50 protein-coding genes (2 of these 50 running past the window's edge) are annotated in these 57,671 nt (G+C 57.3%); 15 read left to right on the top strand and 35 right to left on the bottom strand.

Annotated elements, in window-relative coordinates; genetic code table 11:
• The 3 genes in view from ttrA to ttrB are tightly spaced (each overlapping or abutting the next) and all read right to left on the bottom strand, a layout consistent with a single transcriptional unit that may run on beyond the window.
• Positions 1-796, bottom strand: the beginning of a protein-coding gene (gene ttrA, locus EBA31_RS04100) for a tetrathionate reductase subunit TtrA (protein WP_122077486.1). 2,288 nt of this gene lie to the left of the window's left edge; the window shows 796 of its 3,084 coding nt (coding positions 1-796); the start codon lies at positions 794-796; its stop codon lies off the left edge, out of view.
• Positions 789-1,847, bottom strand: a complete 1,059-nt coding sequence (ttrC, locus tag EBA31_RS04095) for a tetrathionate reductase subunit TtrC (protein WP_122077484.1) — start codon at positions 1,845-1,847, stop codon at positions 789-791. The genes ttrA and ttrC overlap by 8 nt, the downstream gene beginning before the upstream one ends.
• Positions 1,844-2,578, bottom strand: a complete 735-nt coding sequence (ttrB, locus tag EBA31_RS04090) for a tetrathionate reductase subunit TtrB (protein WP_122077482.1) — start codon at positions 2,576-2,578, stop codon at positions 1,844-1,846. Before ttrB ends, ttrC begins: the two co-directional genes overlap by 4 nt.
• A 153-nt stretch (positions 2,579-2,731) precedes the next feature.
• Here ttrB and ttrS point away from each other — a divergent pair, with 153 nt between their 5' ends.
• Positions 2,732-4,486 (top strand): tetrathionate respiration histidine kinase TtrS, encoded by a 1,755-nt coding sequence (gene ttrS / locus EBA31_RS04085; protein WP_122077480.1) that lies wholly within the window; start codon positions 2,732-2,734, stop codon positions 4,484-4,486.
• A complete protein-coding gene (gene ttrR / locus EBA31_RS04080; protein ID WP_115059871.1) occupies positions 4,464-5,063 on the top strand; it encodes a tetrathionate respiration response regulator TtrR in 600 nt (199 codons plus the stop codon). Before ttrS ends, ttrR begins: the two co-directional genes overlap by 23 nt.
• A 69-nt stretch (positions 5,064-5,132) precedes the next feature.
• Here the strand turns inward: ttrR and secF are convergent, their stop codons facing one another.
• The 5 genes from secF to queA all read right to left on the bottom strand — a co-directional run bounded on the left by secF (position 5,133) and on the right by queA (position 10,618).
• On the bottom strand, positions 5,133-6,101 hold the full coding sequence (secF, locus tag EBA31_RS04075) for a protein translocase subunit SecF (RefSeq protein WP_020825464.1): 969 nt from the start codon (positions 6,099-6,101) through the stop codon (positions 5,133-5,135).
• 10 nt (positions 6,102-6,111) lie between these two features.
• A complete protein-coding gene (gene secD / locus EBA31_RS04070) occupies positions 6,112-7,959 on the bottom strand; it encodes a protein translocase subunit SecD (RefSeq protein ID WP_071844576.1) in 1,848 nt (615 codons plus the stop codon).
• A 25-nt stretch (positions 7,960-7,984) separates the two neighbouring features.
• The gene (gene yajC / locus EBA31_RS04065; protein ID WP_004949246.1) at positions 7,985-8,317 is read right to left on the bottom strand and encodes a preprotein translocase subunit YajC; all 333 of its coding nucleotides are present in this window, start codon (positions 8,315-8,317) and stop codon (positions 7,985-7,987) included.
• Between the two features lie 33 nt (positions 8,318-8,350).
• Complete coding sequence (gene tgt, locus EBA31_RS04060; protein ID WP_020825462.1) at positions 8,351-9,475, bottom strand: tRNA guanosine(34) transglycosylase Tgt; 1,125 nt, start codon at positions 9,473-9,475, stop codon at positions 8,351-8,353.
• Between the two features lie 72 nt (positions 9,476-9,547).
• Positions 9,548-10,618 carry a tRNA preQ1(34) S-adenosylmethionine ribosyltransferase-isomerase QueA gene (gene queA / locus EBA31_RS04055; protein ID WP_020825461.1) on the bottom strand — a complete coding sequence of 357 codons (1,071 nt, stop codon included), beginning with the start codon at positions 10,616-10,618 and terminating at the stop codon, positions 9,548-9,550.
• Positions 10,619-10,862: 244 nt separating this feature from the next.
• On the opposite strand from queA, the gene EBA31_RS04050 reads away from it, so the two are divergent.
• From EBA31_RS04050 to ggt, 3 genes are all read left to right on the top strand, one after another.
• Positions 10,863-11,444: an ACP phosphodiesterase gene (locus EBA31_RS04050; RefSeq protein ID WP_122077478.1), complete on the top strand. Its 582-nt coding sequence runs from the start codon at positions 10,863-10,865 to the stop codon at positions 11,442-11,444.
• A 229-nt stretch (positions 11,445-11,673) separates the two neighbouring features.
• On the top strand, positions 11,674-12,276 hold the full coding sequence (locus tag EBA31_RS04045) for a peroxiredoxin C (protein ID WP_020825459.1): 603 nt from the start codon (positions 11,674-11,676) through the stop codon (positions 12,274-12,276).
• Between the two features lie 231 nt (positions 12,277-12,507).
• Positions 12,508-14,271, top strand: coding sequence for a gamma-glutamyltransferase (gene ggt, locus EBA31_RS04040; RefSeq protein WP_046374366.1), 1,764 nt, complete (start codon positions 12,508-12,510; stop codon positions 14,269-14,271).
• 463 nt (positions 14,272-14,734) lie between these two features.
• On the opposite strand, the gene malZ is transcribed toward ggt, so the two are convergent.
• Positions 14,735-16,558, bottom strand: a complete 1,824-nt coding sequence (gene malZ / locus EBA31_RS04035; protein WP_122077476.1) for a maltodextrin glucosidase — start codon at positions 16,556-16,558, stop codon at positions 14,735-14,737.
• Positions 16,559-16,807: 249 nt separating this feature from the next.
• On the opposite strand from malZ, the gene EBA31_RS04030 reads away from it, so the two are divergent.
• Positions 16,808-18,073, top strand: a complete 1,266-nt coding sequence (locus EBA31_RS04030; RefSeq protein ID WP_046374368.1) for a mechanosensitive ion channel family protein — start codon at positions 16,808-16,810, stop codon at positions 18,071-18,073.
• 132 nt (positions 18,074-18,205) lie between these two features.
• A complete protein-coding gene (locus EBA31_RS04025) occupies positions 18,206-18,469 on the top strand; it encodes a hypothetical protein (RefSeq protein ID WP_048759760.1) in 264 nt (87 codons plus the stop codon).
• Positions 18,470-18,502: 33 nt separating this feature from the next.
• Here EBA31_RS04025 and proY read toward each other — a convergent pair whose 3' ends face one another.
• From proY to phoB, 6 genes are all read right to left on the bottom strand, one after another.
• Positions 18,503-19,909: a proline-specific permease ProY gene (gene proY / locus EBA31_RS04020; protein ID WP_122077474.1), complete on the bottom strand. Its 1,407-nt coding sequence runs from the start codon at positions 19,907-19,909 to the stop codon at positions 18,503-18,505.
• A 71-nt stretch (positions 19,910-19,980) separates the two neighbouring features.
• Positions 19,981-21,300, bottom strand: a complete 1,320-nt coding sequence (gene brnQ / locus EBA31_RS04015) for a branched-chain amino acid transport system II carrier protein (protein WP_020825453.1) — start codon at positions 21,298-21,300, stop codon at positions 19,981-19,983.
• A gap of 446 nt (positions 21,301-21,746) precedes the next feature.
• Positions 21,747-22,853: a cobalamin-independent methionine synthase II family protein gene (locus EBA31_RS04010; RefSeq protein WP_116691187.1), complete on the bottom strand. Its 1,107-nt coding sequence runs from the start codon at positions 22,851-22,853 to the stop codon at positions 21,747-21,749.
• Between the two features lie 211 nt (positions 22,854-23,064).
• On the bottom strand, positions 23,065-24,003 hold the full coding sequence (locus EBA31_RS04005; protein WP_046374370.1) for a PstS family phosphate ABC transporter substrate-binding protein: 939 nt from the start codon (positions 24,001-24,003) through the stop codon (positions 23,065-23,067).
• A gap of 14 nt (positions 24,004-24,017) precedes the next feature.
• Complete coding sequence (gene phoR / locus EBA31_RS04000; protein WP_046374371.1) at positions 24,018-25,334, bottom strand: phosphate regulon sensor histidine kinase PhoR; 1,317 nt, start codon at positions 25,332-25,334, stop codon at positions 24,018-24,020.
• 24 nt (positions 25,335-25,358) lie between these two features.
• Positions 25,359-26,048: a phosphate response regulator transcription factor PhoB gene (gene phoB, locus EBA31_RS03995; protein ID WP_020825449.1), complete on the bottom strand. Its 690-nt coding sequence runs from the start codon at positions 26,046-26,048 to the stop codon at positions 25,359-25,361.
• 224 nt (positions 26,049-26,272) lie between these two features.
• Between phoB and sbcD the strand changes: the two genes are divergently transcribed.
• The 3 genes from sbcD to licT all read left to right on the top strand — a co-directional run bounded on the left by sbcD (position 26,273) and on the right by licT (position 31,791).
• The gene (gene sbcD / locus EBA31_RS03990; RefSeq protein WP_122077472.1) at positions 26,273-27,505 is read left to right on the top strand and encodes an exonuclease subunit SbcD; all 1,233 of its coding nucleotides are present in this window, start codon (positions 26,273-26,275) and stop codon (positions 27,503-27,505) included.
• Entirely contained in the window at positions 27,502-30,753 is a 3,252-nt protein-coding gene (sbcC, locus tag EBA31_RS03985; protein WP_122077470.1) for an exonuclease subunit SbcC, read from the top strand. The genes sbcD and sbcC overlap by 4 nt, the downstream gene beginning before the upstream one ends.
• 195 nt (positions 30,754-30,948) lie before the next feature.
• Positions 30,949-31,791, top strand: coding sequence for a BglG family transcription antiterminator LicT (gene licT / locus EBA31_RS03980; protein WP_041415225.1), 843 nt, complete (start codon positions 30,949-30,951; stop codon positions 31,789-31,791).
• Positions 31,792-32,047: 256 nt separating this feature from the next.
• Here the strand turns inward: licT and mak are convergent, their stop codons facing one another.
• On the bottom strand, positions 32,048-32,956 hold the full coding sequence (mak, locus tag EBA31_RS03970) for a fructokinase (RefSeq protein WP_122077468.1): 909 nt from the start codon (positions 32,954-32,956) through the stop codon (positions 32,048-32,050).
• Positions 32,957-33,167: 211 nt separating this feature from the next.
• Here mak and EBA31_RS03965 point away from each other — a divergent pair, with 211 nt between their 5' ends.
• Positions 33,168-33,908 carry a response regulator gene (locus EBA31_RS03965; protein ID WP_046374374.1) on the top strand — a complete coding sequence of 247 codons (741 nt, stop codon included), beginning with the start codon at positions 33,168-33,170 and terminating at the stop codon, positions 33,906-33,908.
• Here the strand turns inward: EBA31_RS03965 and EBA31_RS03960 are convergent.
• The 6 genes from EBA31_RS03960 to EBA31_RS03935 form a co-directional block, all read right to left on the bottom strand.
• Positions 33,883-34,899 carry a carbohydrate kinase family protein gene (locus tag EBA31_RS03960; protein ID WP_202914189.1) on the bottom strand — a complete coding sequence of 339 codons (1,017 nt, stop codon included), beginning with the start codon at positions 34,897-34,899 and terminating at the stop codon, positions 33,883-33,885. The genes EBA31_RS03965 and EBA31_RS03960 overlap by 26 nt on opposite strands.
• Positions 34,896-35,756: a ketose 1,6-bisphosphate aldolase gene (locus EBA31_RS03955; protein WP_020825441.1), complete on the bottom strand. Its 861-nt coding sequence runs from the start codon at positions 35,754-35,756 to the stop codon at positions 34,896-34,898. Before EBA31_RS03955 ends, EBA31_RS03960 begins: the two co-directional genes overlap by 4 nt.
• Before the next feature lie 11 nt (positions 35,757-35,767).
• Positions 35,768-36,454, bottom strand: a complete 687-nt coding sequence (locus tag EBA31_RS03950) for a D-lyxose/D-mannose family sugar isomerase (protein ID WP_122077464.1) — start codon at positions 36,452-36,454, stop codon at positions 35,768-35,770.
• A 61-nt stretch (positions 36,455-36,515) separates the two neighbouring features.
• Entirely contained in the window at positions 36,516-37,457 is a 942-nt protein-coding gene (locus EBA31_RS03945) for an ABC transporter substrate-binding protein (RefSeq protein WP_048759639.1), read from the bottom strand.
• Positions 37,458-37,605: 148 nt separating this feature from the next.
• Positions 37,606-38,595 carry a ribose ABC transporter permease gene (locus EBA31_RS03940; RefSeq protein ID WP_044548626.1) on the bottom strand — a complete coding sequence of 330 codons (990 nt, stop codon included), beginning with the start codon at positions 38,593-38,595 and terminating at the stop codon, positions 37,606-37,608.
• 32 nt (positions 38,596-38,627) lie between these two features.
• Complete coding sequence (locus EBA31_RS03935; RefSeq protein WP_020825437.1) at positions 38,628-40,148, bottom strand: sugar ABC transporter ATP-binding protein; 1,521 nt, start codon at positions 40,146-40,148, stop codon at positions 38,628-38,630.
• Positions 40,149-40,289: 141 nt separating this feature from the next.
• On the opposite strand from EBA31_RS03935, the gene EBA31_RS03930 reads away from it, so the two are divergent.
• Together EBA31_RS03930 and rdgC are read left to right on the top strand one after the other, a co-directional pair.
• Positions 40,290-42,902, top strand: coding sequence for an ATP-binding protein (locus tag EBA31_RS03930; RefSeq protein WP_122077462.1), 2,613 nt, complete (start codon positions 40,290-40,292; stop codon positions 42,900-42,902).
• An 88-nt stretch (positions 42,903-42,990) separates the two neighbouring features.
• Complete coding sequence (gene rdgC, locus EBA31_RS03925) at positions 42,991-43,902, top strand: recombination-associated protein RdgC (protein WP_020825435.1); 912 nt, start codon at positions 42,991-42,993, stop codon at positions 43,900-43,902.
• Positions 43,903-44,093: 191 nt separating this feature from the next.
• Here the strand turns inward: rdgC and ppnP are convergent, their stop codons facing one another.
• The 7 genes from ppnP to EBA31_RS03890 all read right to left on the bottom strand — a co-directional run bounded on the left by ppnP (position 44,094) and on the right by EBA31_RS03890 (position 50,029).
• On the bottom strand, positions 44,094-44,384 hold the full coding sequence (gene ppnP / locus EBA31_RS03920) for a pyrimidine/purine nucleoside phosphorylase (protein WP_044548616.1): 291 nt from the start codon (positions 44,382-44,384) through the stop codon (positions 44,094-44,096).
• Between the two features lie 211 nt (positions 44,385-44,595).
• Entirely contained in the window at positions 44,596-45,273 is a 678-nt protein-coding gene (locus EBA31_RS03915; protein WP_122077460.1) for an AroM family protein, read from the bottom strand.
• 4 nt (positions 45,274-45,277) lie between these two features.
• Complete coding sequence (locus tag EBA31_RS03910) at positions 45,278-46,207, bottom strand: DUF1177 domain-containing protein (protein WP_122077458.1); 930 nt, start codon at positions 46,205-46,207, stop codon at positions 45,278-45,280.
• Positions 46,208-46,238: 31 nt separating this feature from the next.
• Positions 46,239-47,804, bottom strand: coding sequence for an OPT/YSL family transporter (locus EBA31_RS03905; protein ID WP_122077456.1), 1,566 nt, complete (start codon positions 47,802-47,804; stop codon positions 46,239-46,241).
• A gap of 199 nt (positions 47,805-48,003) precedes the next feature.
• Positions 48,004-48,777, bottom strand: a complete 774-nt coding sequence (locus tag EBA31_RS03900) for an IclR family transcriptional regulator (RefSeq protein WP_122077454.1) — start codon at positions 48,775-48,777, stop codon at positions 48,004-48,006.
• A 600-nt stretch (positions 48,778-49,377) separates the two neighbouring features.
• The gene (locus EBA31_RS03895; RefSeq protein WP_020825429.1) at positions 49,378-49,578 is read right to left on the bottom strand and encodes a YaiA family protein; all 201 of its coding nucleotides are present in this window, start codon (positions 49,576-49,578) and stop codon (positions 49,378-49,380) included.
• 46 nt (positions 49,579-49,624) lie between these two features.
• The gene (locus tag EBA31_RS03890) at positions 49,625-50,029 is read right to left on the bottom strand and encodes a nuclear transport factor 2 family protein (RefSeq protein WP_122077452.1); all 405 of its coding nucleotides are present in this window, start codon (positions 50,027-50,029) and stop codon (positions 49,625-49,627) included.
• Positions 50,030-50,130: 101 nt separating this feature from the next.
• Here EBA31_RS03890 and EBA31_RS03885 point away from each other — a divergent pair, with 101 nt between their 5' ends.
• Complete coding sequence (locus EBA31_RS03885; protein ID WP_232807755.1) at positions 50,131-50,889, top strand: AraC family transcriptional regulator; 759 nt, start codon at positions 50,131-50,133, stop codon at positions 50,887-50,889.
• On the opposite strand, the gene EBA31_RS03880 is transcribed toward EBA31_RS03885, so the two are convergent.
• The 6 genes from EBA31_RS03880 to EBA31_RS03855 form a co-directional block, all read right to left on the bottom strand.
• Complete coding sequence (locus EBA31_RS03880; protein ID WP_115059898.1) at positions 50,846-51,433, bottom strand: TetR/AcrR family transcriptional regulator; 588 nt, start codon at positions 51,431-51,433, stop codon at positions 50,846-50,848. The two genes, EBA31_RS03885 and EBA31_RS03880, sit on opposite strands and share 44 nt — an antisense overlap.
• Positions 51,434-51,515: 82 nt before the next feature.
• The gene (locus EBA31_RS03875) at positions 51,516-52,562 is read right to left on the bottom strand and encodes an aldo/keto reductase (protein ID WP_048759653.1); all 1,047 of its coding nucleotides are present in this window, start codon (positions 52,560-52,562) and stop codon (positions 51,516-51,518) included.
• 173 nt (positions 52,563-52,735) lie between these two features.
• Positions 52,736-53,260: a shikimate kinase AroL gene (gene aroL, locus EBA31_RS03870; RefSeq protein ID WP_020825424.1), complete on the bottom strand. Its 525-nt coding sequence runs from the start codon at positions 53,258-53,260 to the stop codon at positions 52,736-52,738.
• 115 nt (positions 53,261-53,375) lie between these two features.
• Positions 53,376-53,894, bottom strand: coding sequence for a GNAT family N-acetyltransferase (locus EBA31_RS03865; RefSeq protein ID WP_122077448.1), 519 nt, complete (start codon positions 53,892-53,894; stop codon positions 53,376-53,378).
• Between the two features lie 90 nt (positions 53,895-53,984).
• Complete coding sequence (locus EBA31_RS03860; protein WP_046374388.1) at positions 53,985-56,114, bottom strand: TonB-dependent siderophore receptor; 2,130 nt, start codon at positions 56,112-56,114, stop codon at positions 53,985-53,987.
• On the bottom strand, positions 56,107-57,222 hold the full coding sequence (locus EBA31_RS03855) for an ABC transporter substrate-binding protein (RefSeq protein WP_122077446.1): 1,116 nt from the start codon (positions 57,220-57,222) through the stop codon (positions 56,107-56,109). Before EBA31_RS03855 ends, EBA31_RS03860 begins: the two co-directional genes overlap by 8 nt.
• A 216-nt stretch (positions 57,223-57,438) precedes the next feature.
• On the opposite strand from EBA31_RS03855, the gene EBA31_RS03850 reads away from it, so the two are divergent.
• Positions 57,439-57,671: the 5' portion of a GNAT family N-acetyltransferase gene (locus EBA31_RS03850; protein ID WP_122077444.1), read on the top strand. 232 nt of this gene lie beyond the right edge of the window; only the first 233 of its 465 coding nucleotides appear in the window; it begins with the start codon at positions 57,439-57,441; its stop codon lies beyond the right edge, outside the window.

Genomic DNA, 57,671 nt, shown 5'->3' with positions numbered 1-57,671 from the left:
AACCGGCACGATAGGCCAATCCACAATAGGCACCATGATGACCGAAGTTACGTGTCCCGAAGGCGTTTTGCGCGAAACGTTTGATGAACGCGTCCCGGCCTTCATCGCCGGCATTGGTGACCAACAGTTGATTGGCCTTGGGGCCCAACGAAGGCTGAGCCGGATCGAGCGGCGTGTCGAGATCGCGGATAGCCCGCAGCCCCTCGATCGGCCCTTCGCCAAACAGATCGCCGCCCTCCACCACTTCCTGAATCAGCTGTTCAAAGCTGATGCGTTGCCACTGCCCGCTGCCGCGCGGCCCTACCCGCTTCATCGGCTCCAGCACGCGGTAAGGGCTGGTTAATCCCTCCAGCAAGGTCGCGCCCCTGGCGCAGGCCGTCGAACGCTGTTCAAGGCCCTCATCGCCCCCCAGACGGTTGAGCGCGTCCGCCACCGGCAAAGCGTAGGGAAAGTGACGATCGTGAGATAGCGGATGGTAAGGATTACCGGCGATCCGCAAGATCTGGTGGTTCTGGCGATCCACCCTGACCCGCACCCCGCATAGCGTCCAGCAGCCAAAACACTGGGTCATCGATACTGCCTGCTGTGGGTTGGCCTGCCAACCATCGGGGTGCCGACGCCCTTCGGTCGGCAAGGCGTTGGCGCTGATCCTGTCCAACGTCAATTTACCGCTGCTGCCGTCGCGCAGCCCGGTAAACACCTTCTGCACCATCTCGCTGTAGCTGGCGCCGAACAGCGTCAACCCGCCCAGGGCCAGGCCGCCTTTTAACCACTGACGTCGCGTTGACTTAGCCATAATGTTTTTTCTCCATCAACTGATGCTGTAATTCACGGATCCCAATGATTAACGCTATCCACAACCCCAAAGTGCCCATAATCGCCAACAGCCCTTCGCTGCCGAGCGGTAGCACATAGGGATTGGTTAATACGTTGAACTTAGGCAGCGTCTGGGTTTGCATCAGCAGCAGCCAACGCACACCCCAGCAGAGCAACAGCGCGACCATGCACTGGCCCAGCAACCCTTTTGCCCCCAGCGCTTGGCTGCGAACTCGCCAGGCCAGCGCCAACAACAACAAGATCGAGACGACAACGGCGATGCCGGCCAAACGCCAAACCACGCCTTGACTTGCCAAGCGATGCAACGCGGCAGAGGACGTGCTGCCATCCAGCCACCAGCCAAGGCAAGAGAAGCACAGCAACAGCAAACTCACTGCCTGATAGCCAGCCAGACGTGGCTGCCATTGCGGTTCGTACCGCAACCAGCAGGCCAACAGCGGCGGAACGGCCTGCACAGCGGTAAGCAACAGCAACCAGGGCAACCACAGGCTGTACCACAGCGGCTGCGCCCTGAGGACGGATACCTCGCGCCCGGTATAGAGCAAGATGCTGGCTGCCGAAAGCAAGGTGGCCAGCGCCACCCAACGTAGCCATTTTTCCTCGCGCCAGGACGGGAATATCTGCAACCAACGCGCCCAGAAGGGCAAGGTTTCCGCTCTCAACCGACTACGCATCAGCAGCGCGAAATAGCCCATCACTAGCAGGGTAAACAGCGGCAAGAACAGCGAGCCGAGCGACATCCACGACCAGGGCGTAAAGTGCGCGTAAAAATGCCAGATACGGGCAGGTTGGTGCAGATCGGCACTCAGAGCCAATGGCGCCACGGTGCCGCTCACGACTGCCAACGAGACGGCGGCCAGTTCCAGCCGGACCGTTTTATTGGGTTCACGCCAGCGCAGCCAGACGGCAATAACGACGCTGCCGCAGGCCAAACCGATGAAGAAGAAATACTGCACCGCCCAGGGCAGCCAGGCGATCTCCTGCGGACGGGCCATGATTTCGCGGATCATGCGTGCACCTCCTGCCACAACGCCGGTTGCCCCCGGACATGGCTGACGAAAGCCTCATCCAGCCCCAGATAGAAAACCTGCGGATGCGTGCCCTGCTCAGGCTTGAGTACCTTGAGCTGAGGCTGGTGCTGTTCCAAAGTGCGCCTCAACACTCCCTGACGATCGTTAAGATCGCCAATCATCCGTGCGCCTCCGACACAGGATTCGACACAGGCCGGTAGCAGTCCGGCATCCAGCCGATGCACGCAGAACGTGCATTTGTCCGCGGTTTGAGTTTCATGGTTGATAAAGCGCGCCTCATAAGGGCAGGCCTGTACGCAATAGGCACAGCCAACGCAACGGGTGTTATCGATCACCACAATGCCGTCCTGCCGCTGGAAAGTGGCCTGTACCGGGCAAACCGGCACGCAGGGCGGGTTATCGCAGTGATTGCACAGCCGTGGCAACAGCACGTTGGTGGTCGATGCCTGGCCCTCCAGGGTGACCTGATATTGCAGTACACTGGTGCGAAATTGCCCCTGAGGCAGTTGGTTTTCCACCGCGCAACTGACCGTGCATGCCTGACAGCCAATGCAGCGACGCAAATCAATCAGCATCGCCATGCGTTTTTCGCCGTTGCCTTCGCGACGGGCCGGCTGTAACTGCCAACCTGACTGCGCCAGCGGCACCAGCGCAGCGCCGGCGGTGAGCACACCTAGCCGTTGTAAAAACTGACGTTTCCCACTGTCCATTGATTTCTCCCAATAAGTACCTGCCGGGGAACTGATACAAGGGAGTGTAAAAAGGGCAACCGGTCGCCAATATTGTGGTTTACCACATTACCGTCGACGGCTTGATCCAGGACAATTCAGACCGGTGATGGGGATCATAAAAGCGGAGATGATGTGAAAAGAGCAGCGCTACTTCTGTTGCTGGGCAGTTGGTTGAGCTCAGCCTGGGCGGAACAATGGACGATAGCGGTGCTGGCGCTGCGTGGCGATGCCCATGCGCTGGTCCAATGGCAGCCGTTGGTCGATCACCTTAACCGCCAGTTTCCCGCTGACCATTTCCAACTGTCGCCAGTGAGCCTCAGCGGTATGAAAGAGGCCGTCCGCAGCGAGCGCGTCGATTTTCTGCTCACCAACCCGGCTCAATACGTTCAACTGGATAACCGCTATCCACTGCGCTGGCTGGTTTCACTGCGTTCAGCCCAACCCCCTCTGCAGGGCTCAAGCAACGTCGTCGGCAGCGTCATACTGGTGCGCAGCGACAGTCTAATAACCACGCCCCGCCAACTGACCGGAAAGAACGTCGGTGCCGTCGCTACCGATGCTTTTGGCGGCTACCTGCTGGGTTACAAAGAACTGCTTTCCGCGGGGCTGAACCCGGAGAAAGATCTGCAGCTGCACTTCAGCGGTTACCCGGCGGATGCTCTACTGTATCAATTGCGCGATCGGGCATTGGATGCGGTGATTGTGCCGGTTTGCCTGTTGGAAAAAATGCAGGCGGAAGGATTACTGCAGGCCGGTGATTATCACGCACTGCTGGCGAAGCAAAGCGACCAGCGCTGCCTGACCAGCACCGAACTGTACCCTAACTGGTCCTTTGCCGCCTTAAATCACGTGCCGGACCGGTTGGCAGACGAATTAACTCGCCAGTTGCTGCAGATGAACACCCCCGGTTTGCCGGTTTGGGGAGCCCCGGCGTCATCACGTCAGGTTAATCAGCTGCTGCAGGATCTGAATATCCACCCGACGCAGCGTTCTCTCTGGCAGGAACTGTACCTTTGGGCACAGCAGCATTGGCTGCTGCTCAGTGGAATTTTCGGGGTGATGGTATTGCTCGGCGCCAATCATCTGTGGGTAGGTTATCTGGTACGCCGCCGCGGGCACCAACTCGAACAAATGCATCAGACGCTACGCGCCAGAGAAACTGCTCTGGCCCGGGCGCAGCGCCTCAGCGCCCTGGGCGAAATGGCCTCCGGTTTTGCCCATGAGCTTAACCAACCGCTGGCGGCGATCCGCCACTATGCGGAAGGGTGTCGTATCCGTCTGGAGCGCAGCGACAACCAACATGAACTGCTGCCAATCCTCGAACAGATTGGCCAGCAGGCGCAGCGTGGTGCGGAGAGTATCGTTAATTTGCGACGCTGGGCCAGCAAAACACCCCATGACGAAAATGCACAATGGCTGTTACTGCGCCCGCTGGCGGCACACGTCATCCAATTGATGCAGATCGAACAACAATATCCGCAGTGCCGATTAACCATTAACATCCCGTCGCAGAGTCAGCTGTACAGCCAGGCGACGTTATTAGAGCAAGTGCTCACCAATCTGTTGAGCAACAGCCTGCAGGCGGGTGCCCGACAAATCACGCTGCGCCACGAAGCCGACGCACATCAGCACCGGTTGCTTATTGAAGACGATGGCGGCGGGCTCAACGCCGAACAACTGGCACTGCCGTTCGTGCCCTTCCGCAGTACCAAACAGGAAGGTCTCGGGTTAGGGTTGGTGATCTGCCAGCGGCTGTTGAAGGGCCAAGGCGCAGAGCTGACGCTGGAAAATTACTTAGCTTCCCCACAACGACAGGGGCTACGCGTGATTCTGCACTTCCCTGTCATTCAAAAGGATCCCAGCCATGGCGCTGATACATCTGGTTGATGATGATTTTGCCGTTACCGACGCCTGCCGCTTTTTACTCGAAGGGCTGAATTATCGGGTACAAACCTGGCACGACAGTCAAAAATTCATCGACAGCATCGATCCCTATCAATGCGGCGTCGTCATGCTGGATATCCGGATGCCGGGGATTGACGGGCAACAGGTTCATCAACAGCTGCGGCGGCAAAACAGTACGCTGGCGGTGGTGATCGTCACCGGTCACGGCGATATTGCCATGGCCGTGGAGGAAATGAAGCTGGGAGCCGTCGATTTTCTACAAAAACCGATCGCCGCCGCGCCGCTGATTGAAGCACTGGAGCGCGGCATTATCCATTCGCAACGTCAGGTTGAGCAACGCCAACGGCAACAGCTTTTCGGCGCGCTGACACCGCGCGAACGCGATATTGCCCGTGCGGTAGCCGCAGGAATGACCAACAAACAGATCGCCGAACATCACTTTATCGCGGTACGCACCGTCGAAGTGCATCGGGCCAGAGTGATGGAAAAAATGCAGGCGGGTAGCCTGGCAGAACTGGTGAACGCGCTTAACCGACTAACGCTAACCAGTCTGGATTAGCGATTTTCAGGCAAAAAAATGCCGGTCGGGATAAACCGGACCGGCATCGTATTTCAACTCACCGACAGATTACGGCAAGAGAGAAGGCTGATCTGCGCCCTCTTTCTCCACTTTCTGCTGCAGCATGTGTTCACGTTTCATACCCAGCTTCAACGCCAGCGCGGACGCCACGTAGATGGAGGATACGGTACCGATAGACACACCGATCAACATAGCCAGAGAGAAGCCGTGCAGCATCGCGCCGCCGAAGATGTACAGCATCAGCACCACCATCAGGGTGGTACCGGAGGTCATCAAAGTACGGCTCAGCGTCTGGGTCAGCGACACGTTCATGATTTCGTAAGGCGTCCCGCGGCGGATCTTGCGGAAGTTCTCACGAATACGGTCGGAAACCACGATGCTGTCGTTCAACGAGTAACCGATAACCGACATCAATGAAGCGACGATGGTCAGGTCAATCTCGATATGGAACAGCGACAGCACGCCCAAGGTGATGACCACGTCGTGCGCCAGCGCGATAACCGCCCCCAGCGCCAAACGCCATTCGAAGCGGAAACCGACGTAGATCAAGATACTGATCAACGCCACCAGCAGCGCCATGCCGCCGTTTTGCGCCAGTTCGGTGCCCACGCTCGGGCCGACGAACTCTATGCGTTTTACGCTAGCGTTTTTGTCGACCGAATCGTTGATCACGCCGATCACTTTGTTACCCAGTTCCTGGCCAGCGGTACCGGTCGCCGGTGGCATACGCACCATCACGTCACGGCTGCTGCCAAAGTTCTGAATAACCGGGTCCTGGAACCCGGCTTTTTCCAGCGTATCGCGCATCAAATCGAGGTTGGCCGGTTTTTCCAGGCTGATTTCAATCACCGTACCGCCGGTGAAATCCAGACCCCAGTTAAAACCGCGTACCGACATAACGGCGATTGACGCGATCAGCAGCACCAGCGAGATGCCGAAGGCCACGTAATCCCAGCGCATAAAGTCATAGACTCTACGGCCGTAGTTGAGTTGTTCAACAGTATAATCCTGTGCCACAACGCACTCCTCAGATAGACAGCTTGTTAATGCGTTTGCCGCCGTAAAGCAGGTTGACGATGGCACGGGTACCGACAATCGCGGTGAACATGGACGTCGCCACACCGATTGCGGTGGTAATCGCAAAGCCCTTGATCGAACCGGTACCTACTGCGTACAGAATGATCGCGGTGATCAGGGTGGTGATGTTGGCGTCAACGATACTGGAGAACGCGCCTTTATAGCCCTCATGGATCGCCTGCTGAACGGAACGTCCGTTCTTCAGCTCTTCCTTGATACGTTCGTTAATCAGTACGTTGGCGTCGACCGCCACCGCCAGCGTCAGCACGATACCGGCAATCCCCGGCATGGTCAGCGTCGCCCCCGGCAGCAGGGACATCACGCCGACAATCAGCACCAGGTTGGCGACCAGCGCCGTGGTGGCGATCATGCCGAACTTACGGTACCAAACCACCATAAACACGATGGATGCCACCAAGCCCCACAAGCAGGCTTCCAGACCTTGGGTGATGTTCTGTTGTCCCAGGGTCGGGCCGATTGTACGCTCTTCCACAATCTGGATTGGCGCAATCAGCGCACCGGCACGCAGCAGCAGCGAAAGCTGACGTGCTTCGTTCGGGTTGCCGATACCGGTAATACGGAAGCTGTTGCCCAGACGTGACTGAATGTTCGCCACGTTGATCACTTCTTCCTGTTTCACCAGAATCGCACGGCCATTGGCGTCTTTCTTGCCGCTGTCCTTGTACTCCACAAACAGGGTCGCCATCGGCTTGCCGATATTGTCCTTGGTGAAGTTGGACATCGCAGTGCCGCCGGCACTGTCCAGCGAGATGTTCACCTGCGGTTGGTTATATTCGTCGGTGCTGGAAGTGGAGTCGGTGATATGGTCACCGGTCAGGATCACACGCTTGTACAGCACGACAGGCTGGCCTTCACGGGTGTCTTTCACTTCTGAGTCGCCTGGGACACGGCCATTTGCCGCAGCCGTGACGTCCGCATTGGTGTTAACCAGGCGGAATTCCAGCGTAGCGGTAGCGCCGAGGATCTCTTTGGCGCGAGCGGTATCCTGAATGCCCGGCAGTTCGACCACGATGCGGTCGGAGCCCTGACGCTGCACCAGCGGTTCGGCAACGCCGAGCTGGTTAACGCGGTTACGCAGGATAGTGATGTTCTGCTGTACCGCGTATTCGCGCGCTTCGCTCAGACGGGCATCCGTCAGGTTGGCTTTCAGGGTGTTGCTGCCGTTGGCAGAGAACACCATATCGCGCTGACGCGGACTGAGGTAGCTGATGGCCTGATCGCGGGCAGCATCGTCACGGAAACGCACTTCCACGCCGTTGTTGTCCAGCTTGCGGATAGACGCATAAGGAATGCCCTTTTCACGCAGCTCGCTGCGCAGGGTATCCATGGTCTGTTCCTGCAGCTTGCTCAGGGCAGTGTCCATGTCGACTTCCATCAGGAAGTGCACGCCACCGCGCAGGTCCAGACCGAGTTTCATCGGTTCGGCGCCCAGCATGGCCAACCAGGCTGGTGTGGCCGGCGCCAGGTTCAGCGCAACCACGAACTTGTCACCCAGTTCCGCCATCAGGGCTTCACGGGCACGCAGCTGAATATCAGGATTGCTAAAGCGAGCCAGAATGGCGCCATTTTCCAGCGCAATCGACTTGCTCGTAATCTTGTCTTTTTCTAATACGGTACGGACTTGGTCCAGTGTAGTTTCACTGGCGGCGACACCGCGCGCGCCAGTGATTTGTACAGCCGGATCCTCACCATAGATGTTGGGAAGCGCGTAAAGCAGACCGATGAAGATCACCACGATCAGCATCAGATACTTCCACAAAGGATAACGGTTTAGCACGGCAATTCCCTTCGGGAAAACAAAATTACAGGGCCTTCATGGTACCTTTCGGCAGAACGGCCGCCACGAAGTCACGCTTGATCATCACTTCCGTGGTGTCGTTCAGCGCAATGGCGATAATGCCGGTGTCAGCCACTTTGGTCACGCGGCCAATCAGGCCACCGGTGGTCAGCACTTCATCACCCTTGCCGATCGAGTCCATCAGCTTCTTGTGCTCTTTAGCGCGTTTCTGCTGTGGGCGCAGGATCATGAAATAGAAAATCAGACCGAACACCACCAGCATAATGATCAGAGAGTACGGGCTTCCCTGAGCCGGAGCCCCTGCGGATGCGACGGCGTCAGAAATGAAAAAGCTCATTGAAATTCCCTCATTAAGTTATCAATTATTAATTCAAGCGTTTAAAGGTGGAATCGGCTTACCGATCCGACCGTAGAAATCCGCAACAAACAGCTCTAATTTACCCTGTTCAATGGCCTCGCGTAAACCCGCCATCAGGCGTTGGTAGTGACGCAGGTTATGAATGGTGTTCAATCGGGCACCCAGTATTTCGTTGCAACGATCAAGATGATGCAAGTAGGCGCGGCTGTAATTGCGACACGTATAGCAATCACAGTCTTTATCCAGCGGAGAAGTATCATCCTTGTGCTTGGCATTACGGATTTTTACCACACCGTCAGTCACGAACAGATGGCCGTTACGGGCATTACGCGTTGGCATCACGCAGTCGAACATATCGATACCGCGACGCACGCCTTCAACCAGGTCTTCCGGCTTGCCGACGCCCATCAGGTAACGCGGCTTATCTTCCGGAATTTGCGGGCAAACATGTTCAAGAATGCGGTGCATATCCTCTTTTGGCTCACCGACCGCCAGGCCGCCCACAGCGTAACCATCAAAACCGATATCCACCAGCCCTTTTACTGAAACATCACGTAAATCTTCGTAAACACCGCCCTGAATAATGCCGAATAACGCATTTTTATTATTCAGTTCGTCAAAACGCTGGCGGCTGCGCTGCGCCCAGCGCAGTGACATTTCCATCGAACGCTTGGCGTAGTCCCAATCTGCCGGGTACGGCGTACATTCGTCGAAAATCATCACGATGTCGGAACCCAGGTCATACTGGATTTCCATCGATTTTTCCGGGCTGAGGAACACCTTGTCGCCGTTGATCGGGTTACGGAAATGAACGCCTTCCTCTTTAATCTTGCGCATTGCGCCCAGGCTGAACACCTGGAAGCCGCCGGAATCGGTGAGGATCGGGCCATGCCACTGCATGAAATCATGCAGATCGCCATGCAGCTTCATGATTTCCTGGCCTGGGCGCAGCCACAGGTGGAAGGTGTTGCCCAGCAGGATCTGCGCGCCGGTCTCTTTCACTTCTTCCGGCGTCATGCCTTTTACCGTGCCGTAAGTGCCGACAGGCATAAAGGCCGGGGTTTCCACCACGCCGCGGTCAAAGATCAGGCGGCCACGGCGAGCGCGGCCATCGGTAGTGTCTAATTCGTACTTCACAAAGCCTCCAGCATCAGAGAAACAGTCTGATGTCGTTAAAACAGGGCCGCGCCAGATGCGCAGCCCAGAAAATCAGGCGCCGACGGACTCTTGCTCCGCCTGCGGGTTACGGCTGATGAACATCGCATCGCCATAGCTGAAGAATCGGTACTGCTCGGCCACCGCCTGCTGATAAGCATTCATGGTGTTTTTATAACCGGCAAAGGCGGAAACCAGCATAATCAGCGTGGACTCCGGCAGGTGGAAATTGGTCACCAGCGCGTCAACCACCTGATAATGGTAGCCGGGGAAGATAAAGATGCTGGTGTCGCCGAAGAACGGGGCAATTAACGCCTCCTTGCTGGCGTTGGCGGCGCTTTCCAGGGAACGCACCGAGGTCGTGCCTACCGCCACCACGCGCTTGCCGCGAGCTTTACAGGCCAATACCGCGTCAACCACGTCCTGCGGCACTTCCGCATATTCGGCGTGCATGACGTGTTCTTCGATGGTTTCCACCCGCACCGGTTGGAAGGTGCCGGCGCCCACATGCAGCGTGACAAAGGCCATCTCGATGCCCTTCTCGCGCAGCGCGGCCAGCAGCGGCTCATCGAAGTGCAGCCCGGCGGTAGGCGCAGCGACGGCACCCGGCTTCTCGCTGTAGACCGTCTGATAAAGCTCGCGGTCAGCGTCTTCGTCCGGGCGATCGATATAAGGTGGCAGCGGCATGTGGCCGACGGCATTGAGGATAGTGAACACGTCGCGCTCATCGTTGAAACGCAGTTCGAACAGCGTATCGTGACGCGCCACCATGGTGGCGGCGATGCTTTCATCGTCGCCCAGCAGCAGGTCGGCGCCCGGCTTAGGGGCCTTCGACGCGCGAACATGCGCCAGCACACGATGGTCATCCAGCACGCGCTCGACCAGAACTTCAATCTTGCCGCCGCTGACCTTGCGGCCAAACATGCGGGCCGGGATCACCCGGGTATTGTTGAACACCAACAGATCGCCGGCTTCCAGATTATCCAGCAGATCGGTGAATACGCCGTGCGTCAGCGCCCCGCTCGGCCCGTCCAACTGCAGCAAGCGGCAACCGCTACGCTCAGATTGGGGATAGCGGGCAATCAGGGACTCGGGAAGTTCAAATGAAAAATCGGCGACGCGCATGGGTATTCACTTCTTCAATTGTATATACCCTATGAATTTCAAGTTGCAGTTAGGCGGACAGCTTGCCCATCTCCGGGAGCTTACTTGAGTAAGTGACCGGAGTGGGCAAGTGCAGCCAACAACACTGCGGCTTGAAAGGCGACGGGTATGTTGGTCATAAAAAACAGGCGGCCTAGTCTAAAGCTGTGGGCGGTCAGCGGCAAGAAATAAGGAGGATTTGCATGACTTCAGGTATAGTTGCCGGATGAATTTTCTCGCTCATCTCCATTTGGCCCAGCTTGCGGAAAGCTCGTTACTGGGCAATCTGTTGGCCGACTTCGTGCGCGGCAACCCCGCAGGCGAGTACGATCCCGAGGTGGTGGCCGGCATTATGATGCACCGCCGCGTCGACGTATTGACCGACAGCCTGCCGCAGGTCAAAGCCTGCCGCGACTATTTCTCTGCAGAACACCGGCGCGTAGCGCCAATCACGCTCGACGTGGTATGGGATCACTTTCTGGCTCGCCACTGGCAGCAACTGGAACCGTCCCTCAGCCTGCACGGCTTTACCCAGCAAGCCCGCAGCCAGATCGTGCCGCATTTGCCACTGACGCCGGCGCGCTTTCAGAATTTGAATGGTTATCTCTGGCCGGAACGCTGGCTGGAGCGCTACGCCGAACTGCCGTTTATCGGCAACGTGCTGGCGGGCATGGCCAGCCGTCGTCCACGCCTGGCGGCGCTGGCGGGATCTTTCGCCGACGTAGAGCACAATTATCATCAGCTTGAAACACAGTTCTGGCAGTTTTACCCACAGATGATGCAGCAGGCAAAAGAGAAAAAGCTGTAAGGTCAAACCAAACCCATTGAAAATGCGACGCTTTACAAGAAATTGCTTTTTAAGCCTTGCCCTTTTACGGGAAAAGGTTATTTTTAAAGCTCGCTAAATTTAATCAACGACTTTGATAGGTAAAAGCTATCTCATTGATTGGTCTTTTACCCTTTATTCACCCAGTCGTGGCCCCTATACTGGCCCTTGTTTTTACATCAACCCCTTAACACCTATTACAGGAGTAATTATGGTCCTGGTAACTCGTCAAGCCCCTGACTTCACCGCAGCTGCCGTACTCGGCAATGGCGAAATCGTTGAAAACTTCAACTTCAAGAAGCACCTGAACGGCAAACCGGCCGTCCTGTTCTTCTGGCCGATGGACTTCACCTTCGTATGTCCTTCTGAGCTGATCGCTTTCGATCACCGCTATGAAGAGTTCCAGAAGCGTGGCGTTGAAGTGGTTGGCGTTTCATTCGACTCAGAATTTGTCCACAACGCATGGCGTAAAACCCCAGTCGAAAATGGCGGCATCGGGGAAGTGAAATACGCAATGGTTGCTGACATTAAGCGTGAAATTCAGAAAGCTTACGGCATCGAGCACCCAGAAGCAGGCGTTGCCCTGCGTGGTTCTTTCCTGATCGACAAAGACGGCGTGGTTCGCGCTCAGGTTGTTAACGACCTGCCAATCGGCCGTAACATCGACGAAATGATCCGTACCGTTGACGCATTGCAATTCCACGAGCAGCACGGCGAAGTGTGCCCGGCTCAATGGGAAAAAGGCAAAGCAGGTATGGGCGCTTCTCCAGACGGCGTAGCTAAATACCTGTCCGAAAACGCTTCCAAGCTGTAATTTCAGCCCGTTAGCGTATCAACCGGCCCTCGTGGCCGGTTTTTTTTTGCGCCAAATTAGGGCGTATTGCCCAGTTATCGTGCTTCATTTCCTTGTTTCCGCTCACATTTCCCCGGCGGTTTTCCGCACGTATCCCTATCAGCAGCTAGTATCAATAACGCTGGCCCACTCTTTGCACGACACCGGTGGCAAGCCAAACACAATAAAAAAACTGACAGGGTAGGAATAACTATGTTTTTACAGAAATGGAGCAAGCCGCTGACCATGGCGGCGCTGCTGGTCAGCAGCAGCCTGTATGCCGCATCCAATCCGGCGGTCGAAGCCAAAAACGGCATGGTGGTAACATCGCAACATCTGGCCTCTCAGGTCGGCGTCGATATCCTGAAGCTGGGCGGTAATGCCATAGACGCAGCCGTGGCTGTGGGTTACGCGCAGGCGGTGGTCAACCCGTGCTGCGGCAACATCGGCGGCGGGGGCTTTATGACAGTGCACCTGGCTGACGGCACCGATACCTTTATCAATTTTCGTGAAACCGCGCCGGCGGCGGCCAATGCCAACATGTATCTGGATGCCGAGGGCAACGTGAAGAAAGGTGCCAGCCTGTATGGCTATCTGGCGGCGGGCGTGCCGGGTACGGTACTGGGAATGGAAACTGCGCGCGTTAAATACGGCAAGCTGAGCCGCGAACAGGTCATGGCGCCGGCCATCAAACTGGCGCGCGAGGGCTTTATCTTGACCCGTGCCGATACCGATATTCTCGATACGACCGTCGCGCGCTTTAAGCAAGATCCGGAATCCGCCAAAATCTTCCTGCGCGCTGACGGCACGCCACTGCAGCCGGGCGATCGCCTGGTGCAAAGCGATTTGGCCAACACCCTGACCGCTATCGCCAAAGAGGGGCCAGACGCCTTCTACAAAGGCAAAATCCCCCAAGCGGTAGAGGCGGCAGCCAAACAAGGCGGCGGTATCCTGACCGCGGCCGATTTCGCCAACTACAAAGTGACCGAAACCCCGCCGATCACCTGTAGCTATCGCGGCTATAAATTTGTATCGGCGCCCCCACCCAGCTCAGGCGGCGTGACGCTGTGCGAAATCCTCAACGTGGTTGAGGGTTATGACCTGAAAAGCATGGGCTTCAATTCGGCAGCGGCAATCCATACCATGACCGAAGCGATGCGCCACGCCTATATGGACCGTAACACCTACCTTGGCGACCCGGAGTTCATCAAGAATCCGATCGACAGGCTGGTCAGCAAGAGCTATGCCGAAGAAATCCGCAAGAAAATCGTCGCTGACAAAGCCACACCGTCGGAAAACGTACAGCCCGGCATGGAACCCCACGAGAAGCCGGAAACCACCCATTACTCGATTGTCGATCATGATGGCAACGCCGTCTCTACCACCTATACCGTTAACGGCCGCTTTGGCGCGGTGGTGATCGCACCGGGCACCGGCTTCTTCCTCAATGATGAAATGGATGACTTCACCGTCAAGGTCGGCGAGAAAAACCTCTATGGCCTGGTGCAGGGTACCGCCAACAGCATTGCCCCCGGTAAGCGCCCACTATCGTCGATGAGCCCGACGCTGGTGACCAAAGACAATAAAATCTTTATGGTACTCGGCTCGCCGGGCGGCTCCCGCATCATCACCATCACCCTGCAGACCGCGCTCAACGTGATTGACCACGGCATGGCGCCGCAAGAGGCGGTAGATGCGCCACGTATCCACCATCAGTGGTTGCCGGATGAGGTTTACTACGAGCAGCGCGGCGTTTCTGCCGATACGCTTAAAATCCTTGCCGGTATGGGTTACAAGATGGTTGAGCAAACGCCGTGGGGCGCGGCGGAGCTGATTCTGGTGGGCCTGCCGGGTGCCGCCGGAGTCAGCCCGGCCAACTCCGGCAACGATTCGGCAGTGTCCGGCAAGGTGCGCGAAGGCTACCTGTACGGTGCCAATGACGTTCGCCGCCCAGCCGGTTCTGCCGTGGGATATTGATCGGCTCATTGGGCGTGTGAACGCCCACTCACTGAATTAAGGGCCGGGATACCGTAATGCCGTTCACTTAAGGTGTTTTTTAGGCCTGTTCAATATTTTTTCGGTCGATAAACGGGTAAAGCTCCATGAGGCTCTTAAGCTCCGACCGAGCAAGGCGGCGTTGTCAGGGGCAACCGGCCAGGGAAGGCCGGTTGAGGCGAGACTAACAGGGAGGTTTGTCGTAGCCGACCCGCCCGACAACGCGGGTGCAGCGAGGGTATCCGCGCAGCGGACAGAGGGTGTTAAGCGAGGGCGCGGGTGGAGGGGCCGCGCCTACGGCCCCTCCCATTGCCGTTCATTGCGGTGGCAGAGAAATGCGGGATATTGACGGCAATTCTGCCTGCACTGAGCCTTCAGGGACCGAATAAAAAATGCCCGTCAGGCTTAAGTGAACAGCATTGCAGAATATCGGCCCTTTTCTGTCTTAACCCAGCCGCCGCCACAGGGTCACGGACTCTTCACCCAGCTGCAGCGCCATCGCATTCTGCGTTTCTTCCATTTCGCCCTTTCCTTCCAGCCGCTGCCATTGGCCTGCGGCCAGCAACGGCGTGTACGGCAACGTCACTGCACCGCTGCCAGCACGCTGCAATGCCACCAACACCTGTTCTTGTTGATAGAGACGCACAAATACCAAGGTCTCTCCGACCGCGTGCAGCACCTGACAGCCACCGCGACGCAGCGCCAGGCTCTGTTTGCGTAGCGCCGCCATTCGCTGGAACAAAGCCAGCAGGGGCCGATCCCAGTGGCTCTCATCCCACGGGAAGGGTTTACGACAGAACGGATCGTTGGCGCCATCCAGGCCAATTTCATCGCCATAATATAAACAGGGCACACCGATCCAACTCATCAGCCACACTGCCGCCATCTGCATCCGCGCCCGGTTGCCCTGCAATAGCGTCAGAAAGCGCGCGGTATCGTGGCTGTCGAGTTGATTGAACTGGATCAACTGGCGGCCATGCGGCAAGCCTGCCCGGTAGCCGTCCATCCATTGTGCGCACTCCGCCGCCGACATCCGCACCGGGTGATGCGCGACGTCCAATCCGGCGAGAAACCCCCTCACCGGCAGGGCAAAGCCCATGTAGTTCATCGCCGCATCTTCAACGCCGGCATGCAGCCAGCGCCGCGCATCGCCAAAATGCTCGCCCAGTACATAGGCCTGCGGATTTTCCTGCTTAACCGCGTGATAAATGCCTGCCAGATGCCGCAGGTTGCCGGTGGCCCCGCCGTTTTCACCCAGCATATGCACCACGTCCAGCCGCCAGCCGTCAATGCTGTAGGGCGGGCGTAACCAATGGCGCACTACGCTGCCCTCACCGCGATAAATCGCCTCCGCCACCTGGGGTTCGGCAAAGTTGAGCTTCGGCAGGCTGGCGTTGCCCTTCCAGTCAAGCGCACGGCCATCCGGGTAGAAATTAAACCAGCCACGATAGGGAGAATCCGGGTGGTGGCAAGCGCCGCTGTCGCCTTGCTGGTGACGATCAAACCACGGGTGGGAATCGCCGGTATGGTTAAATACCCCGTCGAGTACCAGTTTCATCCCCACCTTGTGAGTGCTCACTCGCAAACGTTGCAAGGCGACGTTGCCGCCCAAATAGGGATCGACCTGATAATAGTCTTCGGTATCGTATTTATGCACGCTGGGTGCGGTAAAGATCGGGTTCAGATAGAGCGCCGTCACGCCCAATTGCTGCAGGTAAGGCAATTTTTGGCTAATGCCGTCCAGGTCGCCGCCATAGAAGGTGGACGCGGCGTGTCGGTCCTCCAGCGGCTGCTGCCAGTCACAGCGAACGACATCGCAGCCGGCGGCATGGTGACGATAGCTGCCGCTCTGAATGCCGTGTTCGCCGCCGCTGCTGGCAAAGCGATCGGGAAAGATTTGATAGAAAATCTGGTCGGCCACCCATTGCGGGCTGCTGTCGGGCACGTCGACGGCAAATTGCGTCAATTGTCCCGGCGGCGTCAGAGACTCTCCCTGTGGACCGAACCATTGCTGGCGGTCGGCCCAGACCAGCTTGAAGCAGTAACGGCGGGTTGCCTCGCCCTCATTCAGGGTCAGGCTGGCCTGATATCGCTGCAACCCGCCAACCTGCTGCCCTTTCATGATCAGCAGCCATTCTTCATTGTCCGGCTCGGCGCGTAAAAAAACCTGTTCAGGCAGTTCATTGCCCTGTAACCACAGCGTGATATCCAGGCGTTGTCCCTTCTTCACCACAAAAGGCGGGACCGGTTGATGCCAGGCGTTAAGCATGACTTTCCTCCAGCTGTACAAAACGAAATCGACGACGTTATTCAATGCCACGAACAATGCCACGTTGAGTGTCAGTCCCCCTCCTCTCTGGCCGGTAAACTCGGGGAGGAGCCGGGGGGTGGAGATAAGCAGTCAGCGCTAACCCTATGTAAAAAAGGGTAAACAGCCGCACATTATGACCCGTAACCATTAGGCTAACGTCTTTTGAGTGTATTGGATATTTTTCGCGCATTTTTTAAAGGAGCGGCAATGCAACAACAGATAACCCTGTGGCTGGAAAAATTCGGACTGGAATTTAGCGGAGTCATGTCCCTGCTGATGGTGCTGGGACTGATCGTCCTGATTTCGGTAGTGATCCACCTGGTGTTGCACCGCGTGGTGTTGGCAGCAATCCAACGCCGTGGCCAACGGTCGCAGCGTGTCTGGCAGCAGGCGATCACCCAGTACAAGCTGTTCCAGCGCATGGCACTGTTGCTGCAAGGGGTGATCATTAATCTGCAGGCGGTGCTGTGGCTGCACGCCGGCAGTGAGACCCAGGCGATTATTGTCACCGCCGCTCAGGTGTGGATCATGGGCTTCGCCCTGCTGTCGCTGTTTTCCTTACTGGACACGCTGCTGGCAATGCTGCGCCAAAGCCCGATCTCCAATCAGTTGCCGCTGCGCGGTATTTTCCAGGGCCTGAAGCTGGTCGCGGCGATCCTGATCGGCATCATGATCGTTTCACTGCTGATGGGAAAATCACCCTTGCTGCTGCTCAGCGGCCTGGGGGCGATGACTGCGGTGCTGATGCTGGTCTTTAAGGACCCGATCCTCGGCCTGGTGGCCGGCATCCAGCTTTCCGCTAACGACATGCTGAGCATCGGCGACTGGCTGGAAATGCCGAAATACGGCGCCGATGGCGCGGTGACCGACATTGGCCTCACCACGGTGAAAGTGCGCAACTGGGACAATACCGTGACCACCATCCCGACTTACGCGCTAATCTCCGACTCCTTCAAAAACTGGCGCTCCATGTCGGAATCCGGTGGCCGCCGCATCAAGCGCAGTATCAATATCGACACCACCAGCGTGCATTTCCTGTCGGAGGAAGAACAACAGCGCCTGAACCGTAACCCGCTGCTGCAACGCTACCTGAACGATAAAACGCAGGAGCTGAGCCAGCATAATCAGCAGACTGGCGTAGATCTCAGTTCACCGCTCAACGGCCGCCGCCTGACCAATCTTGGCACGCTGCGCGCTTACCTGGTGGCCTATCTGCGCGCTCACCCCGGCATTCACCAGAATATGACGCTGATGGTGCGCCAGTTGGCACCGCTGCCAGAAGGTTTACCGCTGGAGATTTACGCTTTCACCAACACCACGGTATGGGCTGAATACGAGAGCATTCAGTCGGATATCTTTGACCATATCCTGGCGGTGATTAACGAATTCGATTTGCGGGTGCATCAAACGCCGACCGGTAACGACATGCGCAGCATGCTGAACCCCCTGCGACAGGCGGCAGACATTTCCTGACGCAGGCTGACGTAACTGTTTCTGCTGGTAATTATTCTCCGCCAATTGCCAGCAGATATCTCCAGCCTCTTTTCTTGCTCACCTAAAGCGGTGTTAATACGCTCACCCAGCCACCGGAAAGAAGAGATGCCATTGCTGAAACAGGTAAAACATCGGCTGTTTACCCTGCTGGCCACGCTGTTGTTCATCGGCTGTCTGCACAGCGCTTCGCTGGATGAAAGCCGCATGAGCCGTACTCTGCAACCGTCGCTTAGCGCCCTGAGCAGCAACATGCAGGATATTCGCGAAGTGCTGGCACGCTGTGCCGGCGAGGGGAAAGAGGAAAGGCTGAGCGACAGCAGCCTGCGTATCGAAGCGCGCGCCTCCGGTGACGACGAACCTGAGGAAAAGCATTAAAAAAACACCGGCTCATGGCCGGTGTTTTCATCTTCAATCCTGTTGCTGCGCCAGCGTCGCCAGCTTCTTCTGGCGGTTGACCTTGAAGTAATATCCCGCCAGCAGCACCGCCACCCACACCAGCCCGGCGTACAGCGATACGCGAGTCGTTGGGAAGTAACCAATCAGACCGATGATAAACACCAAGAAGATGATCGCTACCACCGAGGTAAACACCCCGCCGCGCAGTGGGAACGCCAGGCCTTTCACCTGCTCTTTGCTCAGACTGCGACGGAAGGCAATCTGCGAGAACAGGATCATGATCCACACCCACACGGTGGCGAAGGTCGCCAGTGAAGCAATCACCAGGAACACGTTTTCCGGCATGATGTAGTTGAGATACACCGCCAGCAACAGCGCCAGCATCATCACCACCACTGTGACCCACGGGATCCCGCGTTTGGACACCTTGCTGAACATCTTCGGCGCATGGCCCTGCTCGGCCATGCCGTGCAGCATGCGGCCAACGCCAAACACATCGCTGTTAATCGCCGACAGCGACGCGGTGATCACCACAAAGTTAAGGATGCCCGCCGCCACGGTAATGCCCATATGCTGGAAAGTCAGCACGAACGGACTGCCGTTGGTACCCACCTGATTCCACGGGTAGATAGACATAATGACAAACAGCGTACCGACGTAGAACACCAGAATACGCCACGGTACCGAGTTGATGGCCTTGGGAATGGAGGTTTTCGGGTCCTTGGCTTCACCGGCAGTGATACCGATAATCTCGATACCGCCGTAGGCGAACATCACCAACTGTAGCGACAGGATCATGCCGATAAAGCCGTTGCTGAAGAAGCCGCCGTTAGACCACAGGTTATGGATGCCGGTCGGCTGCCCACCGTTGCCAATCCCCCAGATGATGATACCGATACCGGCGGCAATCATGATGATGATGGTGGCGACTTTAAAGAAGGAGAACCAAAACTCCAGCTCACCGAACACCTTCACGCTCATCAGGTTGATGGCGCCTATCACCAGCACCACGCTCAGCACCCAAATCCAGTGCGGTACCTCAGGGAACCACACGCCCATATAGATGCCGAAAGCGGTCACGTCGGCAATCGCGACGATCAAGATTTCAAAACAGTAGGTCCAACCGGTGATATATCCGGCCATCGGGCCCAGGTAGTCCTGTGCATAACGCGAGAACGAACTGGCCTGCGGGTTGTTGACCGACATCTCGCCCAGCGCACGCATGATGATAAAAGCGACGAAGCCGCCAATCAGATACGCCAGCAAAACGCTAGGGCCGGCCATTTTAATCGCGTCCGCCGAACCGTAGAACAGGCCGGTGCCGATAGCCGAACCCAAAGCCATAAAGCGAATGTGACGGGTGCTGAGACCGCGTTTTAGCTTATTGGGCGTGGGAGCGGTGGGTGACTGTTGTTGCATGAAAATAACCCGTGTTTTTTAAACGTAAAAAAGCCACGGACAAGTCCGTGGCCCAAAATTTAGCCGGGGGATTAGGAGTGCGCGGTCACTTCGGAACGCGTACAAACCCGGTCATAAATCGCGACCAGCACCAGCATCAACAGCGAAGGCGACAACCATGCCAGACCCTGTTCTGCCAGCGGCAGGTGATTGGTCCAATCCGGCAGCACTTGCTGGAAGGCGGACGCTTTCACCGCGTCAAGGATACCAAACAACAGGCTGACTAACATCACCGGCGCGATAATACGCGGCGCGCTGTTCCACCAACGCAGGGTGAAGCTCAGCACCACCAGCACGATACACGGCGGGTAAATCGCGGTCAGCACCGGAATGGAGATTTGGATCAGATGGCTCAGGCCCAGGTTGGACACCACCATCGAGAACAGCCCCAGAATAAACACCAGCGTCTTGTAGGAGAACGGCAGATATTGGGCAAAGAACTCGGCGCAAGCGCAGGTCAGGCCAACCGCAGTCACCATACAGGCGATGAAAATCAGCGCCGCCAGGAAGAAGCTGCCCAGCCCACCGAAGGTGTTTTGCACGTAAGCATGCAGGATCACCGCGCCGTTGGTCGCGTCGGGTACCAGCACGCCGCTGCCGGAGCCCAGCTTAAACAGGCTCAGGTAAACCAGCGTCAGGCCCACACCGGCAATCAGCCCGGCCAGGATGGTGTAACGCGTCAGCAAACCGGCATCTTTGACGCCGCGGGAACGCGCAGCATTAACGATGACGATGCCGAATACCAGCGCGCCCAGCGTATCCATGGTCAGATAGCCGTTGACGAAGCCGGAAGAGAAAGGAACGTTCTGATAAATGTCGGTCGCCGGGATAGGCGTACCTGCCGGCCAAACCAGCGCGGCGATGCCGAGCGCGCCCAGCGCAACAATTTTCAGCGGTGCCAGTACGTGGCCCACGGTATCGAGCAGGCGGCCCGGATACAGCGAGATGCCGATCACCAACGCGAAGTACACCAGGCTGTAAATAAACAGCGGCATGGCGCCATCACCGGTCAGCGGTGCAATGCCCACTTCAAAGGAGACGGTCGCGGTACGCGGCGTGGCGAACAGCGGGCCTACGGCCAGATAGCAGACGGTAGCCAGCAACAGACCGGCGCGACGGCCAATCGGCGAGCTCAGGGCGTCAATGCCGCCACCGACGCGCGCCAGGGCGATCACGGTCATCACCGGCAGACCGACGGCGGTGATCAGAAAGCCGATAGCTGCGGTCCAGACGTGTTCACCGGACTGTAAACCGACCATCGGCGGGAAAATGATATTCCCGGCGCCGACGAATAAGGCAAAGGTCATAAAACCCAATGCGATAATATCTTTTGACGTTAAACGATGACTCATACGATGTCGTGTTGCCTGTTCAAATGAAAAAAAATGCCCGATATGGAGGTAGCGTTAAGCCCCATCCGGTTGCCGGCTTGCCATTTCATCGCGAGACCAATAAGAGCAGAAAACGCATAACGTCCGGCGTTTTGTCCTTATTCGAAAGTGACCACTCATGATGATGGGCAGAGTTTTAGGAGTTATAAATGGAGGTTTAGTCCGACAACGGAGGCTAAGTTAAACGTTTATAGCGTTGAAAGGCAAGTCGCATGACAAAAAGCAGAGCTATCGACCAGATTATCTTTCGACACCAGTCGATCATAGGGGCTATCAATAAATATACAATACATGATTTGTATCATTTTTGAGCAACGCATTCACAAAACGTGAATAAGATGCCTCATGACCGCGCGAAACCGCCAATAAACCACCAGTTTCCGCGCGGTCTGAACCGATTTTTTGCCCTACCAAACCTGCTCGGCAATATTCACCACGCTTTGCAGCTTATTCCACTGCTGCTGCTCACTCAGGCTGTTGCCCTCTTCAGTCGAAGCGAAACCGCACTGGGTGCTGAGGCAAAGCTGTCGACGGTCGACAAACTGCGCCGCCTCTTCAAGCCTTTGTTTCACCTGCTCAGGGTTTTCCAGTTCCCCGTTTTTGGTGGTAATCAGGCCCAGCACCACCTGCTGTTTGCCCGGCTTGATAAAACGCAGCGGCTCGAAACCACCGGAACGCTCATTGTCGTATTCCAGGAAGAAAGCGTCGATATTCACCTGACCAAACAGGATCTCCGCCACAGGTTCATAGCCGCCCTCGGAGATCCAGGTGGAGCGGAAATTACCGCGGCAAACGTGCAACCCGATGATCAGATCCTCCGGCTTGTCAGCGATCGCCGCATTCAGCACATCCGCGTATATGCGCGCCAGAAGATCCGGATCCTCTCCACGCTCGCGGATCTGTCGCCGTTGATCGTCAGAGCACAGGTAGGCCCACACGGTGTCATCCAGTTGCAGATAGCGGCAACCGGCATCATAAAACGCCTTGATCGCCTCGCGGTAGGTCTGCGCCAGATCGTCAAAATAGGCGTTCAGATCCGGATAAACCTGGCTGTCGATGGCCTTACGCCCACCGCGAAAGTGCAGCACGCTCGGGCTTGGAATGGTCATCTTCGGCACCGCATCACCGGCGATGGCCTTCAGAAAACGAAAGTCCTCCAGCATCGGATGCTGCGGGTTGAAGCCCAATTTGCCGACCACCTTGATACTGCGCGCCCGCGTCTGTACGCCGTTAAACTGGATCCCCTGCTCCGCGTCATAACCTTCCACGCCATCCAGCCCTTCCAAAAAGTCGAAGTGCCACCACGCTCGGCGAAACTCTCCATCCGTCACGACCGCCAAACCGAGATCTTTCTGTTTTGCCACCGCCAGACGGATCTGTTGGTCTTCAACTTCCCGTAACTGAAGGGCATCAATCTCGCCCTGCAGAAACTGTTGGCGAGCGGTTTTCAGCGCCGCAGGGCGTAACAGACTGCCGACAACGTCAGCGTGAAAGGCAGAATTGCAATCGCACATAATATGACTCCCGCTAGCCGGCAGAAGCTCAGGCCTTTGCCTCAGTGATTTACAGTGTGAACTATTGCGCCGGGTTATCAAATAGACTTCCAGACGTCTAGATTACTTATAATCAGCATGCTGTCACGTCGACTGAGGGGCGGCAACGGAAGAATTTTCACAGGGGATGAAAGAAATTCATGTTGGGCACTCAAGGTGCCCAGAGGCAGGCTTATTGCAGGCCCAGCGCCAGGCGGGTTTTCTGCAGAGTCTGTGGCGGCAGTGGCAGATAGCCGTCGTGATTGACCAGATTTTGCCCGGTGTCCGACAGCACGCGATCGAGAAATGCCGCCGTCAGCGGCTCCAGCGGCTGGTTGGGCGCTTTATTAATGTAAATATACAGATAGCGCGACAACGGATAGCTGCCGTTACGCACGTTGGCATCATTTGGCGTCACATAGTTTTGGCCGGTCTCAGCTAACGGTAACAGCCGTACGCCGCTGGCGCGAAAACCGATACTGGCATAGCCGATACTGTTCAGCGAACCGGCCACCGCCTGCACGACTGAAGCCGAGCCCGGCAGCTCATTGACGCGCGGCATAAAATCGCCGCCACACAGCGCACGCAGTTTGAAATAGCCGTAGGTGCCGGAGGCCGAATTACGTCCAAAACGTTGCAGCGCACGCTGTTGCCAATCACCGGTCAGCCCCAGTTCCCCCCACCTCGTCAGAGGCTGGCTTTCGCCACAGCGCAGAGTCGCGGAGAAAATTCGGTCGAGCTGCTGCAGATTAAGACCGCGCAGCGGATTGTCCTGATGCACCAGCACCACCAGCGCATCGACCGCGACCGGTACCGCCAACGGCGCATAACCGTAACGATGCTCGAATGCAGAGACTTCCGCGGCCTTCATCGGGCGACTCATCGGGCCAAGCTGCGCTGCACCAGCCGCCAATGCGGTTGGCGCCGTGGAGGAACCGGCGGCCTGGATTTGCAGATTAACGTTGGGATAATGCTGGCTGAAGTCCTGCGCCCACAGCGCCATCAGGTTCGCCAGCGTATCGGAGCCGACGCTAGACAGGTTGCCGGACAGCATGCCATCCGGCTGTGCCAGCGCGCCTCGGCTTGCCAACAGCGCCAGGCAAAGCAACAGCCCTCGGGTGATTCGGATCATGCCAGCCTCTCGCGTTAATTTTTCACCGCATTCTCTGACAAAGCTGCGGGAACAATCAACCGGTTAGGCAAGGTAAAGATAAATCGGGTGCCGATGCCCTGCTCGCTAAGGATCTCCAGCCGCGCATCGTGGTGACTGAGCGCATGCTTGACGATCGCCAACCCCAACCCGCTGCCGCCGGTCTGGCGTGAACGGGCTTTGTCAACGCGGTAGAAGCGTTCGGTCAAACGGGGAATATGTTCGGCCGCGATACCCGGCCCATTATCACTGACCTGAAACTGCGCGCCGTTTGGCGTCTGCTGCCAGCTGACCTCAATATTGGTGCCTTTCGGCGTATGATTGACGGCGTTATACACCAGATTCGACACCGCACTGCGAAGTTGGTCATCGTTACCGAACACTTTCAACTGCTCATTCACCCGGAAGGTGATCTCGTGGTTGCCGCCGCTCAGCGATTGCGCCTCACGTTGTAACACCCGCAACATCAGGGGGATATCAACCCGCTCGTTCATTTCAACGTTAGGCGCCGCCTCGATGCGCGACAGCGTCAGCAGTTGCTTGACCAGTCCGTCCATGCGGCGAGTCTGCTCCTGCATGGTGCCCAACGCCTTACCGCGCAGCGAACCATCCAGCTCTTCGTCGCTCATCATTTCCAGGTAACCCTGCAATACCGTCAGCGGCGTGCGCAGCTCGTGGCTGACGTTAGCGAAGAAGTTGCGCCGAGCCCCTTCCAGTTGACGCATCTGGGTCACATCGCGGGCTACCATCAATAATTGCCCTTCGGAGTAGGGCATCACACGAAACTCGACGTAATGCTCGTTATTCAGTTGCAGCGTCAAAGGGCGGGAGAACTCCTGCTGTTGCAGATAGTGACTGAACTCCGGATAACGCAACAGGTTGAGAATGTGCTGGCCATTGTCTTCCGGCCAGCGGAAACCCAGCAAATGCTGCGCCAGCCCGTTGCACCAAAAGATATTGCCTTCGACGGTAGTCATCACTACCGCATCGGGCAGCGATTCCGCTCCGCTACGGAAGCGTTTGATCAACAGCGCCAGCTCACGGCGCCGACGACGGTTCCGTTGCTGCATCTGATACAAGCCGTAAAACAGCGGTTCCCAGCTCCAGCGGCCAGGCGGCGGCGTCATGCTGCGGTCAACCCACAGCCAGTGGGAAAGTTTGAGTTGATTGTAGAAATTCCATACCAACGCCGCCAGCACGGAGGCCAGCAGCAGCCAGGGCAGATAACCGAAAATCAGCCCCAACAGTAAGGCAGGCAGGCAGAAAAGGGCCAGCTCCAGGGCCAGCCTCTTCCAGGATAGACGTTCTAACACGGCATATTCTCCAGCGCGGCGCGATCAGTAGCGCGTTGAGAATCGGTAGCCGGTGCCCCGAACGGTTTGAACCATTTTGTCATGACCACTGGTCTCTAACGCCTTACGGAGCCGACGGATGTGCACGTCAACGGTGCGGTCTTCCACATAAACGTTAGTGCCCCAGACGTGATTAAGCAACTGCTCACGGCTATAAACGCGTTCAGGATGGGTCATAAAGAAGTGCAACAGCTTGAACTCGGTCGGCCCCATATCCAGCGCTTGTTCGTTAGCCATCACGCGGTGTGAGGAAGGGTCCAGGCTCAGCCCTTGCATTTCAATCACTTCTTCCACCGCCATCGGTGAAATACGGCGCATTACCGCCTTGATGCGCGCCACCAGTTCCTTCGGTGAGAAGGGTTTGGTGATGTAATCATCCGCCCCGACTTCCAGGCCGCGCACCCGGTCTTCTTCTTCACCGCGCGCGGTCAACATCATCACCGGAATATCGCGGGTCAGCGCTTCACGCTTCATATGTTTAATAAACTGAATGCCGGATCCCCCGGGTAACATCCAGTCGAGCAACACTAAATCAGGGAACGGCTCAGACAGGCGCGTCACGGCGCTGTCATAATCCTCAGCTTCCAACGGTTGGTAACCATTCTGTTCCAACACAAAGCACACCATCTCACGGATCGGCGCTTCGTCTTCCACCACCAGTATGCGTCTTGCCATCGTCAATCCTGCCAATGTGTTAGCGATCACAGTTGATTGCGGGCGCCATTATGCGTCAGTTTTGTGACACTTTTATGAAAAAAGCGGGCTGTTATAGGCAGTAAGCATAGCGATTATTTCCAACGTCAAAGAAAAATCATTCAGTTGTCATAATGATTGCGTCACGACAGCCGCCGCAACGCCCTTTATAATCACCGCCATTACCCTATCGCCCCGGGAGTGTCATGCGCCTGATCCACACCTCTGACTGGCATCTTGGCCAGTACTTTTTCACCAAAAGCCGCGCCGCCGAGCATCAGGCATTTCTGCGCTGGCTGATCGAACAGATCGAACAACATCAGGTGGATGCGCTGATCGTCGCCGGGGATCTGTTCGATACCGGCTCGCCGCCAAGCTACGCCCGCGAGCTGTATAACCGCTTCGTGGTGGAACTGCAGCGTACCGGCTGCCAGTTGGTGGTGTTGGGCGGCAATCACGACTCCGTGGCCACCTTAAATGAATCGCGTGAATTACTTTCCTGCCTGAATACCACCGTGATCGCCAATGCGCAGAGCGAAATCGAACAACAGGTGCTGGTGCTGAATCAACGCGACGGCCAACCGGGTGCGGTATTGTGCGCCATTCCTTTTCTGCGCCCGCGCGATCTGCTCACCAGCCGCGCCGGTGAGTCCGGGGTGCAAAAACAGCAGGCGCTGCAAGAGTCTATCGCCGACCACTATCACACCCTGTACCAGGCCGCCTGTGCGCGCCGTGATGCGCTGGGCTTGCCGCTGCCCATCGTCGCTACCGGCCATCTGACCACCGTCGGCGTCACCACGTCCGACTCGGTGCGCGACATCTATATTGGTACGCTGGATGCCTTCCCCGCACAGGCGTTCCCACCGGCCGATTACATCGCGCTGGGGCATATTCATCGCGCGCAAAACGTCGCCAAATCTGAACATATTCGCTATAGCGGCTCCCCTATCCCGCTCAGTTTTGACGAGTTGGGCAAGGCCAAAAGCGTGTTTATGGTGGATTTCGCGGCGGGTGCCCTGCAGCAGGTCAGCGCGTTGGAGATCCCAAGCTTCCAACCGATGCAGCTCATTAAGGGAGATTTGGCGCAGATCGAGCAGCAATTACGGCTGTTCGCCGATTATCAGGGTGAATTACCGGTATGGCTGGATATCGAAGTGGCTACCCAGGATTACCTTAGCGACATTCAGCGTCGCATTCAGCTGCTGGCCGATCAACTACCAGTAGAGGTCGTGCTGCTGCGCCGCAGTAAGGAGCAGCGTCGCCAGGCCATTGAACAGCAAGACAAAGAAACGCTCAACGAACTAAGCGTCACCGAGGTCTTTGAGCGGCGGCTGGCGCAGGAACCCGAGATGGCCGAAGCGCGCAAACAGCGAATGAGTCAGATGTTCCAACAGGTGGTCGAAGCCGTACGGCACCAGGATCAGGAGCCAAGCCAATGAAAATCCTCAGCCTGAGATTAAAAAACCTCAATTCGCTGCAGGGGGAATGGAAGATAGACTTCACCGCCGAGCCCTTCGCCAGCAACGGATTATTTGCCATCACCGGCCCCACCGGCGCGGGTAAAACCACCCTGCTGGACGCCATCTGTCTGGCACTGTACCACCAGACGCCGCGCCTGAATGTCACGCCAAGCCAAAATGAGCTGATGACCCGCCACACCGCCGAGTCGCTGGCGGAGGTCGAGTTTGAGGTTAAAGGCATCGGTTACCGCGCGTTCTGGAGCCAGCGCCGTGCCAAAAACTCCCCGGACGGCAACCTGCAGGCGCCGAAGGTGGAGCTGGCGCTGCGCGATGACGGCAAAATCCTGGCCGATAAAGTCCGCGACAAGCTGGATCTTACCGCCGCGATCACCGGACTGGATTTCGGTCGTTTTACCAAATCGATGATGTTGTCTCAGGGGCAGTTCGCTGCCTTCCTGAATGCCGATGCCAATGATCGCGCCGAACTGCTGGAAGAGTTGACCGGCACCGAGATTTACGGCCAGCTTTCCGAGCGCGTTTTCGAGCAGCACAAGCAGGCCAAAACCGATCTGGACGCGTTGCATCAGCGCGCCAGCGGCATTGAGTTGCTGAACGAAGAACAGCGCCAACAGCTGGAAAGCCAGCTCGTGGAGCTCAGTTCGCAGGAAAATGCCCTCAGCGAACAGACCCAGCGTCAGCAACGGGCGTTAAACTGGCTACAGCAATGGCAGCAGACGCAGCAGAAACAGCAGGAATACCAGCGTCAGTTGAGCGCCGTACAACAGGAGCAGGCTGAAGCAGAACCGCAACTTCAGCAGTTGGCGCGCAGCGAGCCGGCAGAGAAACTGCGCCCACTGCTCAACGAACGCAACCGCTGCCGCAGCGATCAACAGGCGCTACAACAGCAGATTGCTCAGTTGACGCAGCAACAGGAGCAACAGCTTGCCCAGATGACCCCGTTGCAGCAGGCAGTGGAACAAGCACGTGCTCAACTGCAGGCGCATGTCGAACACCAGCAGATCCAACAACGGCTGATCGACGAGCAGATCGTCCCGCTCGACCACCAGATAACCCAGTTGCAAAAAACGCAGACAGAACTGCAACAGGCCTGCGATGCCGCCACGCAACAGTACGCTCAGCAACAAGCGGAGCTGGAACAACTTGAGGTTTTACGAGCCCGGCTCACCGCCCAGGCCGGACAGCAGCAGGAGCAGCTTAACGGCCTCACTGCCGCACTGGCAGCGCAGCAACAGCAGCAAAATGCGCTGGAAGCCCAAGCCCCCCTAACAGCGCTGCGCCAACGTCAGACCGAACTGGCCGAGCTGCGTCCGGTGCGCCAGCAATTATTTACCCTCTCCTCGCTGTTTGGCCAGGTCAGCGAACGTCTGGAACAACAACGCAAGGAGTTCACGGCCCGTCAGACCCAGCTCAGCGAGCTTGAAAAGCAGCTTGAAGAAACACGCCAGCAGTACAAACAGCAAAAAGCACATCAGACGGACGTAGAGAAAGCCCTTGAGCTGGAGCAACGCATCGTCAGCCTGGAGGCGGAACGCGCTCGCCTGCAAACCGGCGAACCTTGTCCACTGTGCGGATCTTCCGAGCATCCGGCCATCGAACAGTATCAGGCGGTAAAACCCTCTGAGACAGCACTGCGTCTGGCCGATATGCGCGTCAAAACCGAGGCTTTGTACACCCAGGGCACCGAGCTGCGCACCCGCTGCGAAAGCCTGAAAGAGCAACTGCAGCGCCAGCAACATCTTATCGGCCAAGATGAACAACAGCTGGCCGCTCATCGTCAGCAATGGCAAACCCTCAGCACGCCTCTGGCGTTTGATTTTGATCTGCAGGACACCGCTCGCCTTAGCCAGTGGTTAAGCGACTGCGACAATGAGGAGCGTCAGGCTCAGGCCAGTCTGCTGCAACACGAGCAGGCAGCCCAGGCGGTACAGCAGGCTAAAGACCGGTTGGCCGCACTGCAGACACAGCAGCAACAGGCGCAGCAAGAAAAGGCACTGCTGGACGAGCGTTTCAAACTGCTGGAAAAAAGCCACGCCGAGGCCCAATCGCAGCAGCAACGCCTGCAGCAACAGCGTCAAGAAGCAGATCAAGCTCTGGGCGAACAACGTACGCAGCGGCTGGCGCTGTTTGGCGAACAGCAAATCGTGCAGGTGCGAGAACAGCTGCGTGCCCGGCAGACGGCCTGCGAACAGGCTATACAACTGGCCGCAGAGCACTGGCAGAAGGCGCAGGAACAACGCGATCGTCTTGGCGGGCAACTCACTGGGTTGCAGCAACAGCTGTTGCACCTGGCCGAACGGCTGCAACAGGCGGAGCAAAATTGGCTGCAAGCGTTGTCCACCAGCGAATTCGACGACGAAGCGGCCTTCAACGCTGCCCTGTTGAATGACGATCAGCGCCAACAATTGCAACGGCGCAAAGAGCAGTTGCAGCAACGGCAGGTTGAAGCCAGCGCCCTGCTGACCCAGGCCGTAGCCAATCTGGAACAGCAACGCCAACAGCGTCCGGAAGGGCTGGATGAAAGCCAGGCCGATCCCCAAACCCTGGGCCAGGATCTGGCCGCGCTGGCGCAGCAGCTCAAAACTCTGCAGCTCCGACAGGGTGAAGTGCGCAACCAGTTGGAAAGTGATGCCGCGCGCCGTCTCAATCAGCAGTCGCTGTTTGAGCAAATCAGCCAAAGTCAGCAACAGTACGACGACTGGAGCTACCTCAATCAGCTCATCGGCTCCAAAGAGGGGGATAAATTCCGTAAGTTTGCCCAAGGACTGACGCTCGATCATCTGGTGTATCTGGCCAATAACCAGCTGGGGCGGTTGCACGGCCGCTATCTGCTGCAGCGCAAAACCAGTGATGCACTGGAATTACAGGTGGTGGACACCTGGCAGGCGGACGCACTGCGCGACACTCGAACCCTGTCCGGCGGTGAAAGCTTCCTGGTGAGCCTTGCGCTGGCGCTGGCGCTGTCCGATCTGGTCAGCCACAAGACCAGTATCGATTCGTTGTTCCTTGACGAGGGCTTCGGTACGCTGGATGCGGAAACTCTGGACACCGCGCTGGACGCACTGGACAGCCTGAACGCCTCCGGCAAAACCATCGGCGTGATCAGCCACGTTGAAGCCATGAAAGATCGTATTCCAGTGCAGATTAAGGTGAAAAAGGTGAACGGCCTGGGTATCAGCCGGCTGGAGCCGCAGTTCCGGCTGGAATAACGTTACCCTGAGCTCGGAAATGTGACCGTGGCGTCACTCCCCGGTCAAAAACATTGAGCCGCCGCTGACAAGGTTTATGATGCTATCGATAACAGGATTGTTACTGTAAATATACAGGCAAAACCTGACGCACGGGATCGCTCCTGGACGTCAGGTTTTTTCGTTTTCAGCATGCTGAAACATCCGGGAAAAACCATGAAGATCGCAAAAATACTTAATAATAACGTGGTGATTACGCTGGACGACCGTCAGGAAGAGACGGTGGTTATGGGAAAAGGTATCGGCTTTAAAAAGAAGGCTGGCGATCTGCTGGACGAAAACCTGATCGAGAAGGTCTTCACCCTTAACGGCAGCGAAATGGCCGAGCGCTTTAAAACGCTGCTGTCGGAGATCCCCCTGGCCTGCGTGACCACGGCCGACAAAATCATCACCCTCGCCCGCCAGCGCTTGCCGGGCAAGCTGCATAACATCGTTTATATCACGCTGACCGATCACATCCACTTTGCGCTGCAGCGCCATGCCCAGGGGCTGGACATCAAAAACGTGCTGCTGTGGGAAATCAAGAAGCTCTACCCGGCCGAATTTGCCGTCGGGCTGGAGGCACTGACGCTGATCGCCGAACGGCTGGGCACCACGCTGCCGGAGGACGAAGCCGGGTTTATTGCCCTGCACCTGGTCAACGCCCAGTTGAACGATGAAATGCACAACACCCTGCATATCACTCGCGTCATGCAGGAAATCCTGAATATCGTCAAATACCATTTCCGTTTTGACTACAACGAAGAAGCCCTGAGCTATCACCGCTTTATCACTCACCTGAAGTTCTTCGCCCAGCGTCTGCTGGGTAAAAACTACGTCGACAGCGATGACGACTCACTCTATCTGGTGGTGAAAGAAAAGTACCCTGACTCCTTTGCCTGCGCAGGCAAGATCAATCAGCACATCGAAAAAAACTATCAGCATCAACTCACGCGGGAAGAGATGATGTTTCTGACCATTCATATCGAACGGGTGCGCAGCGAAAGCGAGGCAAGATAGGTTTAGCGACGGGCGTCAAACACCCGAATGCCGTACGGCGGAAACCAGCGTCAGCCCTTCGGCCTGTGCCTGGGCGAGCAGCATGCGATCGAAATCTCCCAAATGCTGGCCGCGCTGACAAACACCATATCAGCGCATGGGTATCCAGCAGCGGACGCCTCATTCATCAGCTAAGTTAGCTAAAGCATAGAGCGCATCTGGTTTTTATACGGTGAATGGATTAAAGCGCGAGCAGGCCCGCGCTTTTTTGCAACGGTTACACTTGCGGCCACAGCCAGGCTGCACCGCGTACGCCGCTGGAGTCACCGTGAACGGCTTTACGGATCGGGGTTTCACACTCGCCACCGAAAACCCAGGATTTCACCAACTGCGGCACACGCTGATAAAGACGGTCCACATTGCTCATACCGCCGCCCAACACCACCACGTCCGGATCAAAAATATTGATCACGTGCGCCAGCGATTTGGCCAACCGCAGCTCATAGCGGCTAATGGCTTGCTCCGCCAGGGTATCTCCCTGCGCCACCAGCGCCATGATCTCATGCCCCTTTAGCGGATTACCGCTCAGGCGCGAATAATCGGTGGCAAAGCCGGTGCCGGAGATAAAGGTCTCGATACAGCCCTGCTTGCCGCAGTAGCAGGGAACCTCTGCACGAAAACGCAGTTCGTCATCGTCCAGCCACGGCAACGGGTTATGCCCCCATTCGCCAGAGATGCCGTTACCGCCCGAATGCGCCTGGCCGTTGATTGCCACCCCTGCGCCGCAGCCGGTGCCAATAATCACCGCAAACACCGTTTGTTTGCCGGCGGCCGCGCCGTCGGTAGCCTCCGAAACCGCCAGGCAGTTGGCGTCGTTGGCGATACGGACTTCACGCGCCAGCATCGCCGACAGGTCTTTGTCCAGAGGTTGGCCGTTGAGCCACACCGAGTTGGCGTTTTTTACCAAGCCGGTATAAGGCGACAGCGTACCGGGAATGCCTACCCCGACCGATCCCTGCTGCCCAGTATTTTCTTCCGCCAGTTTCACCAGACCGGTGATGGCCTCCAGCGTTTGCTGATAGTCATGGCGCGGCGTGGCAATACGATGGCGGAACAGTTCCCGTCCGTCGTTGGCCAACGCGATCACTTCAATTTTGGTGCCACCCAGGTCGATACCAATGCGCACGATTTTTCTCCTCAATGCACAACAACGTTGCTACAGCCTAATGTAACCGGCTTTCGGGATCACCCCATTAACGCCGAGTGTGACGGCGATGGCAATTTCCGCATCAGAACCGCACCGGCTGCCGCTTATTAATTAGCCATCGGGTACACTGGATTTTATCAGTTAACCTATTGATAACATTTTTACGCATCATAAAATTCGGAGAGCAGCGATGAAACCTGCCATATTGATCGTCGACGACGATCCCGCTATCTGTGATCTGCTTTGTGACGTGCTCAATGAGCACGTGTTTACCGTACATGCCTGCCACCGGGGCAGCGAGGCGCTGACGCTACTCAGCCAGCAGCCGGATATTGCGCTGGTGCTGCTGGATCTGATCCTGCCGGACACCAACGGCCTGCTGGTGTTACAGCAGATCCACCGCCTGCGTCCGGATCTGCCGGTGGTGATGCTGACCGGTCTCGGCGCCGAGTCCGACGTGGTGGTCGGCCTGGAAATGGGCGCCGACGACTACATCGCCAAACCCTTTAATCCACGCGTGGTGGTCGCTCGCGCCAAGGCGGTTTTGCGCCGTACCGGTGCGCTGGCGTTGGAACCTGCCGCTGTCGGCCAGACCAGAGCGGAGGGCTGGCAGTTCAACGGCTGGTGTCTGGACACCAACCGCTGCACGCTGCACAACCCTCAGCGCCAGGCTGTCGATCTGACTCAGGGCGAATACGGCTTGTTGCTGGCGCTGGTACAACATGCGCGTAAAGTACTGACCCGCGATCGCCTGCTGGAGCTGACCCACGGCGAAACGCTGGAGGTCTTCGATCGCACTATCGACGTGCTGATCATGCGGCTGCGCCGCAAGATCGAAATCAATCCGCATCAGCCCGAACTGATCCGCACCATTCGCGGGCTGGGTTACGTCTTTGCCGCCGACGTCAGCCAGCCGGTGGCTGCCGCCTGATAAAATCCTGCAGCTCCGGCAGCGGCCGAGCACCGTCGATAGCATTGGCGCACAGCAGATTGAAACGCGCACAGGCATGCGCCAGCTGCAGTGTCTCCACCAAAGGCCAGTCTTCATGGCTGGCATACAGCACGCCGGCGCAGAACGCATCACCGGCACCGACGCTGCCGACGATTTCAGTTTCCCTCACCTGCCACGAGGGTTGCCAACGCGCTTCGCCACCGCTCTCCAGCCCGTAGGCCCCTTCCGGGCAATGGATCACCACCCGCCGCCGCACACCGGCCTGCAATAATTGTTCTGCGGCCTGCGCCATCAGTGACTGCTGTAACGAGCCATTAGCCGTACGCAGCGCCAGTCCGGTAAACTCACCGGCTTCCAGCTCGTTGATCACCAGATAGTCCAGCCAGCGCAGCGCTGGCAACACCAAAGACCGATAGCGAGGATCGCCCTGGCGCGACACCAGATCCAACGAAGTCTGGTAACCACGCTGCTGCATTTGCGCCAGCAGGCGTGCGCTACGGGTGCCGAATTCCTCATCCGGACAATCCAGGCTGTCGAGCAGCAGCAGATAGCCCAGGTGGAAAATTTTATGATTGCTGTGCAGCGCGTCAAAATCGCCGAGGTCCAACAACCGATTCGCGCCCGGCGCATGGAAAAAGGTCCGCTGTCCACCCGGCTCGGTCATCACCTGCGACATCGAGGTCATCGCCGTTTCGCTGCGACGCACCCGGCCGCTGTCGACTTGGTACTGCGCCAGCATTTGCAAAATATAGTCACCATCGGCATCGCAGCCGATCAGCCCCAGCGCCGCCAGCGGCAACCCGGTTTCCATGCGCGCCAGCGTCAGCAATACATTAAGCGGCGCACCGCCGGTGGCACGCTGGCTATGTTCAATCTCCACCAGCCAGCCCGGCTGAGGCCAATGCGCAATTTGATGGACATGATCCACCAGCATGTTACCGGCAGAAACAATGCCACACCGGCTCATCACAACCGCCCGGCGCTGCCGAAAATATGCATCTGCTGCTGCACCACTTCGCTGATCGAGCGCTCTACCGCCAACAGCACTTCGGCAAACTCATCATAAATCGCGTGACGCTGCGTCATCCGCTGTTCAATCGCCCCCAGCGCCGCTTGCGACATGCCGGTATAAAAGTTGATTTTGTGAATGCCCAGGCCGATTGCCCGCTTGAAGTCTGCATCGCTGATGCCGGAACCGCCGTGCAGCACCAAAGGAATGCCAGCCTGCTGCTGGATAGCCGCCAGACGTTCGAAATCGAGCTTAGGTTCGCCCTTGTATTTGCCGTGCGCGTTGCCGATCGCCACCGCCAGTGCATCGATGTCGGTCAATTCGACAAACTCGCGTGCCCGCTGCGGGTCGGTAAATTTATTGCTGTCGGCCTCACCATACAGAGCACCGCCTTCGTCACCGCCGACGGCACCCAGTTCGGCCTCCACCGAGACGCCCACCGCATGACACATGCGCACCACTTCCTGCGTTTGACGCACATTTTCTTCATAACTCAGGCCGGAACCGTCAAACATTACCGAGCTGAATCCGAGACGCAATGCCTGCACCACCGCCTCAAAATGCAGACCGTGATCGAGGTTCAACACCACCGGAATGTCGTGCTGCGCCGCCTCACTTTTGATCGCCGCGACCAAAGACTCCAGCGACACGTACTTAAAGTGGACTTCGGCAATATTGATGATAAAGGGCGATCGCGCGGCCTGCGCCGCGGCAAACAACGCGCGCAGAAAATGGCTGTCGAGCACGTTGAACGCACCCAGCGCATAGCCGTGTTGACGCGCGTGCGCTAACCCCTGTGCCAGTGAAATCAATGCCATGGTGCATCTCCTTAATCAATAAAGCGCAAGTATTCGTTACACAGCAACCACTGGGGCGGCTGATCCTCTTCGATCTGGCTAAAGCGGCTGAGCGGCGTCAGGAAACGGTTATCGTTGTCGTCGTCATTCACCGTCGAAACCTCACCCACCAACACGTCGCCGAAACCTTCCTCGCCCCAAAAGCTGTGATAGATGCCCGGCGTCAGGCAGATGCTTTCCCCCGGCGCCAGCCGCAGGCGTGAACCGGGAGCATGAGTCTGTCGGCAACCGTCCAGGGTCACGGTCACCGGGCTGTCGGCCAGCCCTTCCTGCGGATCGGCGTTATGCAGCTCGACGATCAGGTTGCCACCACCGCGATTGATGATGTCTTCCCGCTTGCGCCAGTGGAAATGCATCGGCGTCACCTGTGCTTCGCGGCAATGCATGATTTTCTCCGCATAGCATTTGGCATAAGGTTGACCGCCGGGCGAACCGTTTCGCAACGTGAACAGCGTTAGCCCCTTGTGAGCAAAATCCTCGCCGCCGAACGCCGTGACGTCCCAGCCCAGTTTCAGGTCGAATACCTCCTGCCACGGCTGACGATCGAGCTGACGCCAAACGGTTGGGCTAAAGTGCGCAAAGGGCGGCAGATGGACGTCGAAGCGGGCAAAAAAATGCTGGGTTTGTTGCAGAATCTGGTTCACGGCGGAACGGTTCATATCGCCTCCGAAAGTGGGGATGAAATGAGGGGTCTGAGTAGCAGACCCCACCGATAGCAGGTTATTTCACCGTCCAGCCTTTGTAGCTGCCGATATTGTTTTTATCGATCATGGTGACCGGGATCAGCACCGGCCCGGTTGGTGCGGGTTTACCCTGCAGAATTTCGTAACCGATCTCGACCGCCTTGGCCGCCATCACCTGCGGATCCTGTGCAGGGGTTGCCACAAACAGCGAGTTGCCGCGCTTGAGCGCCTCTTCGCCATCTGGCGATCCGTCTACGCCAACGATGAAGAACTCGCTGCGCTGCGCCTGCTTGGCGGCCAGATCGGCACCGATCGCCGTAGGATCGTTAATCGCGAATACGCCGTCGATCTTCGGATTGGCCGCCAACAGCGCGGTCATGATCTCCAGCCCACCTTCGCGGCTGCCCTTGGCGTTCTGGTTATAGGACAGCAGCTTGATCTCCGGGTGTTTCTTCAGTTCGGTCATGCAGCCTTCTACCCGGTTCTGTACCGCGGACACCGGTGGGCCGTTGATGATCACCACGTTGCCTTTCTCTTTCAGGCGATCGCTGATGTATTTACAGGCCATGGCGCCGGCCTGGGTGTTGTCCGAGGTGATGGTGGCATCGGCACCTTCGGCCGCTACGTCAACCGCCACCACCACGATGCCGGCGTCTTTGGCGCGTTTCACCGCCGGGCCGATACCCTTGGAATCTGCGGCGTTCAGGATGATCATATCGACCTTGGCGGCGATAAAGTTATCGATCTGCGCCACCTGTTGACCGAGATCGTAACCACTCGACACCAGCGTCACGTTAACCTTGTCACCGGCCAGTTCGCGCGCTTTCAGTTCCGCACCTTTGGTGATCTGCACAAAGAACGGGTTGGCCAGATCGCCCACCGTCACCCCTATCGATTTCAACTCTTTCGCCTGCACCAACGAAGCACTGCCGAGCGCGGCGGTAACCAGCAAAGCGGTAATCAATGGTTTGAAACGCATAGTGTTTTCCTCATTATTTTCTGAGATACGAAAAACCTGCCCCGGTGGGCGCCAACCAACCTTTCTTTCTCACTCAACCTTGCCCTATGGATTTCCAGTGGCAGCGAGTGCAAGTCACAACGCTGCGGCTTGAAAGAGGACGGGTAGATCAGTGTTGATAATTGCGGGTGCGGTACTTGTCGATTAATACCGCGATGATGATCACCGCCCCTTTGATCACCAACTGCCAAAAATAAGAAACGCCCATTAACGTCATGCCGTTGTTCAGGGTGGCGATAATCAACGCCCCTACCAGCGTGCCGGTAATGGTACCGATGCCGCCGACGAAGCTGGTGCCGCCAAGAATCACTGCGGCGATCGCATCCAGCTCATAGCCCATACCGAGGTTGCCGTTGGCGCTGTAAAGCCGGGAGGCGCTCATCACCCCACCCAACCCGGACAGCAGGCCGCTCATGCCATAGACGAACAGCAGCACGGCACCGACCTTGATCCCGGTCAGGCGCGCCGCCTGCATGTTGCCGCCTACCGCGTAGATATGAACCCCCAGCGTGGTACGGCGCAGAATGAACCAGCACACGGCAATCACCGCAAAGGCAATAATCACCAACCAGGGGATAGGCCCCAGGTAAGCGTTGCCGATCCATTCAAAACTGATATTGGAATTGATGATGGTGGTGCCGTCCGCCAACAGATAAGCGGCACCGCGCAGTGCGGTGTAGGTACCGAGGGTGACGATAAACGGCGGCAGGCCAGCGTAGGCCACCAGAAAACCATTAAACAGCCCCATGCCCAAACCGGCCAACAGCGCCAGCGGGATCGACATTCCAGCCATGCCAGGCATCAGTGACACCGCCATCGCTACTACCGCGGTGGTGCCCAGCATCGAACCGACCGAAAGATCGATGCCGCCGGTCAGGATGATGAAGGTCATGCCCGCCGCCAACACGATGTTGATCGACGCCTGCCGGGCGATATTCAGCAGATTGGCATCGGTAAAGAAATTCGGGGCAACAAAGCCGAAAACCGCGACGATCAGGATCAATATCGGCAAGATACCGACGGTTTGCATCATATCGCCCAACAGTGCCCGTTTCAGCGTCGGATTTTTTGCGCCTGGCGGCAATGGATTCGAAGTCATGGTCGGCTCCTTGAGCGTAGGGATGGAATTATTCATGCGGTAGTCGCCTGCGGTTGGGTGGTGTCAACGCCGGTGGCCAGCGTCATGATGTTCTCCTGGCTGATCTCACCGCCGCCCAGTTCCCCGACAATGCTGCCTTCGTGCATCACGTAAACCCGGTCACTCATGCCGACCACCTCAGGCAATTCACTGGAAATCATCAGGATCGCCACGCCCTGCTGCGCCATCTGGCTCATGATGCGATAGATCTCGCTCTTGGCCCCCACGTCCACACCGCGTGTCGGTTCATCGAGGATCAGGATCCGTGGGCCAATGGCTACCCAGCGTGAAATCAGCAGCTTTTGCTGATTACCGCCGGACAGGCCGCCGGCTCGCACCTGAGCATGCGGCACGCGGATATTCAGCAGGCCGATAGCGTCACTGGAAATACGCTGCGCCTTGCGGCGATTAAGCAGGCCATAGCGCCCGTCACGTTCCAGCGTCGCCATCACGATGTTTTCATGCGCGGCCAGATCGAGAAACAACCCCTGCTCCTTGCGGTTTTCGGTGAGGAAGCCGATGCCCAGAGCAATGGCATCGCGCGGCGAGTGGATACTGGCCGGCTTGCCGTCGACTTCCACCGTACCGCCGCTGGACTTGCGCACACCGAAAATCAGCTGCGCCAGTTCGGAACGACCGGCGCCCACCAGCCCGGCAAGGCCGACAATTTCACCGGCGCGGACCTGAAGGCTGACCGGCTTCACCTTTTTGCCGTCAGTCAGGCCGTGCAGCGTCAGGCGAGGTTCCCCCACCGGGATGCCCTGTTCCTTATTGAACAAGTCGCTCAGCGGGCGGCCCACCATCATGCGCACCAACTCGCTGGCGGACAGCTTGTCGCGCATCAGGCTGCCAACATACTGACCGTCGCGCAGCACGCTGACGCGATCCGACAGCTCGTACACCTCCGCCATGCGGTGGCTGATATAAATGATTGCCATGCCTTCATCGCGTAGCCGTTTGATCAGCTCGAACAGTCGATGCGTTTCGCGTGAAGAAAGCGCCGCAGTAGGCTCGTCCATCACCAAAATGCGGCTGTTACGGTGCAGCGCACGGGCGATTTCCACCTGTTGCTGCTCGGCGATGGTTAATTTCATCACGCGATCGCCGGCGCTGAACTGCGCCCCCAAACGATCGATCACCTTCTGCGCTTCCAGCAACATCTGCCCGCGCTTCACCAGGCCGCCACGCTGGATCTCGCTGCCCAGAAAAATGTTTTCCGCCACCGTCAGATTCGGGGCCAAATTCATTTCCTGGTAAATCAGCGTGATGCCTGCCGCCAGGGCATCTTTTGGCCCCTTGATGGCGAACGGCTGCCCATCGATAAAAATTTCCCCGCTGCTGGCGATATAAGCGCCGGCCAATATTTTCATTAAGGTACTTTTACCCGCGCCGTTTTCACCCATTAGCGCGTGGATCTCACCGCGATACACCGTCAGGTTGACGCCTTTCAGCGCATAGAACTGACCAAAACTCTTGGCGATGTTGTGCATTTCCAGAATCGGGGTCGCGCTCATCGTCATACCTCAGGTTGCGGTTCGGATGGCATGCAGTTAACCACGCATAAATAAATGCAAAATGTCAGCGCCCGTTCATCTTTGTCATATTGTTAATGGGACGGGGATTTATACTGCGAACAGTCAGTTACGGGGGATTCGATGCGCAGACTGCCTTTCCTTGCCGGCGCGCGTGGGCGCCTGTTGATGTTCAATCTGCTGGTGGTGGCGGTGACGCTGATGGTCAGCGGCGTGGCGATCTTCGGTTTCTACCATGCGGGCAAGCTGCAGGAACAGATGCAGGCGCAAACCCTGGCAGAAATGAACGGCAGCATGGCGCTGAGCCGGGATACCTCCAACGTGGCGACCGCGGCTATTCGGCTCTCGCAAGTGGTGGGTGCGCTGGAATACCAGAGCGAATCCGCCCGGCTGAAACAAACGCAACTGGTGCTGCAAACCTCGCTCAGCCGGCTGGCAGACGCCCCGTTGGCCCACAGCGAACCGGCGCTGGTCAAGCGCATCATCAGCCGCAGCAACGCGCTGGAAAGCAGCGTAACGCGCATGCTGGATCTGGGACACCAACGGCATCTGCAGCGCAATATCCTGCTCAGCGGGCTGTATCAGTCGCAGAGCACGCTACGGCATATCGCCACCCTCAATCAGCGCAATAACCTCAACCAGCCCTCGCAGCCGCTGCTTAGCCAGATCGACCGGTTGCTGGCGATCGCCATACAGACCCCTACTCCCAAGGCCGCAGCCCAGCAGCTCGACAACGTTATGGCCTACTGGCCGCAACATAGCCCGGATGTCCTGGTAGACGAGAAAATGCGGCAGTTTCGGCTCAGCGAACAGCGCCTGCTGCCCGAAACGCTGGAACTGGAGCAAAGCGACCTGGCCCTGGCCTATTACACCTACCATATCAAAGCGTTAGTCGCGATGCTCAACGACGATATCAACCTTTACGTGCAAAAGGTGGCCAACGAGTCGGAGCTGCGCACCCACCAAACCCATCATGAGCTCAGTTCCATAAGCTGGTTTATCGGCCTGTTCGCGTTGCTGGCACTGGTGATTACCGGCTTCGCCGGACTGTATATCTACCGCAATCTCGGTTCCAACCTGACGGCGATCGCCGGTGCCATGACGAGACTGGCGCGCGGCGAACGTGACGTCAGCGTACCGGCGCTGCAACGCCGCGACGAACTGGGCGAGCTGGCTCGGGCATTTAACGTCTTTGCCCGTAACACCGCCTCGCTGGAGCAGACCTCCCGCCTGCTGAAAGAAAAAAGCACCCAGTTGGAAACCACCTTTCTGGCGATGCGCGACGGTTTTGCGCTGTTTGATAACGACGGTCAACTGGTGGTGTGGAACCCGCAATACCCCTTGCTGCTGGGGCTCAACGAACACCAGCTGCACCGCGGCTTGCACTACCGCGAGCTACTGCAGCAGGTTACGCCACCGGCGGGTCAACGTTGGGAAGCGGTGCTGGCCAACCTGTCTAGCGAACTGCCACAGCCGCAGGAACTGCGCCTGAGCGATGGTCGTACCGTAGAGCTACGCTTCAGTCCGGTACCGAACCGTGGCGTAGTTAACGTGGTGCTGGAACGCACCGAGCGCAAAGCGCTGGAAGAAGCGCTGCTGCACAGCCAGAAAATGAAGGCGGTCGGCCAGCTCACCGGCGGCCTGGCGCATGATTTCAACAACCTGCTGGCGGTGATTATCGGCAGCCTGGAACTGACCACTCAACAAACGCAGGACGCACAGACCGAACAGCGCATTATTCGGGCGCTGAAGGCCGCCGAACGCGGCGCACAGCTTACCCAGCGGCTGCTGGCCTTTTCCCGAAAACAGGCGCTGCACCCGCAGGCCATCACGCTGCAATCGCTGGTGGAAAATTTGCAGGAGCTGTTGCGCCATTCACTGCCCAGCACACTCTCGCTGAGCATCGAGGCACAGCGCCCTGGCTGGCCTGCCTGGATCGATGCCAATCAGTTGGAGAACGCGCTCATCAACCTGGTGGTCAACGCGCGGGATGCGATGGAAGGCCGCAGCGGCGTGGTGAATATTCGCATCTACAACCAACGGGTGGTGCGCAGCGGCGGCAAAAAGCAGGACATGGTGGCGCTGGAAGTGATTGATACCGGCTGCGGCATGTCGGAAGAGGTGAAGGCTCAGGTGTTCGAACCCTTCTTCACCACCAAGGCAGTAGGCAGCGGCAGTGGCCTGGGGCTGTCGATGGTTTACGGCTTTGTCCGCCAGTCCGGTGGACGGGTACAGATTGAAACCGCGCCGGGCAAAGGCACGTTGGTGCGCCTGCAGCTCCCGCGAGCGCCTGCGGCGGCGATAGAGGAAGTTCCCGCCCCGCAGCTCGAAGAATGCAAGAACACGGATAATCTGGTGCTGGTACTGGAAGACGAAAATGACGTTCGCCATACGCTGTGCGAACACTTGCACCAGCTCGGCTACCTGACGCTGGACAGCGCGGACAGTCAGGAAGCTTTGGCGCTGCTGCGCCAGACGCCGGATATAGACATACTGATCAGCGACCTGATGCTGCCGGGCGAACTGGACGGCGTGCAGGTGATTGGGCTGGCGCGAGAGATTAACCCACAGCTTACCGCCCTGCTGATCAGCGGCCAGGACATCCGCCGTCAGCACGAAGAAAATCTGCCAAACGTTGAACTGCTGCGTAAGCCTTTCAGCCAGCGGCAACTGGCGTTGGCGCTGCAACGAGCACGACGTTCAAACGCGGACGGCGACGCAATTCGGAGGGAATGAGGCGATTTTTCGCCTCTGATTCGTTATTATGCCGCCCTGCTTTTGATGAATAAGCGTGCCAGGTGCACGCCCAGCCAGGGATAACATTATGCTGTGGTTTAAGAATTTGATGGTTTACCGTTTGAGCCGCGAAGTTGCGCTAAACGCGGATGAAATGGAAAAACAGCTCAGCGCTTTTGCTTTCACCCCGTGCGGCAGCCAGGACATGGCGAAAACCGGCTGGGTCTCCCCTATGGGCTCCCACAGCGACGCATTGACGCATGCGGTTAACGGCCAGATCGTCATCTGCGCACGTAAGGAAGAAAAAATCCTGCCGTCGCCGGTCATCAAGCAAGAGCTGCAGGCCAAAATTGAACGCCTCGAAGGCGAACAGCACCGTAAACTGAAGAAAACCGAAAAAGACGCGCTGAAAGACGAAGTGCTGCACAGCCTGCTGCCGCGCGCCTTTAGCCGTTTTAACCAAACCTTTATGTGGATCGACACCGTTAACGATCTGATCATGGTTGACGCCGCCAGCGCCAAGCGCGCGGAAGATACCCTGGCGCTGCTGCGCAAAAGCCTGGGCTCTCTGCCGGTAGTGCCATTGACCATGGAAAGCCCGATCGAGCTGACGCTGACCGAATGGGTGCGTTCAGGTGAACTGCCGGCCGGCTTTATTATTCAGGACGAGGCGGAACTGAAAGCGATTCTGGAAGACGGCGGCGTGATCCGCTGCAAGAAGCAAAACCTGATCAGCGATGAAATTGCGGTACATATTGAAGCCGGCAAACTGGTAACCAAGCTGGCAGTGGACTGGCAAGAGCGCATTCAGCTGGTGCTGGCGGATGACGGCTCGTTGAAGCGTCTGAAGTTCGCCGATACGCTGCGTGAGCAGAATGACGATATCGATCGTGACGACTTCGCCCAGCGTTTTGATGCCGATTTCATCCTGATGACCAGTGAGTTGGCGGCGTTAATCAAAAACACCATCGAAGCTCTGGGTGGTGAAGCCCAGCGTTAAGTACACAAAGGCGCAAATCGCTGCGCCTTTGTTCCACATGAGTAGCTTCGCAACACAGATAGCATACCCAAATTAATTGGAGTTGCAGCTAGGCGGCAAGTGCGGGAATCCCCAGGAGCTTACTCAAGTAAGTGACTGGGGTGGGCGCATGCAGCCAACAACGCAGCAGCTTCAAGTCAGAAGGGTATGAATTACTTGCTCAAATAACGGCACAGATAAGCGGTTGCATCGGCAACCTGCAGGTTGAACTCACTGTGGCCCGGTACGAAGAACTTCTCACCCGGCATAAACACCTGCCAGTCCGGCGAGCCCGGCAGCAGGACTTTCAACGCCCCGGTAATCACGGTCATTTCTTCCGGCTGTGCGGTGCTGAAGGTGTACTCACCCTCTTCCATCACACCGACGCTGGTAAGGCCGATGCTGCTACTATCGAAACCGATAGACTTCACTTTTCCGGCAAAATACTCGTTCACTTTCAGCATAGACTGGCACCCGCGTAATCAACTTTATGGGAAATCCATATTGGGGGATTGTGGTTGATCTGTCACTGGTTTTTCACGCGAAATGCGATCGCGACGCAGAGTAAAATTCTGCCGGGCAATGGCTCATCAGCCAGCCACTCTGGATCCGCTGATAAAAACGCGCCAGACAGCCGCTGTCATTCGCCAGGCTAAGGATTTATTCTATATTAAATCAGTTAATTAGCTCAGCCGCCAACTTGGCGACCAGCACGTTGGACAGCAGCACCGGTATTTCAAGCCGCGCCTGCAGGAAATCGCGATGCTGGCGGTGATAGCCGATGCAATCCAGCACCACCACCTGCGCCCCTTGTCGCTGCAACTCACTTGCCGCCCGTTCCAGCACCGCGTCGTCCGCCAGATAGGGACTGGCCACGGCGAAACAGGGCGGCGTCGCCAGCCGTTGCCATTTGCCTGCTTGCTGGCTGATTTGCTCCGCTACCGGCACCACAATGCCGACCCGATGCTGGCTGACAATGGCGGAAATCAGCGGCGGAATAATGCGATCCGGCTCCAGCAACAGCGCGCGTTCGGCGTGCAGTCGGCCAAATTCTCCGGTGCATAGCAGCAGGATCACTTCACAGCCCTCGGCTTCCAGCTCACGGATTTTCTGCTGCAATCCCTTTTCGACCCGCGAGGCGCCCAGCCTCACCTGCGTACCGTCCAACAAGCGTGAAACCAGCACCTTCTCACCGGCCATGGGAGCGTAGCCTTGGTCAATCTGGCTGAGGCTCAGTCCGTCCAACAGCCCGACATGCCTCACCTGATCCGCGGGCAGAAAGGCCGACAGCAGCGGCATGATGTCGTTACGCGGCGCCTGGCCGATAGTCAGCGTGGCAAATGAGGCATTCATCCGGTTATTTCCTTTTTTGCAGGTGGCTGAGGCTGCCGTACAACGCCAGAAGCTGCGCGTATTCATCGGCCTGGTAAAACTGGCAGGTACCGCGCCCGAACTCTTTCGCCACTTCCACCGCAAACTTCACGGTCAGCGCAATATCCACTTCATGGCTGGCACCGGTACCGCAGCCCGGCACCACCGACTCGGTACAGATCGCTACGCCAACCACCGGCGCAGAAGTCGCGGTGGAAGGTTGCAGGATGCTGTTCAGGTGATGCACCCCATTGCCGTACGGCGTAATGTCCTGCGTGGTGATCGGGAACGTCACCGCCGGACGACCGCTGGTCATCTCCATAATCCGCAGCAAGTCTTCCGCCACCCGCAGGATGTAGCCTTCTTTCACCGTCGGCGACAGCGCGTAACCTTTGTGATTGATGATGCGGTTGCCTTTGGTGGTGTCGATAGACAAGATTGCATCGGCTTCCGCCACCACTTCATTGTCGTTCATCGTCACGTCGTCGATTGGCGAATCCATAAAATCGACCGGATCGTGCGGGCGGGTTGGCGCGTCAGGGCAAATATGGGTAGTGATAATGACATCCCCCTGCAACACGTCCCCTTTGCGCTGCATTTCTGCCAGCTTCAACGCGCTGGCAATCGCGGCAATTGCCCCGTCGCCGTCGGACACCAAGCCGATGCGCGTAGGCCGCGCACCGATACCGCCCAACCGGCCGACAATGCCCAGGGTTGGCGCATCCCCACCCTGGTTTTTACCGGCGCTGCCGGGGATATCGATGCGCACGAAATCGGTGGCGCCTTTCGGTCCGCTGGCTCGCAACGTACTGGCCCGGATGCCGGGATAAGACGCAAACAGATCGACGACGTCCTGACCGCTCACGTAGGCATTATCTATTAATTCAAAAACCTGCAGCGTTTGTTGCAAACTCATAATCGGCTGACCTCACAATTTAACCGGGGGGTTATTTCCCTTTGCTGGAAAAAATCGAATTGAAAAAGTTGTACAACGCGTCACCGGCAATAAAACCGGCCGCCATGATCTCCATCGGCGTGCGGCCCTTGTCGCCCCAGCGACGGATAATCAGGATGCGCAGCGCAATGCCAAGGAGCACCGCCCACCCCGCCAACGCGTTGTTGATCAGCAGGCCCGTAGCTAACAGCACGCCGAGCTGGCGTTTGGGCCCGCCAATCAGCTGCACGATGGCCCCGGGAATGGCCCAGATCAGCAAGCTGAAGGCAATGCCCGGCTGAGCGCCCGCCTCAATGGTTTTGGCGTACACCCGCGCTACCGGTGGGATCAGGTCCTGCAGGAAGTAGCTGCTATAAGCGAAGTACACCACCGGGATGGCAATAACAAAGGCGATCAAGGCGGCAAACAGTTGAATGCGACGCCCCAACAGCTCCTGCTGCAAATCTTTGCCGTAGCCGCGCAGAATAAAGCCGGCTTTCAGATCAAACCCCATGTCGGCAAACGCCGGGCCAGTGGCGGCGGTAAAACCGGTCAGCACGCACAGTGCCACCGGCGGAAAACCGATCAAGATGCCGATGATCAGGGTGATTAGCGCCACCGCAAAGGCCGGGAACCAGCCAGAGTGCATGGCGGCGATACCGACGATCAACTCATGCACAAAGGCAGCAAATGCAGCGTAAATCACAAACAACACCAGCATGGTCAGCGACATCTCGCTATACAGCCCGCTGGCCAACGCCAACAACGCAGCGATAACGATATAGCCAACGGCTCCCAGCCCCAGCGCCTTGCTGACTTCGCTATCTGCCTGGCTGTAACCGGCGGCGTCGACGTTTTTGCTACGGATCACCTGCACCACCTGGATCAACGCCACCAATCCGGCGCCAACCATTACCCCATGAGGAATAAAATGCGCATTGATGTCGAAACCCGCCATAGGTTCTGCGTAGGCGCGCAGCAGCAGGCCGACGCCAAACATCCCCAAAGCCCAAATATTGCCGATAAATGCGGTACCGAAGGCCGCCATCGGGATTTTAAGCATCGACCCGGCGATCCCCACCGCCACGCCCACCACCAGCAACCAGGCCTGTTTGCCCCCCCGATCGCCGGCCTTGATGGCTTCCGCCGCCGCAACGCCTGGCGGCCAGGCGTTGGCGGCAGGAAAGATTTTGGTGTCAAACATGCGATACAGCAGGTAGGCGTCAAGCAACATTGCCACGGCCACACCGCAAAACATCGGCAGGATCAGCTGCGGCTGCCCCATCACATAAGGCACGGCAATGGGCATCAGCAATGAATTGGCAGCGCCAAAGGTGGCGGAGGAAATCACCGTTTGCGCCAGGTTTTGCGTATGTACCGATCGATAACGCTGGAACATCTGCAGCGGAATGCGCGCCAATAGCATCGCGAACAGCGCCCCGATGATCGACGTATTGGGGGTCACGCCCAACGTAGTGATTAGCTGCACACCGATGATCGCCCCAACGATGGACAGAATCACCATCACCAGCAGCGTACCGATATCTTTCAACGGATTTATGGTGGTATTGGATTTCATAGAGTCAATTTCCCTGAATATTCGCTGGCGCATGGCAAAGGTCATTTTTCGGCGTCAGGCTGCCGTCGTAGTTCCGATATTTGGAACTACGATTTGAATTAATAATTTTTTGACCCGTAACCTTAAGTGAAATAACTAACGAATTCCCTGGTGTTGGCTTTCATTAATTACTCCGTGCTAGCAGAACTATTTCGATGCGTTATTTGATCTGTTGCCAATAATCATCACCGAACTTTTCCGCTAATTGCCGAGATACCGTCATCAACGCTTCTAATACGGCAGGAGAAAACGGTTGTTCGTCCGCTTGGGTGGCAAAGGATAAACAGAGCCCCACCGTCTCATTGCGGTGTTTATTGGTCACCGCCGTCGCCAGCGAACTGATCCCCTGCAAGGTTTCGTTACGCGCCAGGGACCAACCCTGCCGCCGAATTTGCGCCAGCTTGCTCAACAACGCATCCGGCGATTGCGGGGCGTTGGGCGAAGCCACGTGGTAACCCGCGGCATAGCGCGCAATAGCCTGTTCATCGCTAGCACGCGCTAAAATTGCCCTGCCCACCGACGTTTCCGCCGCCGGTGAACGGCTGCCCGCCGGCGTCACTACCTGGAGGAAGTGACGGCCCGGGAACATACGCATCACCATGATCTCCTGCCCCTCGAGCACCGAAACATAACCCGTGCAGCAAGTCAGTTGACTGAGCTGCACCATGCTGGCCGCCACGCTGTCCACCAGCGGCGTCGACAGATAGTGGCTGGAAACCGATAACAGCAAACGACCGATTTTATACAGCTTGCTGTCGGGATCGCGCTCCAGCATGCCCTGTGTTTCCATGGTCTGCAGCAGGCGCGATACGGTACTTTTCGGCAGCGCCAGTTGGTTCACCACATCGCTGAATGAAATACCGGGTTGCCCGTGCATCATTCGTTGTTGTGAAAATAACTTTAATACCACTGCGGCATTTTCCAGGGTTGTCATGGCACGCCTTGTTCCACTATATGGAACTTAGTTCCTGTTCGATAATTAGAAACTAAAACTCGCACAACTTATCGTCAAGCAGTTTATTTTTTACGCTGCGGAAAATTAAAGAGAATGATGCTTTTGAAAATAAAATAGCGGACAGATCGCCAAAGTCATGAGGGAAATTAATTTGCACATCTACTTAAGCTGGGGGAAATATCAGCACAAGCTGCTGAAAACGCCATTCACCTGAGCAAACAAAATACGCTTTGCCACCCCAGAATCAGAAGCGAGCGTTATGCAGACTGAAATCGATCGGCACAGTTAATTCCACCACACCGTTATAGAAAGTGTCGCCCGGCAGCGTAGGCAAAACGAAACGCGTCTTTGGGATAACGTTTAAGGCGGTTGAGACGACTACGCCTGCTGCAACAACATCAGCATATGGCGTTGAAACAACGCCTGTAACTCGGAATTGGACATCTCTTTTCCCAGAAGTGAAACACCCATAGGGGCGATAAAAATCACAAAAATGATGATCAATAAAAGACTGGAAAACAGAGGCTATAGCGGTAAAAACAAGAAACCGGCTTTACGCCGGTTTCTGAGGGATAACGATTAGTCTTCCAACGCAGGGTCCTCATAGCGGTGCTTGGCATCCAACGCTTCCTGCTCGGTTGCATGCTCGCTGAGCAGCGTGTTGGGTTCTATATCGTCGGTGCGCACCTCGAAACGGTGCATATGCAAGCTGGGATCGCCCCGGTCAACGGCGACCACTCGGGCGGTTCTCGGATAGCCTGGTCGGTTATTTTCGCGCATGTTGATCTCCCGTGTGATTCCACAGGATTAAGTATAGCAGCGCGATTTATACCGACATGCGTGACCCCAGATCGCGATCGGCGTGATCGCCCTCCATCAGTTGCGTCAGTTCATCGCAGGCGCAGATTTTGCCGTCACGTACGGTGAAATGCGCCAGCACCTTAACCAGACTAAGGCTGCCATCGCGCTTTTCCACCCGCACCCTATGATGCGTCAACACCGAATCGTCCTGCCCGGCAATGGCGACCATCTCCAGCGTCATGCTGCGAGTCAACTGCTTGAGCAACGCCATATGTTGCACAAACTGCATGTAGTCCAGCGTCTTGCCGTCCACCTGTTGACGGTAATCCGCACTGAAAAGCTCAGCGATCAGCGTCGGCTGATGTTGCGGGGCGGCGACAACCTTTTGCAAGGCATCGAGCACCAGGGCTGTGGAGGTTTTCGGGGTCATGGTCGATCTCCAGAATTGAATGACTCGGAGATCATAAAACGAACAGAGCATGGCATAATAACCACACTCGGACTTTTAATACTGCAAATCGGCCAATCATTATGATCCTGCAGAGCCAGCGACTTTGGCATGAGAAAAAACACCTGACGCCCTGGCACCAGCATGCCAGCGGACAGATCTACCTGTTGACCCACGGCATGATGGCGTTGGAAACCCGGGAGCGCCAATGGGCAATGACCGCCGGCAGTATCGGCTGGCTGCCACCCAACTGTGCGCACCAGGCACTGGCATGCGGCAACGTCATCGGCTGGAGTCTGTATCTGCCGGAGTCCTACTGTGCGACGCTGCCAGCGCAGCCGCATCTGAGCCCTGCCTCCGCATTGATTCAGGCGTTAATGGAACGTATTGCTCCTTTTGCGGGACAAGAGCTGGATCCGGCGCAACAACGCCTATTGCGGGTCTTGTTGGATGAGATTTCTGTGGAAGAGAGCGTACCGCTGCAGTTACCGCTACCGCAGGACGCCAGGCTGTTGAAAATCGCCCGCGCCCTGCTGAATGAACCCGCCAGCGCGCGTACCCAGAGTGACTGGGCCGCCTGGGCCGGGGTGAGCGTGCGCACCCTCAGCCGCCGTTTTATCAGCGAAACCGGTGTGACCTTCGCCCGTTGGCGCCAGCAAGCACGGGTGATTCGCTCGCTGGAGCCGCTGTCGCGTGGTGAATCGGTCGGTCGCATCGCCGGTGAATACGGTTATGACAATGTCAGCGCCTATATTGCCGCCTTCCGTCAGCGTTTTGGCACCACGCCGGGGCTGTATTTTAGTCAGCCTCAGCCGGTAACAGCGCCTGACGCGTCGCGTTAAGAAACTGTTCTGACAGCGCATCGCCCTGCGTTGCCCTTGCCAACGTCAGTGCCCCCACCAGCATCGCCATCTGCACCAGCGCCTGCTGTTGTCGTTGGGGTTGTTGTTCATCTGGCGAAAGCGACTCCAGCCGCGCCAACATGGCTTTCACACCGCTCAGGTAAGCCTGATGCACGGGTTTATCCGCCTCTTCGCGCGCCACGTCACCGGCCAGAGCGGCAACCATGCAGCCTTCGCCCGGGCAGTCGCGGTGCCTGACGTTCAGATAAGCGTCAACCAGAGTCTGTAAATTGTGCTGGTCGGGCTGACGGCTGGCGGCTTCCCAGCGCTGAGCGGATTCCTCTACCGCCCTGCGGCTGGCCACCGCCGCCAGTTCGTCCTTGGAAGCAAAATGGCCATAGAAGCCACCGTGCGTCAGCCCCACGGCCGCCATCAGATCGTTAACGCTGACGCCATTCAGGCCGCGTTCGCGAAAAAGCTGTGAAGACACCTGCTCAATCGCCTCGCGATTGCGCTCCATCTGCTGCTTTGAAACCCGTGCCATGGCGTTTTCTCCTTATCAATCAGGCATCATCTTAGGCTATCCATCGACAGCGCTCAATAGATGATGCCTTTCATCCAAAGAGTCAGGCGCGCGGGGTGCGCGGCGCGGCAAAGCGGGAACTGTCACCGCCCTGTGCACGCGCCAGCGTGTCGGCAATCTGCCGGTGAGGCGTGCCCGGTTCAATCGCGCTGACCCGATCCAGACGCGCCATCTGCTGCTCGTCCAACGTCAAATCAAGCGCCGCCAGCGTATCCTCTAACTGGTCCAGCGTGCGCGAACCCAGAATAGGGATCAGACTGGTGCTGGAATGCGCAGCCCTGTTGCGCAGCCAGGCGATAGCAACGTGGGTCGGCAGGGCCTGGTGTTCTTGCGCAATCGCCAGCACTTCATCCAGCAACGCGGTGTCTTTTTCGCGATGCACCAGGCGCCCCAACTCACTCAATCGACCAGCATCGCTATGGCGATACTTCCCGGTCAACAAACCACCGCCCAGCGGCGACCACAGGGTGGCGGCCATCCCCAGCGCTTCGGCCATCGGCAGCAATTCACGTTCTGCGGTCCGCTCTACCAGGCTGTATTCCACCTGTATACCTGCAATGCGCGCCCAGCCACGCAATTCTGCCAGCGTATCTGCACGGGCAATGCGCCAGGCGGGGAAGTTGGACAATCCGGCATATTGGATCTTGCCGGCGCGGATCAGATCGTCAAAACTGCGAACGATCTCTTCAAGCGGCGTCAGGTTGTCGGAAAAATGCGCCCACAGCAGATCGATACGATCGGTTTTCAGCCGCTTCAGGCTGTTCTCTACCGAGGCAATCATGTTTTTGCGGCTGTTGCCGGTATAGGCAATACCCGCGTCCGGCGCTGCACCCAAGGTGTATTTAGTGGCGACCACGAAACGGTCGCGTTCGGCGGCGATAAAATCCCCTACCATCTGTTCTGACTGGCCGAATTGGTAAGTATCAGCCGTGTCGATAAAGTTGCCGCCGGCGTCGACATAACGATCGAAAACCTGTTTGGCCTGTTCTTTTTCCGAACCGTAGCCCCAGCCGGTGCCAAAGTTGCCGGTTCCTAATGCCAGTTCAGAAACGCGCAGGCCGGTATTGCGGCCAAAGGTGGTGTATTTCATGGTAAAATCTCACGATTACGTTGCATTTATCAAAATAGATGATGATCATCATTATTTTATATATGTCACTCATCATTTATAAAAGCAAGCGCAATCTGCGGCGAAGGCAAAAACCAAGGGAAGATATGAAGCGCTCGGGCACGCGGCACGGTGCCCGAAAATGTCAGAGGGGATTACTTTACCGTTTCCAATTGCAGTACGGCGAGGATCTTTTCAACCACCTGCTGTGGGTTACCGGTGCCGTCCATCACGTAGTGCGCGGTCTCCTGATACAAGGCCTCGCGTGCGGCCAGCACTTCCAGCATCTCCTCAGCGATCGGACGACCGGTCAACGTGGGGCGTTGCGCGTCTTGCGGGTACTCTTCCAGCCGCTGCGCCAACACCTCGGCCGGTGAGCGCAGATAAATGACGGTGCCGTGCTGACGCATAAATTGACGGTTCTCTTCCGCCAGGATCGCGCCGCCACCGGTGGCAACTACAGTTGACGGTTGAGTGACGGTTTGCAGAGCAATGCTTTCACGGCGGCGAAATCCCAGCCAGCCTTCATTTGCGACCATTTCCGCCACGCTCATTTGCGTGGTCTGTTGCATAAACAGATCGGTATCGGTGAATTGATAGCCCAGCGCCAACGCCAGTGCACTGCCCACCGTGGTTTTACCGGCGCCGCGCGCGCCCACCATGAAAATGGTTTGTGTCATTACGGGTTGTCCCTTATACGGTGACTTGAATGCGTTAGCACGCCAGAATCCAGCGTGCAGATCGTGCGATGGCGTAGTTGCTGCATCATACCGCCATCAGCCTGTATTTCAATATTTACGATAGTGTAAACTCCATGGCACAGCGGCTGCCTGCGGCAAAACCCTGCGCCACCTCTTCCGCCAACCTTGCCCTCAACGACGGGCTGAGCCGTTCGGCGGCTATCGGACTGAACCCCAGACGCCGGTAATAAGGCGCATTCCAGGGCACGTCAATAAAAGTGGTTAGCGTCAGGCGCTGCGCGCCCGATAACGCGGCCTGTGCCGCAACCTCGACCAGCAGGTGGCGCCCGATGCCCTGACGTTGCCAGTTGGCAGCCACAGACAGTTCAGCGATATGCCAATCCTGCTGTTGCGGCACTACGGCGATAAAGCCGGCAACCTCCCCCGCCGCACCTTCCGCCAGCCATTCATTCTGTCGCTGAATAAAATCAGCATGCTGCTCTGCGCTCATCACAGGACCTTCAGCGATAAAACGCCAGCCCGGTTGTTGATGGAACAGCTGCGCCGCCGAGCGCTCAACGGCTATCAGTTGAGCGATATCCTGCGGCTGCGCCAAACGGATTTGCAGGCTCATCGGGTTCTCCTTAACAACGGGGCCGGCTATTTAACCAGATTTCCCCGACGGCAGATACCTGCTCGCCGGGACGTATTCCTGTACGAAAAATCAGAAGTCGACACTGGCGCGCAGCACCACTTCTCGCGGTTCCCCTACCGCCACGCGCAAATTGCCGCCGCTGGAAGGGTAATAGGTTTTATCGAACAGATTCTTCACGTTCAATTGCCACTTCACCCGATAACCCTGCACCGGCATGGTGTAAGCGGCGAAGGCATCGGCAACGGTGTAATTATCAAGACTGAAACTGTTGGCGGCGTCGCCTGGACGACGGCCAACATAACGCGCCCCTGCGCCAATGCGTACGTTGTCGCCGCTATACAGCCCCGGGGAGCCCAGATCCTGCGTCAGGAACAGCGAGGCGGTATGGCGCGCCACGTTGGTCATCTCCTTACCCTTGTTGTCCGGGTCATCAACCACACGCGCGTCGGTGTATGCGTAAGATCCGATCATGCTTAACGAATCAGTGATGTTGCCGGCAACATCCAACTCCACGCCTTGCGAGCGTACTCGTCCGGCGGTTCGGGTGACGGTTTCACCATCCACCAGTTCGCTGACCATCACGTTACGTTTGGTTATGTCGAACAACGCCAGGGTCCCGGTAACGCCGTTGGGCAATTCGACCTTGCTGCCGACTTCCCAGGCCTTACCCTGTTCCGGCGGCAATGAGCCAATCTGGCTGGCAATGGACGAGTTTGGCTTGAAAGACTCGGTGTAACTGCTGTACAGCGACACATAGGGCGTCAGTTTGTAGACCACCCCGGCGCGCGGCACCAATTTGCCGTCGGAGCTGTCGGTGTTGGTGACAAACGGCCGCCCTTTACCGGCAAAAACGTCAAAAGCGTCATAACGCAGCCCGCCCATCACCAACCATTTATCGGTCAATTGAACGGAATCCTGCATAAACCAGCCGTAGCTGGTGAGGTTTTCACGCTGATCGCTGTCTTTGGCACTGACGGCGTTCGAGGTTGGCATCAGGCCATACACCGGATCATAGATATTGAAATCGCTGTTCTTCTTGCCACGGATCATATCGCCGCGGTAGGTACGGTTATCTTCAAAATCAAAGCCAAACAGCATCTGGTGGTTGATGCTGCCCCAGTCAACGTCACCGTTGAGCGTCAGCTGTACCGCGTTGGCATGGCTGACAGCATGGGCGGTGGAGTCGGCCTGGCGCGACAGCACGCCAGTTTCAGGATCCAAAGCCAGCGCGCGCGCCTGATTGTCACTGTAACTGTTACGGCTATAGGCGTAGGTCAGAGAGCTTTTCCAGCTTTCATTCAGCACCTGATCAACCTGCAGGGTGACGCTGTCCTGATCGCCCCGCGTGGCGTTATAACTTTCGTCGAAGCGGCGGTCGCGCGGCGTATTTACCGGTTTGCCGGTGCGAGAATCAATGATGGTGCCGCGGTCGAACGGCACCAGATATTCCATATGTTCGTAGGCAACGCGTACCGTGGTGCTCTCGCCGTACCACATCAGCGACGGCGCAATCACCGTTTGGCGGTTACGGCCAAAGTTACGCCAGTAATCGGTTTCATCGTGATCGACAATCATCCGGTAGGCGAACCCGGAGGTACCAAGCGGACCGGTGACATCCAACTGACCGCCGCCGCCCTTGAAGCTGCTGCCCCAGCCTTCCACATGGGTGCGCTGCTGCAGCTGCGGCTTTTTGGTGATCATGTTGATCATCCCGCCCGGTTCCCCCATGCCGTAAAGCATCGAAGCAGGGCCTTTCAGCACCTCAACCCGCTCAGTGGTCGGGGTAAAATTACGCGCCTGCACCGAACGCACGCCGTCACGCAAAATGGAGCCGTCGCGGTTATCACCAAAACCGCGCTTCATCACCGCGTCCTGGGTACCGCCCAAGGTGTTCGCCTGGGTAATGCCACTGACGTTATACAGCGCTTCATCCAGGCTGCTGACCGCCTGATCGGTAATCACCTGCTGCGGCACCACGTCGATTGCCTGCGGCACATTCAGCAGGCTGGTCTCGGTTCGGGTGCCGGTCACACTGGTCAGCGGCTGATAACTTTGCACGCCCTTCGCAGAGGCCTGGCCGACCACCACCAGGGTTTCCCCTGGTTCTTTTTCGGCGGTTTTGTCGGCGCCGATCGCCGGTGCAGACGCACAGGCCGCCAGAGGCAGTGCGCACCACCAGCCGCGCTGGGTATTATTCATTTTGTAACTGACTCCAATAGGTCCCTGAAAAAGGTAACGGCAAAAATTGTTGATAGAGTTGCTTAAAGGTCTGTTGCGGGTTGATGTCAGCAAACAGATCCGGGTAAAACGCTTTGGCGAACATTTCGACCGCCACGACGTGGTACGGGCTGAGATAGAAGTTGTGCCAGATACTCCAGGCCTGATGATTTTTTATCGCTTTCAGGTTGGCGAGCATCGGCTGTTTTTGCATGATCTGACGGAAGCTTTCATCCGCTTCCTGCTGGGTAACCAGCGGCCCCAGACGCAAATCGGAAAAGCGCTTACCCTGTGGACCTGCCATGCCGGTGGCAATGTAAATATCAGGATTGGCGGTCAGAATGGTTTCCGGGTTCAGTTCGCCATAAACCCCTTTGATACTGGCGCTGGCGATATTGTCGCCGCCGGCAAAGGCCAGCAGATCGCCGAGATTGCCATGAGCCGCGGTGGTGCAGCAGGTTTCACGCCGCCCGAGGTGCAAATGCAGCATGACCTTGGGCTTTGGCCCCCGATAGCCAGCCAGGCGCTGCTGGATCACCGCCATATGCTGCTGGTAGAAGTCGATAAACTGCTCCGCACGCTGCTGACGGTTGAGCACCGTACCCAGCAGTCGAACGCTGGGTACGGTGTTATGCAGCAGGTCGATCCGTAAATCGACGTAGATAACGGCAATACCCGCCTTACTCAGCGCCGTTAGCAGCAAATCGCTGTCGCCCTCCTCCTTCGCATAGCGGGCAAGGATCACCAGATCCGGTTTCAACTGGATCAGATTTTCAATGTTAACCTGGCGGAAGTTGCCCTTGCTGATAGAGGGTATGGCTTTGATCTGAGGAAATTTCTGCGTATACAGCTGCCAGCTTTGCGCATCGAAACGCGCCATGTCTTCCGGCCAGCCGACAATACGTTGCGCAGGGTTACCCGGCTCCAGCAACGCCAGGGTATACAGCATGCGGCTTTCGCCTACCACGATGCGCTGCGGATTATCCGGCACCTCAACCTGGCGGCCAGTGATGTCGGTGACCATTTTCGCCTGAACGTTAAAAACGCCAAGCAGCAAGGAAAACAGCAGTAACATGAGGGAATTGCGCATGGGTAAGCCGGATCGGTAAAATATGCGCGCATGATAATCACTCTCATTAACACTTTCAATCACAACGCTTGGCGGATCGGTTAAATCCGCTGAATCACGCTATTTCGGCGCTGATACGTGAAAAATCGCTGTAAATGCCGTTTTATAAAGTTAAAAAATCGGTCGATAATGCGATCTGTGGCAAGCCAGATTGCAGATAATTCAGGAGGTACCGAGATGGCCCAACGTATTATTCCATTGGCGGAGTGCCCACAGTTCAGCGACGTTTGCGCCGCATGGGCGTTTGGTCAATGGGGTTCGCAACGCGGCGGTTCACTGGAACGCACGCGTCAACGCTTTGCACAGTGCGCGCAGCCGAGCGAAGATTACACCACCCTGCTGGCGGTCGAGGACGAACGCCCATTGGGCATGGCCAGCCTGTGGCCGAGCGACGATCATCATCGGATGGA

This window comes from Serratia sp. P2ACOL2, from assembly GCF_003691565.1.
Classification (GTDB): domain Bacteria; phylum Pseudomonadota; class Gammaproteobacteria; order Enterobacterales; family Enterobacteriaceae; genus Serratia; species Serratia liquefaciens.
The sequence above is the reverse complement of the archived record's forward strand: the minus strand, read 5'-3'. Positions and strand labels throughout refer to the sequence as shown.

Bases quoted from the DNA above. Each gene is read 5' to 3' on its own strand.
- EBA31_RS03875 (WP_048759653.1), bottom strand. From the start codon at position 52,562: ATGAAATACACCACCTTTGGCCGCAATACCGGCCTGCGCGTTTCTGAA.
- rdgC (WP_020825435.1), top strand. From the start codon at position 42,991: ATGCTGTGGTTTAAGAATTTGATGGTTTACCGTTTGAGCCGCGAAGTT.
- EBA31_RS03940 (WP_044548626.1), bottom strand. From the start codon at position 38,595: ATGACTTCGAATCCATTGCCGCCAGGCGCAAAAAATCCGACGCTGAAA.
- EBA31_RS04050 (WP_122077478.1), top strand. From the start codon at position 10,863: ATGAATTTTCTCGCTCATCTCCATTTGGCCCAGCTTGCGGAAAGCTCG.
- ppnP (WP_044548616.1), bottom strand. From the start codon at position 44,384: ATGCTGAAAGTGAACGAGTATTTTGCCGGAAAAGTGAAGTCTATCGGT.
- licT (WP_041415225.1), top strand. From the start codon at position 30,949: ATGAAGATCGCAAAAATACTTAATAATAACGTGGTGATTACGCTGGAC.
- EBA31_RS04005 (WP_046374370.1), bottom strand. From the start codon at position 24,003: ATGATCCGAATCACCCGAGGGCTGTTGCTTTGCCTGGCGCTGTTGGCA.
- EBA31_RS04030 (WP_046374368.1), top strand. From the start codon at position 16,808: ATGCAACAACAGATAACCCTGTGGCTGGAAAAATTCGGACTGGAATTT.
- EBA31_RS03865 (WP_122077448.1), bottom strand. From the start codon at position 53,894: ATGAGCCTGCAAATCCGTTTGGCGCAGCCGCAGGATATCGCTCAACTG.
- EBA31_RS03930 (WP_122077462.1), top strand. From the start codon at position 40,290: ATGCGCAGACTGCCTTTCCTTGCCGGCGCGCGTGGGCGCCTGTTGATG.
- aroL (WP_020825424.1), bottom strand. From the start codon at position 53,260: ATGACACAAACCATTTTCATGGTGGGCGCGCGCGGCGCCGGTAAAACC.
- brnQ (WP_020825453.1), bottom strand. From the start codon at position 21,300: ATGAGTCATCGTTTAACGTCAAAAGATATTATCGCATTGGGTTTTATG.
- malZ (WP_122077476.1), bottom strand. From the start codon at position 16,558: ATGCTTAACGCCTGGCATCAACCGGTCCCGCCTTTTGTGGTGAAGAAG.
- ttrB (WP_122077482.1), bottom strand. From the start codon at position 2,578: ATGGACAGTGGGAAACGTCAGTTTTTACAACGGCTAGGTGTGCTCACC.
- EBA31_RS03890 (WP_122077452.1), bottom strand. From the start codon at position 50,029: ATGACCCCGAAAACCTCCACAGCCCTGGTGCTCGATGCCTTGCAAAAG.
- EBA31_RS03935 (WP_020825437.1), bottom strand. From the start codon at position 40,148: ATGAGCGCGACCCCGATTCTGGAAATGCACAACATCGCCAAGAGTTTT.
- EBA31_RS03900 (WP_122077454.1), bottom strand. From the start codon at position 48,777: ATGACAACCCTGGAAAATGCCGCAGTGGTATTAAAGTTATTTTCACAA.
- EBA31_RS03860 (WP_046374388.1), bottom strand. From the start codon at position 56,114: ATGAATAATACCCAGCGCGGCTGGTGGTGCGCACTGCCTCTGGCGGCC.
- EBA31_RS03885 (WP_232807755.1), top strand. From the start codon at position 50,131: ATGATCCTGCAGAGCCAGCGACTTTGGCATGAGAAAAAACACCTGACG.
- EBA31_RS03955 (WP_020825441.1), bottom strand. From the start codon at position 35,756: ATGGCATTGATTTCACTGGCACAGGGGTTAGCGCACGCGCGTCAACAC.
- EBA31_RS04045 (WP_020825459.1), top strand. From the start codon at position 11,674: ATGGTCCTGGTAACTCGTCAAGCCCCTGACTTCACCGCAGCTGCCGTA.
- ttrR (WP_115059871.1), top strand. From the start codon at position 4,464: ATGGCGCTGATACATCTGGTTGATGATGATTTTGCCGTTACCGACGCC.
- ttrC (WP_122077484.1), bottom strand. From the start codon at position 1,847: ATGATCCGCGAAATCATGGCCCGTCCGCAGGAGATCGCCTGGCTGCCC.
- EBA31_RS03880 (WP_115059898.1), bottom strand. From the start codon at position 51,433: ATGGCACGGGTTTCAAAGCAGCAGATGGAGCGCAATCGCGAGGCGATT.
- EBA31_RS03905 (WP_122077456.1), bottom strand. From the start codon at position 47,804: ATGAAATCCAATACCACCATAAATCCGTTGAAAGATATCGGTACGCTG.
- EBA31_RS03910 (WP_122077458.1), bottom strand. From the start codon at position 46,207: ATGAGTTTGCAACAAACGCTGCAGGTTTTTGAATTAATAGATAATGCC.
- phoB (WP_020825449.1), bottom strand. From the start codon at position 26,048: ATGGCAAGACGCATACTGGTGGTGGAAGACGAAGCGCCGATCCGTGAG.
- EBA31_RS04010 (WP_116691187.1), bottom strand. From the start codon at position 22,853: ATGTGCGATTGCAATTCTGCCTTTCACGCTGACGTTGTCGGCAGTCTG.
- sbcC (WP_122077470.1), top strand. From the start codon at position 27,502: ATGAAAATCCTCAGCCTGAGATTAAAAAACCTCAATTCGCTGCAGGGG.
- EBA31_RS03965 (WP_046374374.1), top strand. From the start codon at position 33,168: ATGAAACCTGCCATATTGATCGTCGACGACGATCCCGCTATCTGTGAT.
- proY (WP_122077474.1), bottom strand. From the start codon at position 19,909: ATGCAACAACAGTCACCCACCGCTCCCACGCCCAATAAGCTAAAACGC.
- EBA31_RS03895 (WP_020825429.1), bottom strand. From the start codon at position 49,578: ATGCGCGAAAATAACCGACCAGGCTATCCGAGAACCGCCCGAGTGGTC.
- EBA31_RS03915 (WP_122077460.1), bottom strand. From the start codon at position 45,273: ATGAATGCCTCATTTGCCACGCTGACTATCGGCCAGGCGCCGCGTAAC.
- sbcD (WP_122077472.1), top strand. From the start codon at position 26,273: ATGCGCCTGATCCACACCTCTGACTGGCATCTTGGCCAGTACTTTTTC.
- queA (WP_020825461.1), bottom strand. From the start codon at position 10,618: ATGCGCGTCGCCGATTTTTCATTTGAACTTCCCGAGTCCCTGATTGCC.
- EBA31_RS03855 (WP_122077446.1), bottom strand. From the start codon at position 57,222: ATGCGCAATTCCCTCATGTTACTGCTGTTTTCCTTGCTGCTTGGCGTT.
- EBA31_RS03945 (WP_048759639.1), bottom strand. From the start codon at position 37,457: ATGCGTTTCAAACCATTGATTACCGCTTTGCTGGTTACCGCCGCGCTC.
- EBA31_RS03950 (WP_122077464.1), bottom strand. From the start codon at position 36,454: ATGAACCGTTCCGCCGTGAACCAGATTCTGCAACAAACCCAGCATTTT.
- yajC (WP_004949246.1), bottom strand. From the start codon at position 8,317: ATGAGCTTTTTCATTTCTGACGCCGTCGCATCCGCAGGGGCTCCGGCT.
- ggt (WP_046374366.1), top strand. From the start codon at position 12,508: ATGTTTTTACAGAAATGGAGCAAGCCGCTGACCATGGCGGCGCTGCTG.